At 39.6% G+C, this 49620-nt stretch carries 42 protein-coding genes; 34 read left to right on the top strand and 8 right to left on the bottom strand.

Features of this window, described 5'->3' with window-relative positions; all coding sequences use genetic code 11:
- A partial coding sequence (locus CWC16_RS12565; protein ID WP_249929245.1) for a mechanosensitive ion channel family protein occupies positions 1 to 679 on the top strand: 679 nt, incomplete at its 5' end.
- Between the two features lie 79 nt (positions 680 to 758).
- Here the strand turns inward: CWC16_RS12565 and astB are convergent.
- From astB to CWC16_RS12550, 3 genes are all read right to left on the bottom strand, one after another.
- Positions 759 to 2105 carry an N-succinylarginine dihydrolase gene (astB, locus tag CWC16_RS12560; RefSeq protein ID WP_138541772.1) on the bottom strand — a complete coding sequence of 449 codons (1347 nt, stop codon included), beginning with the start codon at positions 2103 to 2105 and terminating at the stop codon, positions 759 to 761.
- Between the two features lie 412 nt (positions 2106 to 2517).
- A complete protein-coding gene (locus CWC16_RS12555; protein ID WP_138541771.1) occupies positions 2518 to 3621 on the bottom strand; it encodes an L-dopachrome tautomerase-related protein in 1104 nt (367 codons plus the stop codon).
- On the bottom strand, positions 3618 to 4634 hold the full coding sequence (locus CWC16_RS12550) for a zinc-binding alcohol dehydrogenase family protein (protein ID WP_138541770.1): 1017 nt from the start codon (positions 4632 to 4634) through the stop codon (positions 3618 to 3620). Before CWC16_RS12550 ends, CWC16_RS12555 begins: the two co-directional genes overlap by 4 nt.
- Positions 4635 to 4747: 113 nt before the next feature.
- Here CWC16_RS12550 and CWC16_RS12545 point away from each other — a divergent pair, with 113 nt between their 5' ends.
- Positions 4748 to 5647: a LysR family transcriptional regulator gene (locus CWC16_RS12545; protein ID WP_249929244.1), complete on the top strand. Its 900-nt coding sequence runs from the start codon at positions 4748 to 4750 to the stop codon at positions 5645 to 5647.
- Here CWC16_RS12545 and CWC16_RS12540 read toward each other — a convergent pair.
- Positions 5636 to 6094 carry a MarR family winged helix-turn-helix transcriptional regulator gene (locus CWC16_RS12540; RefSeq protein WP_138541768.1) on the bottom strand — a complete coding sequence of 153 codons (459 nt, stop codon included), beginning with the start codon at positions 6092 to 6094 and terminating at the stop codon, positions 5636 to 5638. The two genes, CWC16_RS12545 and CWC16_RS12540, sit on opposite strands and share 12 nt — an antisense overlap.
- Before the next feature lie 135 nt (positions 6095 to 6229).
- On the opposite strand from CWC16_RS12540, the gene CWC16_RS12535 reads away from it, so the two are divergent.
- The 5 genes from CWC16_RS12535 to CWC16_RS12515 all read left to right on the top strand — a co-directional run bounded on the left by CWC16_RS12535 (position 6230) and on the right by CWC16_RS12515 (position 11716).
- The gene (locus tag CWC16_RS12535) at positions 6230 to 6658 is read left to right on the top strand and encodes an organic hydroperoxide resistance protein (protein WP_138541767.1); all 429 of its coding nucleotides are present in this window, start codon (positions 6230 to 6232) and stop codon (positions 6656 to 6658) included.
- Between the two features lie 183 nt (positions 6659 to 6841).
- Entirely contained in the window at positions 6842 to 7195 is a 354-nt protein-coding gene (locus tag CWC16_RS12530) for a metalloregulator ArsR/SmtB family transcription factor (RefSeq protein ID WP_138541766.1), read from the top strand.
- Between the two features lie 38 nt (positions 7196 to 7233).
- Entirely contained in the window at positions 7234 to 8244 is a 1011-nt protein-coding gene (locus tag CWC16_RS12525) for an ArsJ-associated glyceraldehyde-3-phosphate dehydrogenase (RefSeq protein ID WP_138541765.1), read from the top strand.
- A gap of 29 nt (positions 8245 to 8273) precedes the next feature.
- A complete protein-coding gene (arsJ, locus tag CWC16_RS12520) occupies positions 8274 to 9497 on the top strand; it encodes an organoarsenical effux MFS transporter ArsJ (protein ID WP_138541764.1) in 1224 nt (407 codons plus the stop codon).
- Positions 9498 to 9595: 98 nt separating this feature from the next.
- Positions 9596 to 11716 carry a methyl-accepting chemotaxis protein gene (locus tag CWC16_RS12515; protein WP_138541763.1) on the top strand — a complete coding sequence of 707 codons (2121 nt, stop codon included), beginning with the start codon at positions 9596 to 9598 and terminating at the stop codon, positions 11714 to 11716.
- A 95-nt stretch (positions 11717 to 11811) separates the two neighbouring features.
- Here CWC16_RS12515 and CWC16_RS12510 read toward each other — a convergent pair whose 3' ends face one another.
- Positions 11812 to 12399, bottom strand: a complete 588-nt coding sequence (locus CWC16_RS12510) for a TetR/AcrR family transcriptional regulator (protein ID WP_138541762.1) — start codon at positions 12397 to 12399, stop codon at positions 11812 to 11814.
- A gap of 311 nt (positions 12400 to 12710) precedes the next feature.
- Between CWC16_RS12510 and CWC16_RS12500 the strand changes: the two genes are divergently transcribed.
- Positions 12711 to 13253, top strand: coding sequence for a carboxymuconolactone decarboxylase family protein (locus CWC16_RS12500; protein ID WP_138541760.1), 543 nt, complete (start codon positions 12711 to 12713; stop codon positions 13251 to 13253).
- Positions 13254 to 13313: 60 nt separating this feature from the next.
- Here the strand turns inward: CWC16_RS12500 and CWC16_RS12495 are convergent, their stop codons facing one another.
- On the bottom strand, positions 13314 to 13844 hold the full coding sequence (locus CWC16_RS12495; protein WP_138541759.1) for a hypothetical protein: 531 nt from the start codon (positions 13842 to 13844) through the stop codon (positions 13314 to 13316).
- A 53-nt stretch (positions 13845 to 13897) separates the two neighbouring features.
- Between CWC16_RS12495 and CWC16_RS12490 the strand changes: the two genes are divergently transcribed.
- Complete coding sequence (locus tag CWC16_RS12490; protein ID WP_138541758.1) at positions 13898 to 14281, top strand: DUF1294 domain-containing protein; 384 nt, start codon at positions 13898 to 13900, stop codon at positions 14279 to 14281.
- A 36-nt stretch (positions 14282 to 14317) separates the two neighbouring features.
- On the opposite strand, the gene CWC16_RS12485 is transcribed toward CWC16_RS12490, so the two are convergent.
- Together CWC16_RS12485 and CWC16_RS12480 are read right to left on the bottom strand one after the other, a co-directional pair.
- Positions 14318 to 14674: a PEGA domain-containing protein gene (locus tag CWC16_RS12485; RefSeq protein WP_055015760.1), complete on the bottom strand. Its 357-nt coding sequence runs from the start codon at positions 14672 to 14674 to the stop codon at positions 14318 to 14320.
- 171 nt (positions 14675 to 14845) lie between these two features.
- The gene (locus CWC16_RS12480) at positions 14846 to 16819 is read right to left on the bottom strand and encodes a serine/threonine-protein kinase (RefSeq protein WP_138541757.1); all 1974 of its coding nucleotides are present in this window, start codon (positions 16817 to 16819) and stop codon (positions 14846 to 14848) included.
- Positions 16820 to 17303: 484 nt separating this feature from the next.
- Here CWC16_RS12480 and tagH point away from each other — a divergent pair, with 484 nt between their 5' ends.
- From tagH to CWC16_RS12355, 25 genes are all read left to right on the top strand, one after another.
- Complete coding sequence (tagH, locus tag CWC16_RS12475) at positions 17304 to 18578, top strand: type VI secretion system-associated FHA domain protein TagH (protein ID WP_138541756.1); 1275 nt, start codon at positions 17304 to 17306, stop codon at positions 18576 to 18578.
- A gap of 15 nt (positions 18579 to 18593) precedes the next feature.
- Positions 18594 to 19058, top strand: a complete 465-nt coding sequence (gene tssJ, locus CWC16_RS12470; protein ID WP_055015757.1) for a type VI secretion system lipoprotein TssJ — start codon at positions 18594 to 18596, stop codon at positions 19056 to 19058.
- Positions 19059 to 19072: 14 nt separating this feature from the next.
- The gene (gene tssK, locus CWC16_RS12465) at positions 19073 to 20401 is read left to right on the top strand and encodes a type VI secretion system baseplate subunit TssK (protein WP_138541755.1); all 1329 of its coding nucleotides are present in this window, start codon (positions 19073 to 19075) and stop codon (positions 20399 to 20401) included.
- A gap of 20 nt (positions 20402 to 20421) precedes the next feature.
- Entirely contained in the window at positions 20422 to 21702 is a 1281-nt protein-coding gene (gene tssL, locus CWC16_RS12460; protein WP_055018336.1) for a type VI secretion system protein TssL, long form, read from the top strand.
- A 10-nt stretch (positions 21703 to 21712) separates the two neighbouring features.
- Positions 21713 to 25222, top strand: a complete 3510-nt coding sequence (tssM, locus tag CWC16_RS12455) for a type VI secretion system membrane subunit TssM (protein ID WP_055020032.1) — start codon at positions 21713 to 21715, stop codon at positions 25220 to 25222.
- Positions 25204 to 25932, top strand: coding sequence for a type VI secretion system-associated protein TagF (gene tagF / locus CWC16_RS12450; protein ID WP_055015753.1), 729 nt, complete (start codon positions 25204 to 25206; stop codon positions 25930 to 25932). Before tssM ends, tagF begins: the two co-directional genes overlap by 19 nt.
- Positions 25925 to 26722 carry a PP2C family protein-serine/threonine phosphatase gene (locus tag CWC16_RS12445; protein ID WP_055018333.1) on the top strand — a complete coding sequence of 266 codons (798 nt, stop codon included), beginning with the start codon at positions 25925 to 25927 and terminating at the stop codon, positions 26720 to 26722. Before tagF ends, CWC16_RS12445 begins: the two co-directional genes overlap by 8 nt.
- 186 nt (positions 26723 to 26908) lie before the next feature.
- Positions 26909 to 28021: a type VI secretion system protein TssA gene (gene tssA / locus CWC16_RS12440; protein WP_055018332.1), complete on the top strand. Its 1113-nt coding sequence runs from the start codon at positions 26909 to 26911 to the stop codon at positions 28019 to 28021.
- A gap of 16 nt (positions 28022 to 28037) precedes the next feature.
- A complete protein-coding gene (gene tssB / locus CWC16_RS12435) occupies positions 28038 to 28541 on the top strand; it encodes a type VI secretion system contractile sheath small subunit (RefSeq protein WP_055018331.1) in 504 nt (167 codons plus the stop codon).
- A complete protein-coding gene (gene tssC, locus CWC16_RS12430) occupies positions 28538 to 30028 on the top strand; it encodes a type VI secretion system contractile sheath large subunit (RefSeq protein WP_055018330.1) in 1491 nt (496 codons plus the stop codon). The genes tssB and tssC (CWC16_RS12430) overlap by 4 nt, the downstream gene beginning before the upstream one ends.
- A 36-nt stretch (positions 30029 to 30064) precedes the next feature.
- A complete protein-coding gene (gene tssC / locus CWC16_RS12425; protein WP_055018329.1) occupies positions 30065 to 31591 on the top strand; it encodes a type VI secretion system contractile sheath large subunit in 1527 nt (508 codons plus the stop codon).
- 2 nt (positions 31592 to 31593) lie between these two features.
- Positions 31594 to 32370, top strand: coding sequence for a type VI secretion system accessory protein TagJ (locus tag CWC16_RS12420; protein WP_138541754.1), 777 nt, complete (start codon positions 31594 to 31596; stop codon positions 32368 to 32370).
- 17 nt (positions 32371 to 32387) lie between these two features.
- Positions 32388 to 32873: a type VI secretion system baseplate subunit TssE gene (gene tssE, locus CWC16_RS12415; RefSeq protein WP_055018327.1), complete on the top strand. Its 486-nt coding sequence runs from the start codon at positions 32388 to 32390 to the stop codon at positions 32871 to 32873.
- Positions 32870 to 34696 carry a type VI secretion system baseplate subunit TssF gene (gene tssF, locus CWC16_RS12410; protein ID WP_138541753.1) on the top strand — a complete coding sequence of 609 codons (1827 nt, stop codon included), beginning with the start codon at positions 32870 to 32872 and terminating at the stop codon, positions 34694 to 34696. The genes tssE and tssF overlap by 4 nt, the downstream gene beginning before the upstream one ends.
- Complete coding sequence (gene tssG, locus CWC16_RS12405) at positions 34693 to 35682, top strand: type VI secretion system baseplate subunit TssG (protein WP_138541752.1); 990 nt, start codon at positions 34693 to 34695, stop codon at positions 35680 to 35682. The genes tssF and tssG overlap by 4 nt, the downstream gene beginning before the upstream one ends.
- A 22-nt stretch (positions 35683 to 35704) precedes the next feature.
- Complete coding sequence (tssH, locus tag CWC16_RS12400; protein ID WP_138541751.1) at positions 35705 to 38308, top strand: type VI secretion system ATPase TssH; 2604 nt, start codon at positions 35705 to 35707, stop codon at positions 38306 to 38308.
- A 237-nt stretch (positions 38309 to 38545) separates the two neighbouring features.
- A complete protein-coding gene (locus CWC16_RS12395; protein WP_024032870.1) occupies positions 38546 to 39025 on the top strand; it encodes an Hcp family type VI secretion system effector in 480 nt (159 codons plus the stop codon).
- Positions 39026 to 39099: 74 nt separating this feature from the next.
- On the top strand, positions 39100 to 40977 hold the full coding sequence (locus CWC16_RS12390) for a type VI secretion system Vgr family protein (protein WP_055018323.1): 1878 nt from the start codon (positions 39100 to 39102) through the stop codon (positions 40975 to 40977).
- A gap of 7 nt (positions 40978 to 40984) precedes the next feature.
- Positions 40985 to 41341, top strand: coding sequence for a hypothetical protein (locus CWC16_RS12385; protein WP_138541750.1), 357 nt, complete (start codon positions 40985 to 40987; stop codon positions 41339 to 41341).
- Between the two features lie 37 nt (positions 41342 to 41378).
- Entirely contained in the window at positions 41379 to 41669 is a 291-nt protein-coding gene (locus CWC16_RS12380; protein ID WP_055015739.1) for a PAAR domain-containing protein, read from the top strand.
- A 2-nt stretch (positions 41670 to 41671) separates the two neighbouring features.
- Positions 41672 to 42697: a hypothetical protein gene (locus tag CWC16_RS12375; protein ID WP_138541749.1), complete on the top strand. Its 1026-nt coding sequence runs from the start codon at positions 41672 to 41674 to the stop codon at positions 42695 to 42697.
- Positions 42694 to 43545: a hypothetical protein gene (locus CWC16_RS12370; RefSeq protein ID WP_138541748.1), complete on the top strand. Its 852-nt coding sequence runs from the start codon at positions 42694 to 42696 to the stop codon at positions 43543 to 43545. Before CWC16_RS12375 ends, CWC16_RS12370 begins: the two co-directional genes overlap by 4 nt.
- Positions 43545 to 48290: an RHS repeat-associated core domain-containing protein gene (locus tag CWC16_RS12365; RefSeq protein ID WP_138541747.1), complete on the top strand. Its 4746-nt coding sequence runs from the start codon at positions 43545 to 43547 to the stop codon at positions 48288 to 48290. Before CWC16_RS12370 ends, CWC16_RS12365 begins: the two co-directional genes overlap by 1 nt.
- Before the next feature lie 8 nt (positions 48291 to 48298).
- A complete protein-coding gene (locus CWC16_RS12360) occupies positions 48299 to 48769 on the top strand; it encodes an SMI1/KNR4 family protein (protein WP_138541746.1) in 471 nt (156 codons plus the stop codon).
- 22 nt (positions 48770 to 48791) lie between these two features.
- Positions 48792 to 49148 (top strand): DUF7919 family protein, encoded by a 357-nt coding sequence (locus CWC16_RS12355; protein ID WP_138541745.1) that lies wholly within the window; start codon positions 48792 to 48794, stop codon positions 49146 to 49148.
- Positions 49149 to 49620: the final 472 nt, after the last annotated feature.

Below are 49620 nucleotides of genomic sequence, written 5' to 3'. Positions count from 1 at the left end.
CCATGTAGGCAACAAGGAGTTAATCGCCCATAGAAAGAACCCTTCGGGCAGCGTATGTTTGGCATTTATGCTTCGTTATCGCCTATTTATGGGGAATAACCACACTTCACAGGCTCTGCCTTGCCTAAAAGTCAAACATACAGCTACAAATTCAACCATCAAAGATCAACACGCCCTCATACTTAGGCCATTTAAAACAGGCGATTTTGTAGATGCGAGTGGTACGCTTGGCACAGTGAACGAAATAAACTTATTTACTACCATTTTTAAAACCACCGACGGCCTTTATATCGCATCGCCTAACGGTAAAGTGTGGGGCGGCAACATTAAAAATTTTACCCGTAACGGTAAAAGGCGCATGGATATAGTGGTGGGGATTTCGTACGCCGACTCTATTGATGTTGGCTTAAATGTACTTAAAAAAATTGCCGAATCAGAGAGTCGATTACTTGCAAAGCCAGCACCTAAAGTAATGGTTACCTCAATAGGCGAAAGCGCAGTAAACATTCAATTACGTGCTTGGGCTGTAAATGGCGATTACTGGCAAACCGTGTGGGATTTAAATAAACGCGTTAAAGAGGCCATAGAAGGCGCGGGGCTGAGTATTCCGTTTCCGCAGCGAACGCTGCACATATCTGAGTCGATGGCATCGGCAATAACGGTCAATAAAGATATTTAAACACTATTAGCATAAGCACAAATAAAATAGCGAGCCTTGGCTCGCTATTTTTGTATTAGCCTTTGTGTTTGCTGAGGTATTAACCTTCTAATTGAAAGTCGTACACTGAGCCTAAGTTAAGCAGTTGGGTTAGTTCATCCAGTGCTTGGTAGCTTTCTGTAAGTAGGGCTGAATCGGCAAAGTCGCTTGCGCCTAGCTTATCGCGGTAGTTACGTTTTGCCCAGTCACAAAGCTGAGTGTATTTAGTATCGGTTAAAATAACCTCAGGGTTTACTGCGCTTAGCTCTTGCTCGTTAAGAGCTACACGTAAACGTAAGCAGGCAGGGCCGCCACCATTTTGCATACTTTGGCGTAGGTCAAAAAACTGCACTTGGTTTACTGGGTTATCCGCTAAAATCATTTCTTCAATGTAGGCGTTTACAGCGCTGTTACGTTGGCACTCTTGTGGCGCTACTAATAGCATTGAGCCATCGTCTAGGCTTACTAATTGGCTATTAAATAAGTAACTGCTTACTGCATCGCTTATGCTTACTTTATCGGTAGGTACTTCAATTATGTATAACTGTTTGCTGCCGGTGTAGGCATCGCGAATTTCTTGCAGGGCATCGTGTTGGTTTAAAAATGCTTGCTGGTGGCAAAGCAGTACGTTTGCGTTACCTACTGCAATTACATCGTTATGAAACACGCCTTGATCTATAACATCTGGGTTTTGCTGCAGTAAAATTTGGCTCGATTCTTTTAAATTATGTAATCGGCAAATGGCTTCTGAGGCTTCTAGTGTTTGTCTTGCAGGAAACTTAGCCGGTTTTGGCAACTGGCTATTAAACGCGCTTGCGCCAAATACAAACATTTCTAGGCCTTGCTCGCCGTGGCTGTCGCAAAGTCGGGTATGGTTAGCCGCGCCTTCGTCGCCAAAAAAGCCCTGATCGGGTAAATGCGTGTGGTGTGCAAAATAGCTATCGTTATTAAACATAGCTTTTAGTAAGCGGGTAGTTGTAGCAGGCTCTAGTGAGCGATGAAACTTATTGTTTAAATTAGCTGAGGTAAAATGCACTTTGCCATCGAGGGTATCTGGCGAAGGTGACACAGTAGCGGCATTGGCGGTCCACATTGCAGAGGCCGAATAACACGCGCGCAATAAAATTGGGTCTGCTTTAAATGCTTTATGAATAACTTGCGAGTCGTTGCCGGTAAAACCTAAGCGGCGTAGTACGTTTAAATCGGGGCGTGCGTGGGGCGCAAACACACCTTGTGTTAGGCCTTTGTCGTGCATGGCTTTCATTTTTTCAAGGCCCTGTAACGCAGCTTCTTGCGGGTTTGAAAAACTTGCCGCATTATTTAACGAGGCAACGTTACCATACGATAAACCCGCATAGTTGTGAGTAGGGCCAACTAAGCCATCAAAATTTACTTCTAAGGCGTGCATACACGTTCCAATCATATTGTTTTTAGTAACTTAACAATACAACGCATTGGCTGTGCTTGCAAAGCCTATCAATACGAAGTTTATCGGCTGTAAACTCGCTCTTTGTCACACGTGGTATGGGTATTACTCGGATCGTTTACCTGCCATACGCTAATGTCTAAACGCCATAGTAGGTAAAGGGTGTGGTATAGGTTAGCCATGGTATTTTCCTTGAGAGTTTCACTGAACACATTTGTATCTTGGAAGAATTATGCCAACTGTTAATTGAATATTTTATGAATACAAATCAGGTATTTATTAAACCACTAAAAATAACTTTTAAACGCTTAGCACCACTTTGGGGCTAAAAGGCTTAAAAGTTGCACCAAAAAGCCACGCAGCAGGTGCGTGGCTTGGGGTTTATACGCTGTAATTAGCGCCCTACTTTACCTTTTACTAGTGGGTCGAACGACAGCACACTAAATTTCCCTTGGCTGGCATTTTTACCGTTATTTAATACTGGCGAGCGGTGTAGCTCATCGACGGTAAAATATATTTTATGATCGGCGCCATAACTAAAGCCATCTGGCCAGCTTAAGCGCTCGTCTTTAAATAATACCTGGTATTTACCACTTGGTTTTACTACGCCAATTGCGCCGTTGGTTATGTCGGTAACATACACATTGCCGCCGCCATCAACAATAATACCGTCGGAAATTGGTTTAGTGCCGTAACGCGTTACTTTACTTTCAAGGGCGCTTGCGCTCAGGCTTTTATTGTTAATATCGCTGGTGGCAATACGATAAACCGATGTGCCAGACATAGAGCCAAAGTAAAGCCACTGTTCGCTTGGGTCGAGTGTGATTGGGTTTACCCCTAAACGTGCTGGTTGGCCGCCTAGTTTCATGGTGCGCCCTTCAATGACCATATCGATGTTTTCGGCTGTGGTGTATGGGCTATTTTGTAAGACTCTGCGCGCCTCACCTGTTTTTAAATTTACGGTAATAATAGCGGCTTGGTTGCCTTGTGCGGTGTCGGCAATGTATACAACGCCGTGTTTATTATCGATAACTAAATCGTTTAAAAACGAGGTGTCGGTAATGGTGGGTTTAGCTAAATAAATTATTTTATGCAGCTGCTCTTTGTTGGTATCCCAACCGACTAAACGCCCAGCATGATCAGGGCCTGATGTATCTAGCATCCATAATACGCCATCGGCAGATACATTTATGCCAAGTACGTCGTAAAAGCCTTTGCCGTTTTTATACGCGTATGCCCATTCTTCATTAGGGTAGGGTTTGGTGGTGCCATCGCTTAATAGCTCCATAATTTTTTGTTTTTGGCCGTAAAAACCATGTACCGATAAAAACTTACGGCCAGAGGGCGTAATAGCAATATTACCTGGTGGGTGCTGCGCGTCGAATGTAGCTACTGTGTTTAAATCGGTGTGCGTAGGTTGGGAATTCGCAAACACACTGCTGGTTAAAAACGCGGTGCTGCAGGCTGCTGCTAAAAGTATTTTTTTAATCTGATTCATGCTTCAAAGCCTTCTAAAACAAGTTTACCGCGTGATGTGTGCGATTCTAAAATTTGGTGCGCTTTATATAAATTAGCGGCGTTAATTGGGCCTAAATTTTGCCCAAGCGTGGTTTTAAGTGTACCTGCGTCTATCAGCTCACTAATTTCATTAAGTAAAGTGTGCTGCGCTGTTATATCGGCAGTTGTAAATAGCGAGCGGGTAAACATAAACTCCCAATGCACCGATATACACTTACGCTTAAATTTTAAAATATCGAACGATGTAGGGTCGTCTATTAGCGCAAATTTACCTTGGGGTTTAATACACTCCACTATTTGATCTTGGTATTGGTCGGTATGGGTTAAGCCAATAACGTAGTCAAACTCAGCTAACCCCAGTTCTTTGCGCTGCTCGTTTAAGTTTTTAGAATGATCGAGCACGTGATCGGCTCCTAGCTCTTTAAGCCAGGCTACGCTTTGCTCGCGTGATGCAGTACCTACTACGTTTAGCCCCGTAAGTTGCTTGGCAAGTTGTACCAAAATAGAGCCAACGCCACCTGCGGCGCCAATAACTAACATAGATTGCTGAGTATTTTGCTTATTTTTAGGCATTTGCAGGCGATCAAACAGCATTTCGTAGGCGGTTATGCTGGTTAATGGCAGCGCTGCGGCTTGTGCGTCGGTTAATGTTCTAGGTGCGCGGCCTACAATACGTTCATCAACTAATTGAAATTGCGCATTACTGCCTTGGCGCGATAAATCGCCGGCGTAAAATACACGATCCCCCACATTAAATAACGATACTGACTCGCCAACGGCTTTTACAATGCCTACGCCGTCCCAACCTAATACTTTGTAGCCTTGCTCTAGCGCTACATTGGCACGTATTTTTGTATCTACAGGGTTTACAGAAATAGCCTTTACTTCAATAAGTAGGTCGTGCCCGGTGGCGGTTGGGGTATCAAGTTCAATTGCTTGTATAGAGCTTGCTGTAAGCGTTTTAGTGTTTTTGGTGTAGCCAAATGCTTTCATGTGAATTCCTGATGGTTTTAACCAAGTATTTTTAACTTATAAGCACTATAGCTCAGTTGAAAAATAGAAAAAGACATGAAAAACTAAAGCACTTTCAAATTTTAATTGAAAATATGCGATCATTTAACGATATTCAAACTTTTATAGATGTAGCCAGTTGCGCCAGTATTTCTGAAGCCGCAAGGCAAAACGCACAAACTCCAGCGGCGGTAAGTGCGGCTATTAAGCGCCTAGAAAAAGACTTAGGGAACGTATTGTTTATTCGCTCTACCCGCAGTTTACGCTTAAGTGTGGCAGGGGAGCAGTTTTTAAGTTACGCCAAAGACTCCCTTTCGCTTATTCAACAAGGGGTAGCTGCAGTACAAACTGCAGTAGGTGAAGTAACAGGGATGCTACAGGTATCGGCCCCGTGCGATTTAGGGCGTAATAAACTAAGCGAATGGCTTAATGAGTTTTTAGCGCAATACCCGCATGTAAAACTTAAACTGCACTTAAGTGACGAAGTAAGCGACATTTATAGCCAGTCGATTGATATTGCACTGCGCTTTGGCGTACCAAAAGATTCACAGTTAATTGCAGCGCCACTTTTTTTAAATAATGCGCGTATTTTAGTGGCCTCTCCTGAGTACGTAGCAAAAACTGGATTGCTTACACATCCCCTTAACTTAACGCAGCACACTACCATTACGTTTATGCGCTTTGGCGAAGTGTTTAAAGAGTGGCGATTTTATAAAAATGGCGCGGTGCAAAAAGTGCAGCTAAATTGCCAACACATAGTAAACGATGGCGAAATGGTCAGGCGCTGGGCGCTAGAGGGCAAAGGCATTGCGTATAAGTCGTACTTGGATGTAATTGAGGATTTAGCAAGTGGGGAACTCGTTCATTTATGCTCTGACTGGCAAAGTGATCCGCTGCCGCTTTATATGATGTACGCTGACCGGCGCCAAATGACCCCGGTGATCACGGCATTTAGGGCGTTTATTCAACAAAAAATAACCGCGTTAGTTGGCTAACTCATCGCCGCTTTTAGTATTTAAATCGTTTACCACTAAGTCAAGCAGCTGCATAAGCTGTTTGGCTTGTGTGGGATCTACACTTTCAAATTTACATAATATATTTTTTGGAATATCAGCGGCTTCGTTTTTAAGGGCTTGCCCACTTTGGGTAAGCTGAATTAGGCGTTTACGCTTATCGTGCTCGTCTTTAATAACAGCTAGCAGAGATTTTTCGGTCATTTTTTTGAGTATTTGGGTCATAGCGCCGCCGTCAATAGCGGTTTTATCTATTAGCTGCGCGATGGTTACTTCATCTTGCTCCCACAGCGCCATCATTACTACATACTGCGGATACGTTAAGTTAAGTGCAGCTAAAGGCTCACGGTAAGCGCGGGCAATACTATTTGATGCCATATATAACCTATGACACAGCTGATTTTTTAATTTTAATTGCTCAAACGACATACTCAACTCCTAACGCGTTAATACCTTAAGCTCAAAAAACATTTTAATTTGCATGCAAAGTATTTGCAATCTCTAATTACCTAGCCTATTATTTTGCATGCAAACTAAATTAATTGATAAACTTTGGAGTTCACTATGAATGTATTACAAAACGTTGCCTACACAGCAAAAGCAACTGCAACCGGTGGCCGTGAAGGTGTAGCTAAATCTGACGATGGCCGTTTAGATGTAAACCTATCAACCCCAAAAGGGCTAGGTGGCGACGATGGGCAAGGCACAAACCCAGAGCAGTTATTTGCAGCTGGTTATGCAGCGTGTTTTATTGGCGCACTAAAATTTGTAGCCGGTAGCGAAAAAATTGATTTACCAAGTGATACACACATTAACTCTGAAGTATCTATTGGCGCGATTGATGGCGGTTTTGGTATTGCAGTTAAATTAGCAGTATCGCTCGGTGATATGGATAAGGCAGCAGCGCAAGAGCTTGTAAATAAAGCACACCAAGTATGCCCATACTCAAACGCTACACGCGGCAACATTGAAGTAGAGCTTTCGGTTATTTAATTAACTGATTACTTAGCATTGTAATAGCCCAGTGGTTTGCCACTGGGCTTTGTTGTGTGCTGAAATTTAGCAAAGTTCATATTAATTAAACCCTTCTAAAAAATATACGGAAAATCGTATATTCACTATTTCATATATTCTCACTTTGTTTTATTGTATGCACACTAACTAAACGAGGATGCTATGGAACAACTCAATCCACTACAATTTTACAAATGCTTAGCCGACGATACGCGCTTAAAAGCCATGTTATTAATTAGCCATGAGCAAGAGCTATGTGTGTGTGAGCTTGTTGCTGCGCTTGAACTTAGCCAACCTAAAGTGTCGCGCCATTTAGCGCAGCTTAGGCAATGTGGCTTATTAAGCGACCGCAAGCAAAATCAATGGGTTTACTACAGCATTAACAAAGCCTTGCCTGAGTGGGCTATTAGCGTACTAACACAAACACGAAACGAAAATTCTGCGTTTTTTAGCGATGATTTAAATCGACTCAATGCTATGGGGAATCGCCCAGAGCGTGCAGCAAGCTGCTGTTAATTAAACAAATTGATATAACTTTACTAAAGGTATTTATTATGACAATTAAAGTAGGTATTAACGGCTTTGGCCGCATGGGACGTTTAACACTGCGCGCAGCATTAGAATGGCCAGAAGTAGAATTTATTAAAGTAAACGATGTTGCAGGCGATGCTAAAACACATGCTCATTTATTAGAGTTTGACTCAGTGCATGGGCGTTTAGCACACAGCGTTACAGCAAACGAAAATAGCTTTAGTGTGGGCAAACACACTATTGCCGTTACCAATAACAAAACCATTAGTGATACCGATTGGTCTGATTGCGATGTAGTAATAGAAGCCAGCGGTAAAATGAAAACCACTGAGCTGTTAAAGCAATATTTAGCACAAGGTGTTAAGCGCGTTGTAGTAACCGCACCAGTAAAAGAAGACGGCATTTTAAATGTGGTTATGGGGGTTAACGATAATTTATATAACCCAGATGAGCACAAAATTGTGACTGCGGCGTCGTGTACGACTAACTGTTTAGCGCCTATTGTAAAAGTATTACAAGAAAAAGTAGGCATTAAACACGGCTCAATGACCACTATTCACGATATTACCAATACCCAAACGATTATTGATGCGCCACATAAAGACTTACGCCGCGCCCGTTCGTGCGGGACAAGTTTAATACCTACTACAACCGGTAGTGCAACAGCTATTACACATATATTCCCTGAGTTAAAAGGTAAGTTAAATGGCCATGCCGTGCGCGTACCTTTAACTAACGCATCCATTACCGACTGTGTATTTGAGCTTGAGCGTGGTGTAACTGCCGCTGAGGTTAACGAGTGGTTTGCTCAAGCATCTAAAAACGAGCTTGCAGGTGTATTAGGTTACGAAGAAAAACCGCTTGTATCGATAGATTACAAAACCGATCCACGCAGTAGCATTATTGATGCGCTTTCTACCATGGTTATAAATAATACCCAGCTTAAATTATACGCTTGGTACGATAACGAATGGGGTTACGCTAATCGTACCGCCGAGCTTATGCTTAAAGTTGCTAAAAGCGATTTGGTTTAACCATTTGTAAGGTTTTAAGGGCGTAAACCATGTTTGAGCAACTCGCTAATTTACCTACAGCAATAAAACAGTATTTAATTATAACCGGTAATTACTGGGCATTTACCTTAACCGATGGCGCACTACGTATGCTGGTGGTGCTGCATTTTCATCAGTTAGGGTATGGTGCACTGGCCATTGCCATGCTGTTTTTGTTTTACGAAATTTTTGGTGTGATCACCAATTTAGTGGGCGGTTGGCTTGGGGCTCATTTAGGCCTTAATAAAACCATGAACTTTGGCTTGGCGCTTCAAATAATAGCCCTTGCCATGTTATGCGCGCCAAGTGAGTGGCTCACAGTGGCTTATGTTATGGCAGCACAAGCGCTTAGTGGCATAGCCAAAGATTTAAATAAAATGAGCGCCAAAAGCGCCATTAAACACTTAGTGCCCGAGGGAGAAAGCGGACAAGGCCAGCTTTATAAATGGGTGGCTATTTTAACAGGCGCAAAAAATGCGTTAAAAGGGGTCGGCTTCTTTTTAGGTGGTTTACTCCTTACGGTATTGGGTTTTGTAGGTGCTTTGAAGGCGCTTATTTTACTACTTACTATTGCGTGGATTATTAGCGTTGTATTTTTAAAAGGCGACATGGGCAAGGCTAAAAATAAGCCCAAGTTTAAAGAGCTATTTTCTAAATCTCGTGCAATAAACTTATTAAGCGCAGCGCGATTATGTTTGTTTGCCGCGCGTGATGTGTGGTTTGTAGTGGCTTTACCTATTTATTTAGCCCAGCAGTTTAATTGGAACTTTTGGTGGGTTGGTGGCTTTATGGCGCTTTGGGTTATTGGTTATGGCGGCGTGCAATCGCAAGCGCCGCGTATTACCGGCACCAGTAACTCAAGTGTTGATACCGTTAAACATGCCTATTTATGGGTGTTGCTGCTAAGTGGTGTAACAGCACTATTAGCACTTTTTATGCAACTTGAGGTGGCCGTTCATGCCACGCTGATTATAGGTTTGCTTATTTTTGGCGGTGTATTTGCTGTTAACTCCTCAGTGCATAGTTACTTAATTGTCAGCTTTGCTAAAAGCGATGGTGTATCGCTTGATGTTGGCTTTTATTATATGGCCAATGCAATGGGGCGTTTACTAGGCACGGTGCTTTCAGGGTGGGTATTTCAGGTTTATGGTTTTGTAGCGTGTTTATGGGTAAGTGTAATTTTGCTTATTTTGGCCTCTATAGCCACGGCCTTTTTAATCAAAAATAAAAGCTAAACGTTTGTATTAGTTTTTTATTAGTGTAACGATTTTAATAGCTTCATTTTTAAGATCTACTAAACTGTACCCGTAGTTTTAATTAAAGGGTAATTTAAGTGCAAGAAATCTCGTTAGCAAAAAAGTTATTGTGGATAACCGTAGGTAGTACATTTTTAACAGTGCTGGTTCTCTCTGGCGTATTGTGGTGGCAAATGTCATCAAACAGTGAAGCGCTCGCAAAAGAATCTGAAGATTATATAGTGGCTGAGGTTGAGCAAAAGCTTAATGCAAATGCTGCTGCCTACGGTGAAAAAATAGCTGGTTTTATAAATGAAGCTTACCGAGTGCCTAATTCTTTAGCTGCATTGCTTGGTGATGCAGCTAAAACTCAAACTCTAAATCGCGATACTGTGGTGAACATTAATCGCTCTATTTTAGAGAAGAATCAATTTTTATCGTCTATTTATTCGCAGTTTGAAGCTAACGCATTTGATGGACAAGACGCGCAATTTACACAAGGTTTCAAACATTCTGTTAATGGCGATGGCACGTTAGAGGTGTATATAACGCGCGACCAAAACGGCAATATTGAGCAACAAAAAGTAGCTAATGCCGCTGATAAATATTTAACGTCGTTAAACGAGTTTGGTATTCGTGAAGCCCACTGGTACTTGTGTGCAAAAGATACACTTAAGCCTTGTATTATGGAACCGTACCTTTACGAAATCCCCTCTGGCGATTCTGTTATGCTTACTTCATTAACAGTGCCAATTATTAAATCAGGCCGCTTTATTGGTTTAGCGGGTGTTGATTTAACACTACCAACTTTTCAGGGCCTTACAGAGCAGCTTTCTGGTGAGTTATATAACGGTAAAGCCAAAGTTACGTTGTTAAGTGATATGGGATTAATTGTAGGCAGCAGTCATTATAAATCTAAATTAGGCCGTCCGTTTAAAGAAGCTGTTAGCAGCAATACTTACAGCGAACTTGCTAATACTAAAGGTCAAAACAAGTTAATTAAAACAGCGGATGAATACTTAGTTAATTACCCTATAAATATTAAACTTGCTAACACTCATTGGAGCTTACTTATTGAAGTGCCAAGTAACCTAGCACTAGAGGGCCCTAACGCGTTAGCTAAAAATATGAGTGACTCGGCAAATCAGCTAGGTTTAGTTATTTTAATAACGGGCGGTGTGATAGCTATAATTGCCTTTATTGTTATGAAAATAGTAGTAGGTAGCGTGGTTGCACCGCTTGAGCAAATTCAACAACGTGTTGATAATCTTGCCAGCTCTGAAGGTGATTTAACGCATACGCTGCACGTCGATACGCATGCTGAACTTATTGCTCTTGCTGGTGGCTTTAATGCATTTTTAGCTAAGTTAAGAGGCTTAATTGCTGAGCTAAAAGGTGTTTCAGCACAAACTAAGCATCAAGGTGAAATAGCGCAACATATAGCCATTGATACTAAACAAAACGTACAATCGCAATTTCAAGAAATTGAAAGTGTAGTAACCGCCATGAACGAAATGAGCGCAACCGCACTTGAAGTTGCTAGAGCCTCAGAGCAATCAGCTCAACAAGCGGATGAAATAAATGGTTTAGTGGTAAGTAGTGAAACGAGCTTATCGTCAGCTATGAGCCAAGTTAAAACTATGTCTGAAGAAATAAAAGAAGCTAACCAAGCCGTTGAAAAAGTAGCATCGCGTAGTAAAGATATTACGCAAATTTTAGATGTGATCAGAACTATTTCTGAGCAAACAAACTTACTTGCACTTAACGCCGCCATCGAAGCCGCGCGTGCTGGCGAACATGGTCGAGGCTTTGCTGTGGTTGCAGATGAAGTACGAGCCCTTGCTTCTAAAACACGTTCATCTACCGATGATATTAGCCAACTTATTGATAGCTTATTGTTAGAAGTAGGTAACGCATCTACCGTAATTGAAAAAGGGGTAGTACGCGCTGAAAGTGCAGTAGACGAAACCTCAGTTGCTTTTGAAGCGCTGCATAGTGTTGTAGTAAAAGTAGATGAAATTACGAATCAAATTACGCACATTGCCACCGCAGCTGAGGAGCAAAGCTTAGTAACCGAAGAGATAAACCGTAACCTAACGCTTATATCAGATGCGGCAGCACAATTAGCTGATTTATCTACCCAGGCGGGTGATAGTAGTGAAGCGCTTAATGCATTGGTAGCGCAGCAAGATAGCGAGCTAAATAGACTCAAAACGTAAGTAAAGATCAACACTACCTGATAAAAAAGCGGCTAATTCAGTATGAATTAGCCGCTTTTTTTGTTGAGACTTTTTTGTAGTGAGTAATATGAGACTTATAGCTTTTTGATCAAATCAAACATTTGATTGATCATCGGCTGCGCTAATTGTTCTACACCTGGGCGGTTGAAATAGCCACGCAGACCAGTAAATTGCACCTGAAAGAACTGTGCATATTCAAGTGCCGTAAGGTTGCTACTCAGCTCATTATTTTTAATAGCTTGCGCAAATAAGGTGGTTAGGTAAGCTTCAAATTTTGCCGATAAGTCTAAACTCAGTTCATATAAAGAGGCATCTTTTTCTGCGAATTCACTGTTTGCTTTTACCAACATACAAATAGCACTTGGGCTACAGTCTTTAGTTTTAATTATTACGTTTTCGACAAATGCACGCAAACCACCTAAAACAGAATCAGAACTTGCTAAAAACCCATCAATTTGGCTTTTCATTTGTACGGTGTAGTCTTTTAAAGACTCGCTGTATAGGCCTTCTTTAGAGCCAAACGCCGCATAAATACTGCCAGGGCGCATATTAATCGCTTCTTGTAAATCGCGGGTTGAGGTAGCTGTAAACCCCTTTTCCCAAAACAATTGGCTTGCAACGCGAATTACATTCTCGCGTTCAAATTTAACTTTGTTAGCCATTTTAATCTCAACTATTTTGAACGTATGCTCAATTTTAACTTGAACAGTCGCTCAAAATCAAATAGTATGTGTCTCGAAGTTATTTAACCTGAATTCTGGTTAAGAGATTTACTAACATATTTCTTCATGATGATATTAAAGGTTATTTTCTCTAGCCAGAGGTTTTTAGTGAAAACAAGGCGAATTTACGCGTCAATAGCTAGCCTATTGCAAGTAAATTCAACGCAGTTATCGCTGAAAATAGCTGTTAGAGATAGATTTATTATCCAGAGTTCAGGTTACTCAAACACATTAATTTATTGGAGCAGAACATGGCAGAATTTACGTTATATACTCAAGACAACGCACCTGAAGAATCAAAATCGCTAATGGCTGATTCAGTAGCAGCATTTGGCATGGTGCCTAACCTTCATGCAGTAATGGCAGAGGCGCCTACGTTACTTAAAGGCTACCAAGTACTGCATGAGCTATTTCAAAAAACATCGTTTAACGCAGAAGAGCTAACAGTTGTATGGCAAACAATTAACGTTGAACACGAGTGCCATTACTGTGTACCAGCGCACAGCGCAATTGCCGCTTCAATGAAAGTTGACCAAGGTATTGTAGATGCACTAGTAAACAAAACACCACTTGCAGATGCAAAACTTGAAACACTACGTGAAACAACGCTTGCAATGACACGCGATCGCGGCGTAATTAGCGATGAGCAAATTGAGAAGTTTTTTGCAGCAGGTTACGGTAAACAACAACTACTAGAAATTATTGTTGGTTTATCGCAAAAAGTAATGAGCAACTACACTAACCACCTTGCTGATACACCCGTTGATGAACCATTTAAAAAGTTTGCTAAATAATAGCGGTTTTATAAATGACAAAGGCAGCCTGAGCTGCCTTTATGTGTTTTAAATACAACGTTATTTAAATTTAACGGCTTTAGTGCTGCGTGTGTATGTACGTTGCTCAGGTTTAGTCCATTCACCCTTTTTTAAATAAGACGTTGAAACAACAAACGCATCGTTTTTTAGCTCGCTTATCGAGCGTACTTTAGTAATGCCTTCTTTACTCCCTGTTACCTCTTCATACGCGACAAATTGGGTAGGGCTAAGCACTTTCATGGTGCCTTTTGTGTAAAAACCTGCGGTAGTGAAATAGTAAAACACCAATGACTCTTTTTTACTGTCGTAAAAAATCATCGACTCACCACCATATTCACCTTCATTAATAGAGTGCTTGGTATGTATCGCTTTACCATTTAATGCTCGCTCCCATCGACCAACATCTTGTACTGGTTTGGCTCCCTCAGGCACTTTAAAATCGGCCTGCCAAGTACCTAAATAAGGTTTAAATACAGCGAGTTCTTTATCAAGCTTACTTGGGGTATCAGCGGCGTAACTATTAAAGACGTATAAGCATAATACTAAAAATAGGGCTTTAAAGTATGTCATAATTTCGCTCTTATTATTTTGGTTTAACTCTTTTTAGTATAGGCGATCATGAATTGATAAAGAAAACATTAATCATCTTCTCACTGCTTTTTTTGGCTGTGATTTGGCTTGCGTATCTATCTCAGTACTTGCCTATTTATGTACCAGGTTATATAAGCTCACTGAGTCTAATCACATTTATAATGTACGCTTGGGATAAACGACAAGCAAAGCAATCAACGCATAAAAAAGTAAACCGCACACCTGAGCGCACACTACATATACTAGCGCTAGTTGGCGGTTGGCCCGGTGCACTCATTGCACAACAATGGCTTAGGCATAAATCGCAAAAGCGACGTTTTATAGTGGTGTTATGGCTATGTATTTTTGGGAATGTGAGTGTAATAGGGGGTATTATATTGTTTGAAGAAAATGCGAGAGTTATGCCTTTAAATTAATGCGTATTTAAAGGCATAAATACATTTACATGGCGTTTAGTTTGCAGCTTCAGTTTTTGCTACTTCATCTAGATTAACTGTAAGTATGGTTTTTTTATCAACCACGACCCACTTACGATAAGTTTGGTAGCCAGGCTTGCTTACTTCAATATCGTATTCACCTTCTTTTAGTTCAATCGCGTCTTGGTATACCGGTTTGATATTCATAATACGCACGCGCGCGTCATTAGGGTTAGTAATTACGGTAAGTGAGATTGGAGCAACCACCTCGGCTACTTCAGCTTGAACATCGGCAACATTGTCTTCAACTTTTTGTTCAGTTTCATTCATATTTGAAGTGTTTGCACAGCCACTTAAAATGAGTAATGCTGCTAGTGCGGTTATTTTTTTCATTGGTACTCCATAAATCATTATAGTAATTAAAATTGCGAAATATCATGGAGGAGTACAAGCGTTAGCTTAACTCGTCATCCTTGACTTTCGTCGGTAAAACTAAGTGTTCATCAACTTTTAAAGTGTATTGTAAAAGCAAAGCCACAATCGCTTTGCTTTATAGTTAATAAGTTACAATAAAACATTATCAAGTGATTGAGTAATGGCTTCACTTCGCTCTACTAGTTGCTCGGCAGTACGATACATCTTTCTCTTCATTAAGGTATTCGCCATTGTAATGTATCGTTTAGATAACTCCTGTTTTAAAGAAACCAAAAGCGAAAAGTCTGATGGTAAATCCACTGACTCCACGTTAATTTGCTCTTCAAATTCTAATAGTTCTTTGTATTGCTCAACGCTTTCAAGTTTTTCTGTGTAGCGATCAAAGCGTGGCTGGTAAAATACAATAGCATCCGCTGTTGGAAATTGAGCTTGTAGGCCTTTATTGATTCTTTCTTGATACGAGCTAAGAGCGTCGATTGCCGCCTCTCTTTTGAGCAGTTCAGCAAATTGCAGCTCTTGTTTTTGCGTATCAGTAAAGATAGCTTTCCCTACGTTTAATAACGATTTTTGTTCAATAACGTTGTCTTCTTCTATAGCTTTTTCGAGCGCTAGCTTGTAATTATCAAAGTGAATTTGCGAAGGTTGATAGACGTAGGTGTCATCAACCTGTTTTAAATCAATAATTAGCTGAGGAATACTATTATTATCAACTTCGTTATAACGAGATTGTTCTAAAAGTAGATTAATTCGTGATGTAATATCAAAAATTATAGATTGCCTTTCTCTTAAAATACTCTCAAGCTGTACAGAGAGCTTTTCCGAGTCAGGGTAGTATTCAAGTGCTTGCGTGTAAACATCTATAGTTTCGTCGAAGTTCTTAAACTTGCCACCACTATTGTTTATCTGATTAGCCATACCATCGAAACTTTGCAAAACACTCTCTTGATTTACACGCAATAACCCTTGTTTTAGAACGTCGTATTGAGGCGGTATTTCAGAAAGTTTATCGAGTATGCTGGGGCCATTCCATGACATCCATGTTTTTACTTGTTGGTTTATAGCTTGAGCATTGTCTAACTTAGCTTCGAGCTGTTTTACAGTGTTGTTATTAGATAAGTAATATTGTCCTGCCAATACTGAGGCAATTACCAAGCTTGCGACTAATGCGACAGTCGGTTTGTAATTTTGCTTTAATTTAGCTAAAACGGGGTTGAGCGAGCTTAATCTATCAGACGCGTTTAATGCAATTGCTTTGTTTAAGCTACCCCATAACCATAACGGACAGTTACTAGGGCGTTTTGCTGAGGTATCTTTTGCTAGTTTATCAGCTGCTACACGATTAAATGGGTGTTTGCTGCTTAACAGTTCAAGCGCTATACATGCGTAAGAAAACACATCATCTTTAACTGAAGCCTCAGCTCCTTTAAGTTGCTCTGGGCTTGCATAGGTGGGAGTGTAACCACCTACAACAGCAGCATTTTGCTCGTTTTGAACAGCATAAGCATCTTCAATGGTTTTATGTTTTGCAATACCAAAATCAAGCACTTTTAAGTTGCCGTTAGAATCAAAAATAATATTTGATGGCTTTAAATCATTGTGGATGACACCGCGTGCATGCGCGTAAATCAGGGCATTAGCTAATTGTTCTAAAATCACCTTCGCTTTTTTAAACACCATACCTGTGGGTTTGTTTCTTTTTATTATTTGCTCAAGTGTTTCGCCTTCAACAAGCTCCATCGTTACATAATGAAGATCGCCATCTGAACCTGCAGAATACACTTTAACAATATTGGGATGGGCTAACTGTTGTGTTTTAGTGGTTTCATCTTTAAGGAGAGTGATGGCCTCTTCTGAGTGTGAAAACTCCTCGAGTAACACCTTTATTGCAACAAATACTTCAGGGCGACTTGGGCTTTCTAAAAATAAATCCCTTGCACGATAGATATAACACATACCGCCCTGGCCAATTAATTCTTCAACCAAGTAACGAGCTGATATTTTTTTACCAATTAGGTTGAGTTTATTTTTAGCCTGTGGCTTTTTGAGATTTGAATCAAGCGACGCTATCTGAGTTTTATCGTTAGAGTTATTGATACCGCTCATTATAAATCCTTTTATTGTGTATATATAAATAATTGCAAAGGTGAATTTTTATCGTTTTTATCAATTCTCCCTTTGATAACTGAAGTATTTTTACAAAAAAAGATTACTTTAGCAATCTTTCTGGCGTAGAAGTTTCATACAAAATCGGTTACGTCGTCTGTTTAAACTCACTTAAAACTTATTTTTATTTTTAAACTTAAAAAATAACTTCCTTAAAACAGCTGCAAAAGGCGTTAAAGGTACATTCAGCGATAATCATTCACTTTAATTTTCATGAGATAAAGTTTGCGGAAGTGTGCTGAAAAAGGAACATTCAAACAGGAGTTTAATTATTGGATTTCATATTTTTAGGTTTATTAAATTTATCATTGTCTTCAAATTTAAATATCTGTGTATATTTTTATATATTAATTTCAATGTTGACAATAGTTTCGCTTCTACTTTATCCTACTGAAAATGTAGATTTATGGGACTAACTTATCAAATGGAACTGATACTAAATATAACTAGTTATCATAGACTCTCGCCTGAAATTGAAGCTTCTAAAACAACTAAACACTCCCTTATTTTCGGCCGGTCCGAAACGTGCGATTGGCATTTGCCCGATCCTGAAAAAATAATCTCTAGCCGACACGGCCGTATCGAAAAAGAAGGCGATTCGTTTTATTTATACGATACCTCCACTAACGGAACGTTTGTTAATTTTGGCGTGTCTGCGCTTGGTCAAGGTAATAAACACCGTTTAGCCCACAGTGATGTGATTACTGTGGGGGATTTTCAAATTGAAGTCGAGTTAGCTGATTCTCAATCTACGACAGCATACACAGAAGCCCGCTCAAATACGGATGACTTTGCACTAAGAAATAGTGCTCCAGCACCCGAAATAGATAATTTTTCTTCAAGTGATTTATTTTTAAATGAATCTATTTTAGATGAGTCAATGCCTTCTGTTTCAATGAAAGAAGAAAGCATGGCACAGCCTGATAATCAAATTCCTGAAAATTGGGATGAATTATCACATCTAATGAACCCCGATGTGTCAGTCTCACCGCAAAACCATTTTGATGATATTGCAGTGGCAGAGCAACCCGTTAACGTTGAGCCTCAAAAAACACCAGAACCCGTTAAGCAGCCAGTAAAACAATCGCAAACACAGGCTAGTACCGCAAGCGCTAATTCCGCCTTATCTGAGGCGTTTTTAAAAGGTTTAGGTGTTAAAGCTGAGCTTCAAAATGCTCTCAATACACCTGAGTTGTGGTTCGAAATGGGTCAAAGCTTAAATTTATTATTAAACGAGTTAATGGAGTCATTAAGACAACGAGCTTTGGTAAAAAATCAATTACGCTTGAATCAAACCATGTTTCAAACTAAACAAAATAACCCGATTAAGTTTTCTGCAGATATTGATGATGTTATTCAGAATTTATTCATCAGAAATAGTGCAAGCTTCCTGTCGTCTCGTGAATCGATTAAAGAAAGCTTTACTGATACTCGAAGACATGAACATGCTTTATTAGCAGGAGCTGATGGTGTACTTAAAGGGATTTTAGAGCAGGTTTCTCCTCAGCAGATATCCCAGCAAGTAAACGAAAACTCGAATGTATTAAAAATTATTCCAGGCCAGTCAGAAGCAAAATGTTGGAAGATATACCAAAGCCTTCATGAAGAGTTAGCACAGGACGTAAATGCCAAAGGTGCCATGGCGTTATCTGACGATTTTTTAAAGGCTTATAATGATAAAACTCAAGAAACGTTTTAGGAAGGAAAGTAAATAATGACTAAATTTAAGCTCTTTTTTATGAGCATTAGCCTACTCTTTTTGACGGTTGGGTGTACCACCGTTAACAAAATAGTTCCGCCTTCAACTGATTTAATTATTAATGTTTCTAAAGATGTAAATCCCGACACATCAGAGAGACCGTCGCCAGTTGTTATGAAAATATTTGAACTAAGTTCAAGAACTATTTTTGATACTCAGGATTTTTTTAGTTTATACGAAACACCTGAAAAACTATTAGGCCCAGATTTACTTAAAAAAGATGAGCTAGAACTACAACCAAACTCAGTACAAAAATACAAAATGAGCCTTAATAGAAATACCCGCTACGTGGGTGTTGTTGTGGCTTATAGAGATATCGACCAAGCAAGGTGGAGAGCAGTTATTGAGGTTGACCCTACTGGCTATGACGATATAAATGTAAATGTTGAAGCAATTGCAACATACATGAGAGAGCGATAAAAAGGATTTGTAAAATGGGTGACAACACTCGTGTTGCGTGGACTGAAGGGATGTTCTTAAGGCCGCAACATTTTCAACAATCAGATAAGCATTTTTCTAATTTAATAAACCAATTATGTAAGGGCAATTTATCTGATCCGTGGGGCATACTTGATATAAGTATAGACACACAGTTATTGGGCTCAGGGCAGTTAGCTCTTGAGTCTTTAAGTGCCATTACGCCAGACTTGCTCCCAATTGAAATGCCACAGTCTACTCCTTTACCTGAGCCATTAGTGGTTAATAAAGATGTGTACGATGAAGTGGTATACCTTGCCATCCCGGCAATCAAAAATAGTGGTATTAATATTTCAGCATTGGATGAGAATATTGTTACGCGCTATAAGCTAAATGACTTAACTGTAAGTGATGACTCACTAGGAACTCAATCCCAAGAGATTATTCAGGTTGCTAAAGTTTATAGCAAACTTATGCTATCTTCTGATGACAGTGCTGGTTATATTTTGCTGCCTGTTGCGCGCATTATTGAAGTAAGTAGCGAAGGCAGCATTAAACTTGATACTAAATATATACCTCCCTCTTTAAAAGTGGGTCAATGTAAGCCATTGCTTGGTTTAGTAAGAGAAATAGGCTCTATGATAAAGCAGCGTGCAGAGAGTATATCTGTGCGTTTATGCCAAGGCTATGCAGGAAGCACTTCGGTTGCCGACTTCATCATGCTGCAAACCCTTAATAAATACGATGCTGTTTTTGACAATCTACTTAGCGTGAATAACATCCACCCAAATGTATTTTATACTCGTCTTATCGAGCTGGCGGGTGAGTTATCGACTTTTAGCACTGCAAATAAACGAGTACCAAAGTTGCCTAAGTACGATCATAATAATTTGGCTAAAGTCTTTGCTGAAGTAGTCAATTTCTTATATCAATCTTTAAGCCATGTCATTGAACAAACTGCGACAGAAATTAAACTAGAACAAAGTAAGTTTGGTATTTCGTTTGGGGCACTAAAAGATAAGTCTATACTCAATTCGGCACAATTTGTTTTAGCAATTAAAGCAAGTGTACCGCACGAAGAGCTGCGAAAAATACTGCCCTCACAAATTAAGATCGGTAGTGTGGAAACTATACGCGACTTAGTTAATAACCAAATTCCTGGTATTACCATTAGCAACTTACCAACGGCACCGCGTCAAATCCCATACCATGCAGGTTTTCATTACTTTGAGTTAAACAAGCAGGGTGAACATTGGGAAAAACTTCGTTCAAGTGGTGGTATCGCTATCCACTTATCGGGTAATTACCCTGAGCTACAAATAAGCCTTTGGGCAATTAGAACTTAACTTTTAAAGGAAGAGTTTCAATGGATGAAACCATTATAAAACCTCGCCCTGGTAGACTAGGGCGTGACACTTCAAACACTCCTAATGTTGATAACGATACTGATAAAACAGTGATGTCTATTGAGCCCGCTGCCAGCAGTATTACTAATACGTCTAAAGTTTCAATTTTTAAAAACCCACTTTTAGAAGCGGCAACAGATTGTTTTTCAATTGTAATTTCTATTAGCCAAGCTAAAGAGATGACAAATATTGCTGCTTTAAAGCATCGCTGTGTTGAGGCTGTGAAGCGCTTTGAAGTTGAAGTGCGCAACCAGGGGCTTTCTAAAGATGTAATCACTAACTCGCGTTATTGCTTGTGCGCGATTTTAGATGAATCAGTTTTAAATTCTAAATGGAGCTCAATGGAGTGGGCTGATGAGAGTTTACTATCGACGTTCCATAAAGAAACGTTTGGCGGTGAATACTTTTACACCCTGCTTGATAACGCACTGGCTCAACCTGAACAACACAAACAATTTATTGAGCTGCAGTACCATTGCTTGAACTTAGGCTTTAAAGGTAAATACAGATTAGACAACGGTGGCGATACTAAAATAGAAGAATATCGTTCTCAAATGTATCACCTTTTAAATCAATTAGATGGTCCATTGAACAATAAACTTTCACCTAATTGGAAGCAGCGTGTTGCCGCTGGCGTAGAGCTTAGAAATCAAGTTCCGCTTTGGGTGATTTTTTCAGTGTTGGGTTTAGTGCTGTTAATGGTTTACTTATTTATCAACATGAAACTAAACGACGGCGTTGCTTCACTTAACGACAAGCTAGCTGTGATTCATCCTATAGCGCAAAACGAAAGTATAGATAAAAAAGATAAACAACTATTAGTACTTGAGCAGTTACTGCAAACAGAAATTCAGATGGGGATAGTTACAGTAAAGAAAAACCTAGACCGCATACGAATTTCAATAAACAGCGAAAGCTTATTTAATCAGGGCGACGCAAAATTACTACCGTCAATTCAGCCCATTTTAGAAAAGCTAGCACTTAGTTTGGAAGGAACAAAAGGACGTATTTTAATTACTGGGCATACCGATGATACGCCTATTCGGACTGATAAATACCCATCAAATTGGCACCTTTCTTTAGCCCGTGCAACGCAAGTTGCTAATTCTATGGCTAAAAGTACAAACCTAAGTGGCCGTCTATGGCCTGAAGGTAAAGGTGCTGCAGAGCCTATCGCCAGCAATTCAGATTCAGCTTCTCGGTCACTAAACCGACGAATTGAAATCGATTTATTATTTTAATGAGGCTGACATGAGTTTTTCACACAAAATAAAAAAAATTACTTACGTACTCACTTCTAAAACAGCCATGTTAATTATCGGCTTTTTGGCGTTATCTTTATTAATTTGGTTCGGCGGCCCGCTTATTGCGGTTGCTGACTTTATTCCTTTAGAGAGTGTAGCGGCACGGCTGTTAACAATTTTGTTTGTTATTTTAGTGTTTGCTATCACCAAAATTTATAGCTTAACGCAACAAAGCAAACGCGATGAGAAAATGGCCGATGAGCTAATCGAAAGCGATGAGTCGAACAGTAACGAGGTGAATGAAGAGATCACCACGTTAAAAAACCGCATGAATGAGGCCATCAACTTACTTAAAGATGTAAAGTTATTTAAGGGTAAAAATATATATCAATTACCTTGGTATATTATGATTGGCCCGCCTGGGGCCGGTAAAACAACGGTTATTAATAACTCAGGCTTAGACTATCCGTTAAAAGATAAGCTAGGTGTTGATTTAGTGCACGGTGTAGGTGGTACACGAAACTGTGATTGGTGGTTCACTAATAAAGCCGTACTTATTGATACCGCAGGACGATACACAACACAAAGTAGCCACGCAAAGCATGACTCGCGCGCCTGGGAAGGTTTTTTAGGGCTTTTACGCAAGTACCGCCCGCTGCGCCCCATTAATGGTGTAATGATCAGCATGGGTATTTCTGAGCTCATGAGTCAAACTAAAACAGAGCGTAATCTGCATGCCCGCGCAATTAAACAGCGCTTACAAGAGTTACAAAATCAGTTGGGTATGACTTTTCCGGTGTACGTCATTCTTTCTAAAGTTGATTTAATTGAAGGTTTTAGAGAGTTTTTTGGCGAGCTTACAGAAGAAGAATGCGAGCAAGTTTGGGGGGTTACTTTTGAGTTAGACCTAGATAAAGACACTCAAGTTGAAGCGTTTAATAAAGAGTTTCACGCGTTAATTTCAAAACTGACAGAAATGCTTAATCGTAGGTTGATTAACGAGCGTAATGAAGAAATACGAGCCAAAATTTTTGAATTTCCGAGACAACTTCGTGTGCTGCAAGGTGTAGGCGATGCGTTTTTAAAAGAAATTTTTACCCCTAACGCCTATGAAGAACTCCCTATGTTTAGGGGCGTGTATTTGACCAGTGCCACTCAAGAAGGGAAGCCAGCTAGCTTTTTAAATGATGTAAACTCAGCAGATTCTAGCTATATAAATCAATCGAAAAGCTTCTTTATTAAAAACGTTTTAGAAGGTGTGATTTTCCCTGAGCAAAACCTAGCAAGTACTAACAAACATCACGATAAGCAGAACAAATGGCTGAGAGTAGGTAGTATTTCTTTAGCTAGTATTGCGGTAATTGGTTTTTCTATTTCGTGGTACTTTAGCTTTGCATGGAATAATAATTTAATGGCTGCTACAGATGAAGCCATTGAAACTTATCAGGAGCTAGATGGAGCCTCGTTTGATAGAAGTAACTTATTAGTATTAAACGACAGGCTCAATGCGCTAAGAAATTTACCAGCTAACAATCCTGCGTTAGTTGATGACGATGAATCTCAGTCGATAGGTTTTAATAAGCTTAATGAAATTAAACAGTCATCTACACAAGCCTATAACAGGTCTCTACAAACGTATTTAGAACCTTATATAGCCAATACGTTAATTAAAGAAATGGAAGCGCATCCAGAGCACCTTAGCTATTTATACGAGACGCTAAAGTGCTATTTAATGCTATTCCAACCTGAGTACTTTGAAAGTGAAGATATTTCGGCTTGGTTTAATGCATACCTTGAAAGAAACCTACCAGGTGATAAAAATGCGCTGACTCGTGGCCAGTTGATGAACCACATTGCTGCCTTATTAGAGCTTGGTGTTAGTCAAACAAAAATAGATAATCAAGCAGTGCGTATAGCTAGAGCTGAGTTAACTAAGTTACCAATAGCCGAAAGAGCATACCAACGCCTACAAGCTGATTTTCTTGATAGCAGCATTCCGCCGTTTAGGTTAACAGACATTATTAGTTTTGAAAGTGCGCAAAAATTCACGTTCAGAAACAATGGCGAGCTGACTCGAAGTATTCCTGGTTTATATACCTTTAACGGTTTTCACGGCATTTTTAATGTTGAGAAAAGTAAAATGCTTGGCAATTTGATGGCAAGCAGCTGGGTATATGGCGAGGAGGCATCGGGCACTTATGATATTTCTAAAGAAGAAATTGAAAAGAAATTAGAGCAACGTTATTTTCAAGATTATATCTTCTTTTGGCAGTCATTTATCGACGATCTAAGCCTAAATCAGTACAGCTCACCTGCTGAGGGTGTCAATATTACAGATGTACTAGCAGGTTCAGAAGCACCGATTAAAAACATTATTATGGCTGTGCAAAAAAATGTGCAATTAACCAAACTGCCGGTGTCAGAGAACCAAAAAGCAGCGGGTAAAGTTGCCGCTAATGCTGCTGAAATTGCAATGCAAACTAAAGCCAATAGAATTAAACGTTTTTTACCTGACGAAGCCCCTAAGTTTGATATCAAGCTGCCTGGTTATCAGGTTGAGGAAGCGTTTGAAGATGTTATAAATATTGATACTCAGCAATTAGATAACATTCAGAAAAATCTCAGAGAGCTTAATGTATATCTAACTAAGCTAGATAGAGGCGATCAGTTAAAGTCATCGATAAAAGATCAAATCAGTGGAAAAAGTAAACCAAGTTTCATTCGCCAACTTGAGTTCCAAAGCCGTGATCTACCTTACCCATTTAATAGTTGGTTATTAGATATAAGCAGAGATACCAGTAATATCACTAAAAATAGCGCTAACAGACACTTAAATGAGATTTGGAAAAGCCAGGTTTTACGTGAGTACAACGCAGCTATTGTGGGCCGATACCCATTCTCTCCTTATGCACAAAAAGAAGTGAATATGAAAGACTTTACACGTTTCTTTGGACCAGATGGCACCATTGATAGCTTCTTCACTAACTATGTAGCGCCTAGTGTGGATATGAGTTCGAGTCCGTGGAAGTTTGAAAAAGACATTGGCATAAGCGCTGATACTCTAGCCATGTTTGAACTAGCCCATCAAATTCAAACTGTGTTCTTCGATGGTGGAAGTGCAACTCCTAGAATTGAGTTTGGCTTACGTCCGCTATCGCTGGATAAAACTACATCGAGCTTAATGATTGAAATTGATGGTCAATCAATGATTTACCGCCATGGTCCCTTAAGAGTTACAAACTTTGTTTGGCCAGGCGCAAGTGGACAAAGTAAAACGCGAGTTGTATTCACGCCGCCTAATGGAGGGCGTTCTGTAAATACAACTTACCAAGGTGAATGGTCGCTTTATCGCATGTTGGATGAGTTGAGCGCTAAAAGAGCAAAAACACGTGAGGATTTAGAGTTACATTTTTCTCTCATGGGTAACAACGCAAAAGTTGAGCTATTGCCAAAATCAATTAGACATCCATTTTGGAATAAAAGTGTAGAGAAGTTTTCATGTCCGACCCGATTATAAATATAGGCTACCTTGGCAAAGTCCCTAGCTTAGGGGACTTTGTTCAAGACAGCGTTTCGAAAGAATTTTCAGAGCACTGGGAGCAATGGCTGCAAGCAGCTATTGCTGTAAGCAAAGAACAGTTGGGTGACAATTGGCAGGATAACTACCTAACAGGCCCTGTATGGCATTTTGCATTATCGCCAAATATTGTCGGTGATAAAGGTGTAATGGGAACTCTGTTACCGAGCATGGATGCAGTAGGGCGTCATTATCCATTTACGGTAGCCAGTACATTAGAAGTTGCGCCAATAGAAGTATTAAATTCGGGCGTGTTCTCCTTAGAGTATGAAGACACTGTACTTAAAGTGCTAGATAGCTCTGTTGACCTTTTCATGTGGAGAAAAGAGGTTGCTAAATCGATAAGAACGCTTTCAGAGCCTAAAAAGCAGCTTAGTATTTCTCTCTCTAGTGACAAAAATAAAGAGGGTGAAGCATTTGAGTTCTCAGGTGATGAGCTATCAAGTGATGTTTTAAAAGACGCCCTTCATGCACTTTTATATAAAAAGCATGGTGACTATAGTGTTTGGTGGACTCACGGTTCATGCAATATAAAGCCTATGATGCTCGTTACTTCAGGACTACCGCCTGTTAACCAAGTTGCAGCTATGTTAGATGGCCGATGGAAGCATTGGGAATGGAATTACACACAGGTAAAAAATAGTGATTAGCAATTTAAGTACAAGTTACGCAATAACTCATCGCGGTGCTGTTAGGCAATTAAATGAAGACTCCCATGTCGAAATTAACAGCCATAACTTATGGGTAGTAGCCGATGGAATGGGCGGACATGAAGCGGGTGAAGTTGCAAGCCAGCTTGTTGTTGACGTGATTAGAGCAAAAGTAGAAGAAAAGACATTAGCTACGCTTAGCGTTTCGCATATTGTTTCAGCTATTGAAGATGCAAATCGTCAATTAAATGAATACAGTGCTCAGTACTTAGGAAGCAAAACAGCGGGCAGTACAGTAACTGCTTTATTTATAAAAGATAATCAATATTACGTTTTATGGGTAGGCGACAGCAGAGCATACATGCTACGAAATGGTCAATTACAGCAAATATCGCGGGACCATAGCCAAGTGAACGATCTTATCGATGAAGGCGTAATTTCAGTTGAGGAAGCAAAAACGCACCCGCTTTCGAATGTGATTACACGCGCTGTGGGCGTTACAGACGAAGTTAAAGTAGATGTAGTACAAGGTGAAGTAAATACTAATGATATTTTCTTACTTTGTTCAGATGGGTTAACAGGTGAATTGTCTGATGAAGAAATATGTTTGTCATTAGAACCTAATAGTATTATAGATTCAGGTATGGCGCTTATGCATTCTTCTTTAGTAAGAGGTGCACGTGATAATGTTACCTGTATTATAATAAAATACGGTCATGAAAATTTTAGTAGCAAATCGGAAACATACAAAATTCAAGATGAAGCTACAATACCACTTTTTACTAAATAATTATTTTTTAATAATGATATAAATTTAGGTGTTAATTAATTTATAATGCAGGTTCATTGTTTATATAATTGCAATTCTTATGATTTGAACGCAATTGTAACTGGGCTTGTATTTTAATATAAAGAATGTAATATGAAATCCGCTCCGCTTTATTGGAGTTTTATGGATAATTATTAGGACGACGGAATGTTTGTATTTGAAGAGTATATTTCCCCTATTTCTGAAACTGAAATCGCAGGCTTAGACCCGCGCTCGGATGTTTCTCCCACGTCGACTTATTACGCCTTAAAAGATTTAAGAAACCAACTTCGTGCCGCAGAAAGAAACGCGCTAGTAGACGAGGAGGGTATTTCATCACTTGCTCGCGACTGGTTACCTTTACTAGAACAATGCAGCAACGCGCTAAAAACAGAAAGCAAAGATATTGAGTATTTAGCGTGGTTTATTGAAGCTCTTTGTCGAATTCATGGTTTTAAAGGACTTGCTTTTGGCTTTAAAGTGGCCAGCCACTTATTAGATAATTATTTCGACGCGCTATATCCCTCCCTTGATGCAGACGATGAAATTTCGGACAAAGTATCAGCGCTTGGCGGATTAAATGGTTCTGCAGGTGAGGGGACTCTGATTATCCCCATTAAGAGCATACTTTTAACAGACAGTGTTAGCTTAGACCCTTTTACATTTTGGGAGTATCAGCAAGGTTATGATATTTCGAGGCTAAATGATGAGAAAAGAGAGAAAAAGCTAGCACAGGGCGCGGTCGATTTTGAATTAATCGAAAAAAGTGCTGCAGAGACAAGTACAGAATTTTTTGTAACGTTAAAACAAGATATTGAAGAGGCGATTACTGAGTTTGCCCAGCTTAGCGATGTGATGGATAAAGTGACGGGGCAGCCGCAACCTACCTCAAATATTAAACAAGCGCTTGAGGTAAGTTTGGCGGCCGTTAATCATATTGCTGCAGACAAACTTGTTGCAGCAGAACAGGCGTTAATATCAGAGCAAACGCAAGAGCAACTCACTCAAAACGATGAAGAGCAAAATGCAGTTGAGGCGCCTAAAAAGGCCATTAGCCAAGCAATTGATTCACGTGAGAATGCAATAAATAAGCTTAAAGAAATAGCGGCGTTTTTTAGAAAAACCGAACCGCATTCTCCAATGTCATACACGATAGAACAAGTGATTCGATGGAGCGAATTATCGCTGCCTGAATTATTAAATGAATTAATAACAGATAGTGATGCTAGGACCGGGTACTTTAAGTTGTCTGGCATTAAGATCAGCGAAACTGAAACATAAGTAAAAGGAGTTCTCTATGAGTATCCATGATAAATTAAAACGAGTACGTAAGCCTCGCGTTCACATCACTTATGATGTTGAAACTGAAGGAACTGCGGTAAAAAAAGAATTACCATTTGTTGTTGGTGTAATGGGTGATTTTTCAGGTGATAACACTGAAGCACTAAAGCCGTTAAAAGATAGACGCTTTATTCAAATTGATCGTGAAAACTTTAATGATGTTTTAAAACGCATGAGCCCTTCGTTAAAACTCGTTGTAGAAAATACACTGAGTGATGATGACTCTCAATTTGAGGTTAACCTTAGCTTTAAATCAATCGATGACTTTGAGCCGGCTGCGGTTGTTAATCAGGTTGAACCATTGCGTAAGCTAATGGAAACACGTAATAAATTACGCGATCTAATGACCAAGATTGACCGCTCAGAAGAGCTAGAAAATGTTTTAGAAGAAGTATTAAGTAATACTTCAAGCCTTGATTCTATTGCTAAGGAACTTAAGCTAGAGGAGACTGAAAAATGAGTGCAGAGCAACTAAGTACTGAATTAGAGTCAACAGCTGAGGCAAGCTCATCGTTACTAGAGCAAGCAATTGGCGCCACTAAGCAAACTGATGCAAGTCGTGCAGAAGAGCTACTTAAAACGTTAACTGAAGAGGCATTAAAAGGCACAGTTCAATGGAATAAAAACATGACTGTGACGTTTAATGAAGCAATTCAATTAATCGATCAGAAAATATCAAAGCAGCTTAGTGTTGTTATGCACAGCGACGAGTTTCAAAAGTTAGAAGGTTCTTGGCGTGGGTTACACCACCTTGTAATGAACTCTGAAACAAGCTCAACGCTTAAAATTCGTGTTTTAAACATGAAGAAAAAAGAACTACATAAAGATTTAAGCAAAGCTGTTGAATTTGATCAAAGCCAAACATTTAAAAAGATTTACGAGTCTGAATTTGGTACACCAGGTGGCGAACCTTATGGCACCATTGTGGGTGACTTTGAATTTACTAACCACCCAGAAGATGTTGAAACGTTGAGCTTAATGTCGAATGTGGCAGCGGCTGGCTTCTGTCCATTTATTGCAGCTTCTTCTCCGTCTTTATTTGGCTTTGATAACTGGGAAGAATTAACTAAGCCTCGTGACCTAGAAAAAGTGTTTGAATCATTAGAGTACACAAAATGGCGCTCGTTCAGAGACAGCGATGATTCGCGTTTTGTATCGCTAACTATGCCTCGTTTCTTATCACGTTTACCTTACGGTGCTGCTTCTAAACCTGTAGAAGAGTTTAACTTTGAAGAGTTTGAAGTTGAACCAAAAGCAGGCCGTTCAGTAAGTACTGATAATAGCGACTACTGCTGGAGTAATGCTGCTTACGCAATGGCTACTAATATGACCAAAGCGTTTTCACAATACGGCTTTTGTACTGCAATACGTGGTGCTGAAGGCGGCGGGAAAGTTGAAGGTTTACCAACGCATATTTTCACAAGTGATGATGGCGATCCGGATCTTAAATGCCCAACGGAAATTGGTATAACAGACCGTCGTGAAGCAGAGCTTAGTAAACTTGGTTTCTTACCTTTATGTCACTACAAAAATACTGATTATGCCGTTTTCTTTGGTGGCCAAAGCTGTCAAAAACCGCAAGTATATTCAACGCCTGACGCGACGGCTAATGCTGCTATTTCAGCACGCTTACCCTATTTAATGGCTACATCTCGTTTTGCACATTACTTAAAAGTGATGGCGCGCGATAAAATTGGTAGCTTTATGGAAGCAGAAGATGTTGAATCATGGCTAAACCGTTGGATTCTATCGTATGTAAATGCGACAGAGGGCGGTGGTCAAGATATCAGAGCACGCTACCCGTTAGCCGATGCGAAAGTATCAGTTAAAGAAATACCAGGTCAGCCAGGTGCTTATAACGCAGTGGCTTGGTTAAGACCTTGGCTACAAATGGAAGAGCTTACTTCTTCATTACGTCTTGTAGCTAAAATTCCAGAGATTGGTTAATTAACTAATCTTTAGCGTTAAGGATAATGCAGTAAAATGAATCACGAAGAGTTTTCATTTATAAATCAAGACTACGCTTTTCATCAAAAGTCGCAGTCTAGAATTAGCGATAATGATGCTTTGCTTGATAGGTTTTTAAACGAGAAAAACTTAGATAAGGCACTGTTATTGTGGCTTGAAGGCTCTTCTGATTCTCCCATTTCTTGGACCAAAGAATCGCTTGGTCCTTACTTACAACGAATTATTGTTGAACTCGATCAATTAATTTCTCAGCAACTAAATAGTATTATTCATGATGCGCGCTTTCAAAAGATAGAGGCTAGCTGGCGTAATCTATGGTGGTTAACCCTTCAAACAGAACAATACGACAAAGAAAATAAAGTAAAAATAAAAGTATTAAACTGTGATTGGGCAACCCTCTCTAAGGATGTCAGCAAAGCAATAGATTTCGACCAAAGTTACTTTTTTCAGTTACTTTATCAAAGTGAATTTGATAGTGCCGGTGGTGAGCCTTTTGGTGTGGTAATTGGCGACTACGAAATTAGTAATATGCCTTCTAATGGCACTATTTATAACGACATTGATACTATTAAAGAAATCTCGCGTACCGCAGCAGCCGCATTTTCTCCTTTTATATGTTCAGCGTCTCCTAATCTCTTTGGCGCAGATAGTTTTTCTGATCTTGGGTATTACGCAGATTTATTTAATCAATTTGAACAGCCTGAATATGTAAAATGGCAAAGCTTTAGAGAAATGGAAGAGGCGCGCTTTGTTGGTTTAACGTTGCCACATGTTTTAGTAAGAGCACCTTACAGCAACGATGGTAAACGCCATCAAGATTTTTATTTTAAAGAACAAATTAAAAACCCCGAAACAGATATGCTATGGGGTAACGCTGCGTTTCAGTTTGTATCAACAATAGTTAGAGCGTACTGTGATAGTGGCTGGTTTGGGCATATTAGAGGCATAGAGCCAGGAAAAGTGTCAAAAGGGCTAGTTACAGGCCTCGCCAAAGATAGTTTTGCAAATGATACATACCAAAAAGAAGCAAAACCACCACTCGATTTATTAGTGACAAGCAAATTTGAAAAACAGTTTTCTGAACTTGGTTTTATTCCAGCCTCATCAGTAACCAATACTGAACATATTGTTTTTTATAGCAACGCCTCGGTCCAAAAAGCAAAAAATTACGAATCTAGTGCAGCTAACATTAATGCGCGCCTTTCATCTATGTTGCAGTACATTTTATGCGTATCTCGTTTTGCACATTATTTAAAAATATTAGCACGGGACAGAGTGGGCTCCTACATAAATGCCCATGCGTGCGAACGTGACCTACAGTCATGGATCAACAATTATACAACCGCGTCAGACTCTGCATCAGAGCAAATCAGAAGTAAATACCCACTGAGTAATGCGCGTATTAAAGTAAGTGAAAACAAAGCAAACCCAGGTCATTTTTTTTCTGTTTTACAATTACAACCCCATTTTCAATTAGATCAAATGGTCTCGAGCATTAAATTAATAACAGAGCTCAGTCCTCACCACAAAATAAAGGAATAACCATGAAGAAAATACATAGCTCGATTCGCGAGGGAAAACTAACTGAAGCACTCTCTTTATGTGCTACAGAGCTTCAAGATGAGCCTTTGAATTTTGACATAAGAAGTATCTATGCAGAATTACTTTGCATCAATGGTGATCTAGAAAAAGCAGATAAACAACTCGACTTTATGGTTCAAAAGAATCCTGAGTTTGCTGTCGGTGCTGTAAATCTTAGACATTTGATCCGTGCTCAGCAATCACGAATAGACTTTTACCAAGGTAAAGGCATCCCTAAATTATTTCATGATGCTGATGAAATAGACACATTGTTTTTAAAAATGCATGTTGCATTGCTAGAGGGCGACATAGGCGAAGCAGCTGAGCTTTCTGCGCAAATGGAAGCTTTAAGAGTTAAGACGTTAAGTGATGCAGAGTCTGTGGCACGCGACTTGGACGATACATTAAACCCTTATTTAGAGGTACTAGGCACAAATGGTGAATTCTACTTGGCAAATTTTAATGAAATTGAGTCGATAAAAGTAGAGCCTGTAAGTTCAGTTTTAGAAAGTATTTGGCTGCGCGTTGAAATAACGATTAAAGAAGGCCCTTCAGGTACAGCGCACTTACCGCTTGTCTATGCCAATGCTGAATCGGATCTAGAAAAATTAGGTCAGGTCACGGATTGGGTTGAACTAAAAGATGAATTTATTATTGGAAAAGGCATGAAAATGCTGTTTGTGAATGATGAAGCCATCACAATTCCTAATTTAAAAATTAATGCTGTAGAAGCAGCATAATTTATATTTGAGCAATAATGATAGAACATAAGCAGCAGCTTCAAGCATCAATTTTAGATAGGCTCATTGATGATGAGCCTGACTTTCAAGATGCCCCATCGCGTACCGAAGGGATCACAATAAGTGAGCTACGCAAAAATGTGCGAAGAGACATAGAAGCGCTGCTCAATGCCCGAATACAATGGCATACGTGGCCTGCACAATATAGTGAGCTTGCTACATCGTGTTTATCGTACGGTTTACCTGATTTTTCAAGTATGTCGGTCAGTTCGCATGAAGGCCGAGCACTGCTATGCGAGACAGTTAAAAACACTATTTTAAAATTTGAGCCACGATTTTTAGAAGTTGAAGTATTTACTGATGAGGAAGTGCCGGTTAACCGCGTTTTAAACTTGCGTATTAATGCGCTCTTATACGCTGATCCTGAGCCAGAATTTATAAGCTTTGATTCAGAAGTAGAGCCTGTGAATTTAGGTATGAAGATTATTGAGGCATCATTATGAACGATGAATTATTAAAGTATTACAATCGTGAATTAGCATTTGTGCGTCATTTAGGTAAAGACTTTGCTGAAAAATACCCAAAAGTAGCAGGTCGCTTAAAGCTCAGTGAAGATCATGTTGAAGACCCTCATGTATCACGACTTATTGAATCGTTTGCATTTTTAACTGCCAATATTAGGCAAAAGCTAGATGACAGTTTTCCTGAATTAACAGATGCTTTGTTAGGTCAAATGCTCCCAGATTACCAAGCACCTATCCCTTCTATGTCGATAGTAAAACTAGAAGCCGAAAACCTTTCAACCGCAGGTGTTGTAATTCCAAGAGCAAGTGAGGTTGAAACTAACGTGGATTCAATGAAGCAATGTAAGTTTCAAACCTGTTACGAAACCTACCTTTGGCCCATTGAAATTACGAAAGCCCAGTTTGATAACAGTCCTTTTGTTGCCCCTAAGCCGCGTTGGCATGAAAAGGCAAAGTCTATATTTAAGTTAGAGCTTACTGGTGAATATAAGGGTGTATCACTTGCTGAAACGGGTTTAGAAAAACTTCGTGTATATATAAACGGGCAATGGCACCATACTCTTAAAGTTTATGAACTTTTATTTAAACACAGCATTGGTTTAGCCGTAGATAATGGCGAAGAAGGCATCAAATACTTATCAAAAAACCAATTAAAAGCGGTCGGGTTTGAAGCACACGAATCCGTTGTCCCTTACTCTCAGCGCTCTGCTGCCGGGTATCGATTACTGGTTGAAAACTTCACCTTTCCTGAGAAGTTTCGTTTTTTTGAACTTGAAGGCATACGCGGTGCATTGCCTAAAAACTCCAACAAATGTGATATTTATATATACCTTGATACCGAATCAAGTGAGCTTGAAAAACAGGTTGATGAGGATATGTTTTTGCTCGGTTGCACGCCAATAATTAACTTATTCGAACAAGAGCTTGAGCCAATTCGCCCTGAAATAAGCGAATACGAGTATCAACTTGCACCACGTTATATGGATTCAGAAATTTCAGAAGTAATTGGTATTTCAGAAGTTATAGCGTTTGATCACAAAGGTAATAAACAAGTCGTTGCACCATTTTATGGACAAACTCACCCAAATTATCAAGGTCATGAAGATTTATTTTGGCATATAAGAAGAGAGACGGCGTCGTGGGCGGGCGGATATGTAGAGTCTGGGACTGAGACATTTATGTCATTGGTAGATGCAAAATTTGAAAATAGTGCGATGGAGTATGGTGAAGGTAACTCTGTACTGACTGTACGCGCACATTGCAGTAACCGTAATTTACCTGCAAGTATGCCATTTGGCGACGATGAGCTTGGGTTGCTGATGCCAGAACGCGGCGATGTGATTAAAAAAATTCGTTGTTTAGCGCCTTTTACGCATGCAGTGAGACCCGTATTAGCTGATGCAACGCGCTGGCAGCTTGTTAACCATTTAACGCTTGATACTTTTAGTGGTGAAGATGCGTGTAATAAATTAAAAGAAGTACTTCGTCTATATGACTTTAGAGCATCGCCTCAAACCAAAGGCCTTATAGACAATATATATCGCGTTAGTATTGAGCCTGCAACTGCACGTGTTATTCAAAAAGGCAGGGTAAGTTTTGTAACTGGCAGCGAAATAGAAATTACTTTTGCTAACGATGACTTTTCGGGTAGTGGCATGTTCTTTTTTGCAGCTGTATTGGATCATTTCTTTGCCCAGTTTGCCGCTATAAATAGTTACACACGTTTGAGCTTGCGTTTAAAAGAGCAAGAGCAAATATATTATCAGTGGCCTGCACGCGTAGGTGATAGACCATTACTATGATAAAGCAACTGATCGCTCAAGCTTCTCAAGTCGATTTTTATAAAGCGGTTTTTATTATTGAAAACCAGCTTAAAAAGCGTGGCTTAGATTATCGCCACGTAGGTTACGATAGCAACCCAAAGCAAGAACTAATAAAATTTACAGCAACGCAAAAGTTTGGCTACCCGGGAAATGCAATTACCAAATTAGAAGAAACTGACTTTGAAGATGGTTTGCACAAGGTCAATATGCAGGTTTCATTTATGGGGTTAACTGGCTGCTCTGGTGCATTACCGCAATTTTATAGTGAACTGGTTATGCAAAGGCTGCGCTATAAAGACACGACCATGCGCGATTTCTACGACATGTTTAATCACCGTCTGATCTCTTTGTATTACCGAGCTTGGAAAAAATATAAGCCTTCATTAAACCATGTAAACAATGACAAAAATAAAGACCCATATACCAAAATTTTGGGGCTCCTAAGTGGTGGCTATAATGAACATCAGTTGCATTTTTCGGGTCTGTACAGCCGAAAAATTCGCAATGCATTTGATTTACAAAGTGTGCTCAGTTCATACCTTGGCTGCGAAGTGAAAATAAAACAAATGGTTGGTCAATGGCATGAACTTCACCAACAAGAGCAAACTCGTCTTGCAAGCCAAGTACTATTTGAAGGGCAGCATGCTCAGTTAGGTGTAGATACCATGTTAGGTAAAAAGGTTTGGGATGTCTCTTCTAATATTGAAGTGCATATAAAATCAAACGATCCAAAAAAAGCAAAACTTCTTTTACCAAAAGGGGCTTTGTTTGAACTAGCAAATAAAATTACGAAAGACTACGTTGGAAATTCAATTCAGTTCCGCTTAGTTATTGAAACTGACTTTCAGTATTTAGGCGCCGCTCAGCTGGCTAAGAATGACTGCCAATTAGGCGCAAATTCTTTTTTAGCGGTACAAAATAACAAATCAAAATCTAACCCTACTAAGTTATCGTTTAAGGGATAATTAAAATTAAAAGGAACACTGTATGTCTTCGATGACACTCAATAAATTAGTTGAAAAACTAAGCCCTGATTGCAGAAAAAGCCTAGAGGCGGCGGTTGCAATTTGTAATAGCAGAAGCCACTTTACAGTGGAGCTTGAACACTGGTTACTTGCCATGATTGAGCAGCAACTAGATGACGTTAGGCTTATTTTTGGCTCTTTTGACATTGATATAGAAAAAGTAAAACAAGACTTAAATCAATCTCTAGAAGCGTTTAAAACCGGTAGCGAGTCATCACCTAGTTTATCTGTGCATGTTACGAGTCTATTAAAGCAATCTTGGTTAAGTACCAGTATTGAGTTTACTGATAACCAAATTCGCAGTGCCTACGTTATTTATACGCTTGTAAAAGACGATACCTTGTCGAGCTTGGTAACACGCTGTAGTAAGTTATTTAATAAAATAGAGCCAGGGCAGTTACTCCATGCATGGCCAGAAATAGTCGCTCAATCGCAAGAGCGTAATCACTCAGTACAAAGCACGGCTAGCCAATCGGCTACAAACTCTAAAACACCGAGCCTTGATCAGTTTACTGTTGATTTAACGGCGCAAGCAAAAGCCGGAAAAATAGATCCTATTTTGGGCCGCGACTTCGAAATTCGCCAAATGGTAGATATTTTAACTAGGCGTCGTCAAAACAACCCAATTTTAACCGGTGAAGCGGGTGTAGGTAAAACAGCTGTAGTTGAAGGCTTAGCTTTAAGAATCGCACAAAAAGATGTACCGGCTGTGCTACAGAATGTGAAAATTCACAGCTTAGATTTAGCACTATTACAAGCTGGCGCTGGCATGAAAGGCGAGTTTGAAAATCGTCTTAAATCATTAATTAACGAAGTGAAAAATTCAGTTAACCCAGTTATTTTATTTATTGATGAAGCTCATACGATGATTGGTAGCGGTGGAGCCGCAGGCCAAAACGATGCTGCTAACTTATTAAAACCAGCACTAGCCCGTGGCGAGCTTAGAACCATTGCTGCTACAACGTGGGCTGAATATAAAAAGTTTTTTGAAAAGGATGCTGCGCTAACACGTCGTTTCCAAGTGGTGAAAGTAGAAGAGCCAACGCCAGAAAAAGCCGTGGCTATGTTACGTGGTTTAGTACCTGTGATGGAAAAACACCATAAAGTGTTTATATCTGAGCAGGCTCTTGAAAGTGCAGTGCACTTATCGCATCGCTATATTACGGCAAGGCAATTACCCGATAAAGCCGTGGCATTATTAGATACTGCCTGCGCACGGGTGGCAATGAGCCAAGCATCTACACCAAACACTATAGAGCAACTTGTAAATCGTTTAAGTGAAATAGAAACACAAGTGCAGATGCTACACCGTGAACAAAAAACAGGTTTAGATCATTCAGTGCAATTAGATACACTTAAAACTGAACTTGTAACTATTGAAGAGCAGTTAGCGCCATTAACAGAGCAATTTAAAGTAGAAAAAGAAATTGTTGCTGAGCTTAATAAGGCACTCGAGTCTATTAACTCAGATCAAGAAAATTCATCAGATGAAATTTTAGCCAACCTTAAGCAGAGCAAAGAAAAGTTAACTGCTTTTGAACATAATATGGTTCATTGGCAAGTGGATGAAGAGCTTATTGCACAGGTTATATCAGATTGGACTGGCATCCCTGTAGGTAAAATGCACGAAAATGAAATACATGGCATTTTAAACCTTGCACAGGAAATGAAAAAACGCGTAGTAGGGCAAGATCACGCGTTAGATTTAATCGCTAAAGTAGTGCAAACATCTCGCGCTCAACTAGCAGATGAAAGCCGACCTAATGGCATTTTTATGCTGGCAGGCCCAAGTGGTGTAGGTAAAACTGAGACTGCACTATCGCTAGCGCAGGAGGTGTACGGCAGTGAAGAGAATGTCACTGTTATTAATATGTCTGAGTTTAAAGAAGAGCATAAAGTGTCGCTACTGCTTGGTTCACCTCCTGGTTATGTAGGCTATGGCGAAGGTGGCATATTAACCGAAGCCGTAAGAAGAAAACCATACAGCGTAGTACTGCTTGATGAAATGGAAAAAGCACACCCTGGTGTACAAGATATTTTTTATCAAGTGTTTGATAAAGGTACAATAAAAGACGGTGAAGGCCGTGATATCGACTTCAAAAATACAATTATAATTATGACCTCAAATGTGGGTACTGATACCACTATGAGCTTATTTGAAGACGAAGAAAGTAAGCCAAGTATTAAAGGCTTATTAAAAGCATTACAAGATGATTTACTCGCATCATTTAAGCCTGCTTTTTTAGGTCGTATTAATGTAATTCCGTACATCCCTCTAAGTGACGATATTCTTTCAGAAATTGCCTCATTACAAATAGCGAAAATTGTAAAACGCGTTAATAAGCATTACGACGCTGAGCTTAAATATGAAAGTGACGTAATAGAATATATTATTGATAATTGCCAAAATGCAGGGTCCGGTGCTAGGAACATACACACTATTTTGCAAAATAAATTATTGCCTTTATTATCTGAAGTTTTACTTTCAAGCATGATTGATGATAAAGAAATAAATAGTATAAAGTTGTCTGTAAAAGATAATGAATTTGATATTGAGTTAAATTAAAGTTTATTTAAATTAACTCTCTATTAAGGTTGTTTCTTTATTTTTAGGGTATTATAATTTTGTTGCCTTAAATCACTACATGGAATTTTGAGACATTGTCTTCATCTAAGGAAAGGAATCTGAAGGCCTTTTCATTGCTGTATTAAAGATAATGATTTCAAAGGAATTTTTGGGAAACCAAAGTAAATAATCCAGTCTAAATGGATAACATTGTTTAATTAAAAGGAGCATTATCAAATGCAAGCAAATACATATTTAAAATACGGTTCAATCAAAGGCGAAACTACAGCTGAATCTTTCAAAGATTTAATCACAGTATTATCTTTAGATTGGAACGTAAGCCGTGAAATTAGTGCAGCAACTGGTACAGCAATGGACCGTGAGTCTAGCTCTACTCGTCTTGGCGATGTAACTATCACTAAACTTCAAGATAAAGCATCTCCGGATCTTTTCAAAGAAGCAACTATTGGTAAAGGCCTTCCAGCTATTTTCCATATCACTAAACAAGGTGATAAAGTTGAAGAAATCATGAAAATCGAACTTACAGATGCAATGATTTCTAGCTACTCTGTATCAGTTCAAAACGATCGTCCTATTGAAACAATCACTATCAGCTACACAGAAATGATGATGACTGTTACTCCAACAGACGACAAAAATAACATTACTGCTCCACTTGTATACGGTTACAGCGGTGTTAAAGGTCAACAAATGTAATTTTTGTTACCTTATAATGGCTCTGGGCTTTTGCTCAGAGCTTTTTTTGATCTTTAGGATGGGAAAGGCAAGGAATGCAACAAGCAACACAAGATAATAACGTAATTCAAATTAGCACCCCTGCTGGTAAAGATGCCCTCTATTTAACCCGATTTGTTGCCCAAGAGGCAATGTCAGATTTATTTGTTATGTCTGCCAATATGTACACGATTGGTAAACAAATAGCGCACGAAGATTTAGTAGGTAAGCCTGTATCTATTAAAGTAAAAAATGCTCAAGGCGGTGGTGAGCGTTACTATCACGGAATAGTAAGTCACTTAGTATCAAATGGTAGCCGCACAGCTGATGTAGAAGAACAAAAAAACTATATAGATTACCAAGCAACTATCGTCCCGTTTGCAGCATCAATGCGCAATCGTAAAAACAGCCGAATTTTTCAAAAGAAAACTATTAAAGAAATTTTTGCTGACTTATTTGGTCAGCATAATGTTGCCTTTAGTGATAAAACCAGTAAAACATACCCTAAATATGAGTACTGCGTTCAGTATCAAGAGTCAGACTTTGACTTTATCCAACGACTTTTTCAACAAGAAGGTATTTTTTACTTTTTTGAGCACACCAATAGCAACCACACACTGGTACTTGCAGATGATATAACTGCATACGAGGTATGTGACGAAGCGAAAGTTGTTTATTCAACTGGCCATTTAAGCGAATCACACGTATCGCGTTGGCAGGGTGGTTTAAGCATTGCACCTGGCAGCTTTAAACGCGTTGGTTACGATTTTAAACAGCCATCACGTTATCCAGACGGAGAGCAAGCAAACCCAGAGCTCCCGACGCAATCAGTATCAGAAATTTTTGAATACACAGGCGAGCAAGAATGCCACCCGCGCGCAGCTAACTTAGCATCTGTTCAGCTTGAGTCATTACAGCGAGACATGAAGCTTTCTAGTGGTCGTAGTGACTGTCGCTCATTCACTGTGGGTAAACTCTTTAGCTTTAAAAAGCACGAAGACCCACGCCTTGAGGGTAAAACATTTGTCATAACCTCTATGATGACCTCAATTACAGTGCCTAACCAATCTGGTTCGCAACAGTCATCGGTAGAGGAAGTTTATTCAAATCATTTTGAATGTGTCCCAAAAGAAATCCCTTACAGAGCACAAATAAATAAGAAAAAACCGGTAATTAGCGGTGTACAAACTGCAATTGTAACTGGCGATAGCGCCGATGAGATAATGATTGATCAATACGGGCGCGTAAAAGTGCAGTTTGATTGGGACCGAGAAGGCAAAAAGGATTCAAAAAGCTCATGCTGGATCCGTGTAGCGCAAAACTGGGCGGGTAAAAAGTGGGGGGCGTTTTTCTTCCCACGAGTTGGCCAAGAAGTACTAGTAGACTTTATAAATGGCGACCCAGATCAACCTATTATTAGTGGCGCTGTTTACAATGCAGATTTAATGCCTCCGTACGCATTACCTGGCGAAAAAACACAAAGTGGTATCAAAACACGCTCTACTAAAGAAGGCGGGGCTGATAACTTTAATGAGCTAAGGTTTGAAGATAAAAAAGGCAGCGAACTTGTTTATATTCAAGCAGAAAAAGACAAACAGCTTTACGTAAAAAATGACCAAAACGACAAAACAGATCATGACCATAATATTGAAATTGGCAACGATCGAAAAGTTGATATTGGCAATAATGAAACCCTTAAAGTGGCTAAAAACCGCAGTGATGATATAGGTGAAAACGACACATTAAAAGTGGGTAAAACACTTAATATTGAGGCGGGTGACGAAATAGTAATTAAAACTGGCTCTGCACAAATTAAAATGAGCAGTAGCGGTAATATAACTATAGAAGGCACTAATATAGATATTAAAGGCAGTAATGTTAAAGTTGATGGTAGTGCCATTACTTTATCTGCCGGTATGATTAAATTAAATTAGTGCAATTATGGAAATAATAAATAGCTTTTACTCAGGGTATAGAAACGGAGTTAATAATAATGGACATGTTGTATATTGTCGTTATGGATTACCTCATTTAATTTGTTTGCCAATAAATAGGCCTGATGATCCGTTGCTAAATCCTGCATTAACGCATTTAAAAGCGATGAACGGTTATTACGCTAATCAGTTTTTAAGTAATTTACATAACGCATTAAATAGTGAAGATGTTATAGCCGCTTTGTATCAATATGCTTTGCAAAGCTCTGTATCTATTTCTGATTATAATAAAGCGGAATTAATTGATACGTTATCGGGTTTAGTTGCTCAAAGTAAGTTATTAATTATTCCTTTATTTGATTAGGTTTATTGTTAAAAAGTAAATAAGACAAGGAGTCTTTATGGGTAAGCCCGCAGCTACAATTGGTCATATGCATGTATGCCCTAAAACAACAGGTACAGTCCCTCATGTTGGCGGCCCTGTTGTGGTTGGCTCTGCTAATGTATTAATAGGTGGAATGCCCGCGGCACGTAAAGGCGATATGTTAGTATGTGTTGGCCCACCCGACAGCATAAAGTCAGGATCTGGTAGCGTAAAAATTAACGGTAAACCCGCAGCTCGAATGGGTGATGATAGCTCCCACGGCGGAAAAATTGTAGTTGGCAACCCTACTGTATTAATAGGTGGCTAACTTTGCTGTCTACCTACTTAAGTAATCATCAAGCACAACTGCTCAATATAAGTAAGGCGCAGTGCTGCCCTTTTACTTCGGTAGGTTATGTAAAAACGCTCAAAAAAAAGCTGTTAGAAATAACCTGGTTAACCGCTAAAAAAAACAATACTCCTCAATGTTTTACCCAGCCCGATTTAACTCAACTTAGTGCTTTAGTAACTAGCGAACAGAGTCTTGATGTAATTTCTCAGGCATGCATAGAAGTGATGGCTAATTTACCGCAAACAATTAACCTTGCTTTTATAAACGCTTTGCTAAACAGCCCGTCCTTGCATGGCTTAGCAAAGGCAGTTATTTATAAAGTTTTATTACAGCAACACAGCTTTAATTTAATTGCATTAATTGATTTAAATACTCTTTATTTTGCGTTAGCTAATAGCGCTGAACAAGAGGTAACAACAGCCGAAACAGTCGCGCTTATCAGCGCGTTTAACCCTAATGCCAATATAAAAGTGTTAAAACATGTGTTTGATGAGCTATATAAAAGTGGGCTTGTTAATTCACCGTTAATGTCGCTTTTTTTATTATCACTAAGTTGGGAACAGGTAAACGCGTTAAGTAACTACGCAAGCCACGTTTTAACAATAGATGATACGTTGCATGTGCTATTACAAAGTGGCTATGTAAAGCTAGTGCCCTTAGCGTGTATGTCGTTAAGCCAAGTAGAAAACCCAACAGCTATTATTGCCCTAATAAGGCGTATGCTTGGTGATAAGCTCGACTTACTCGTAAGCTATGACATTCAATTAAGTGCGTTTAATGCTGAACAACAAGCACTAGATGCCTTCAAGCAGCAGTTACAGCAAAATTGGCCTAAATACGAGGAAAAGCTTTGCGTACAACGGTTAGTAGCCGGTAAAGCACTTAATCATAAGTTAAACGCAATAGAAATGTCGGCAATGGACTGTTATAGCCAAGCAATATTTAATTTGTATACCTACTACAAATCGGTGGCTAAAAATGTAAAAGCAGAGGCGCAAGCATGAAGGCGTTTAATGTAAACGTAAGCTGTTTTTTTACGCCTTTGTCGCAAGACATAGATACATTGCTATATGAAGGTACCCCAAACCCACCTAACGGTGTTAATTGGCAATCATGGAATGCCTGTATTTATGATTGCATAGTAATAGCAAAAGAGCTTTTTGCAAAAGTAGAAGACTCAAACTTGCCACTTGTATGGTTATTGCCAGCACTGGCGTACCAAGATGAGCTAAAGCAGCTTTTAGCAAAAAGTTTTAAACAGTTGTTCCCTGAGCATGTAGAGCACTTATTATTTTATGGTGCTGTTGGTGCTAATACGTTAGTGCAAATGGCGGGGCAAAAAAAATGGGCTAAAGCAAATGTTATAGCCATTGACGCAACCTATAAAGCCGATAAAAACAATGAGTGGGTATACTTAGGAGTGGGTGGTGCACTCGCGACTATTGAAACGGTTAAAAGCGGCTGGATGCAAGTAAGCCATAAGCTTGCCCCTTCAATCGATTTTATAAAGCACGACCAACTAGGCGGTATATTTTCAAATATTGCACAGCATAATAAAGACTACATAGACCTTATTTTTGCTCCAGGTAACGGCATACATCAGCAAAGTGACGTATGGCTTACTAATTTACAAAGGCTCAGCAGTTTAATTAATGAGCATACACACTATGAATTACCTAATTACAAATTAGGTAAAATGGGTGCGCTTGAAGGACTTGTCAATTTATATCAATTGTCCTCAAGCCCGGCTATTGTAAATCACTTTAAACACGCGTTAGTGATTTCTCAAGAACAATCAAAATATCAGGCCGCAGCATCATACTTATGGATAAGTGAGGAAGTACACAACTAATGCAAAGTAATACGGTTGTTTTACAAGGAACGAGTTACCCCATTTGCCTAGTTGCTGGCAAAGGCCAAACGCCGTCAGGTTATGTGCCAACTGTGGCAAACACCCCAGATACAGCTAAACAACAAATAGCTCAAATTGGTGGTGCGTTAACGGGTGACGCTGCCAAACGTCTTGATGTAATTAATTTACTAAATAGTGCAGGCATTAACTGCCCACGTAGCGCCTCTGCCCGCGAAACAGCAAGCGTACTTACCCAAGCCTTAGTAAGTGGCGCAGTAACGTGTTACCACCAAAAAGCAAAGTCGGCCATTCAAGTAAGCGATAATACCAATAGCGGAGCAGCGGGCAAAAAGTCGAACAAAAAATCAAGCTCAACCGCATCGGGTAAAAGCGCAACGCAAGCACCTGCAAAAAATACGGGTGCTGCAAGTAATAACACCGCAAGCGAAGAGCCCATTACAAACCAAGAGTGCCGCTCAGATCCTGTATCAATGCTGTCGGGCGAAGAAATTCTCCCGCTTATCGACTTTACCCTAGCAGGCAGCCGCCAATTAGTGTGGCGACGTTTGTACCGCTCATCTCATGCTGATGTGTGCACAACTATGGGTAATGGTTGGCGCCATGATTTTATGGCAAGCCTTACGGAGCATTACTTACCGCCGCCAAAAGTGGGCCCTAAGCAAAAAGGCACCTACTGGTTAGAGTACCAAGACGAGCACGGCGCTAAACATAAATTTGAAAAGGTAAAGCCTGGTCAATCAAGCTATCAGTTAAGTAGTAACCTTGCACTGCATTACCAAACAAATGGTAAGCAAGTACTAGTAACGCCAGATGACCAACACCTTACGTTTAAACCAGGTGAAAGCGCATGGTTGCTTGAAAAAATAATTAACGAAAAAGGCCAAAGCATCGCGCTTTATTACGATGCAAAAGAGCGCCTACACCGCATAGAAGTAAACAAAGTACGTGGCTGTATAATTAGCTACAACGCGCAAGGTTTATTAAGCAAAATAGCAGCGTACTGCATCGATAAAAACAACAAACAGCAATTGCTATCGCCATTATTAGCAAGCTATGAATACGACGAAAACAAAAACCTTGTTAAGGCTACTAATCAGCAAAACGAAACTGAGCGCTACGCCTATAATGCCGCTAACTTATTAACAAAGCGTACCCGAGCCAGTGGCTTTAGCCATCATTTTGAGTGGGATAGCTACTCACCTAGCGCTAAATGTATAAAGCAGTGGGGCGATAACAACACCTATACTTACCAGTTTGAATACAACCTTGAGCGCGGTGAAACAACCTGTATAGACTCTCGCGGCCACAAAGAGCACTTTGTACATAACGCACAAGGTAAATTGGTAAAACATACCGACCCTAACGGCAACGTTTGGCAATATACATACAATGCGCAAGGCCAAAAGCTCAGTGAAATTAAGCCCGATAACAGCACAACGCGCTATAGCTATACACCTTATGGCCAATTAGAAACAATAACGCAGCCAGATGGTAGCCAAACCTATTTTGCTTACAACCAACTTGGGCAACGTGTATTAACTACCTTACCTGATGGCCAAACCATTACGCGTAAATACAGTGTGGCTGGCTTATTACAAAGCGAAACCTTTGGCGATGGCCGCACCACATTATACAGCTACGATAAGCTTGGCCAGTTAACCCAGCATATTAATAAAAACGGCCAAATCACCAAATATATTTGGAACGAGCAAGGCGAGTTATTAGCAAAACACCATAACGATGAGCTAATACGTTACAGCTACGACAGCCTAGGCCGCGTAAATGCCACAATTAACAACGCAGGCTTACTCACTCAGTATAAATACAATGACCACGGCCAGCTTACACAGACCATTGCCTTTGATGAAAACGAGCCTGAAAATAAACAGCATCAATATTTTAGTTACGACGAAGCAGGGCGATTAATTAGCTCGCAAAACAGCAAAGGCGATACCACAGAGCAGCACTTTGAAGGGCTAAGCCAGCCGCATTGTGTTATTCAGCCTGATGGCAGCGCGCTGCATTTAACGTACGACAAAGAGCGAAACTTAACAGCCATCGAGCGAAGCGACGGTCACGTATACCGCATAAGTTACGACGCGAACGAAAACCCTACACAAATAACCGGATTTGATGGCACGCTACAGCAATATAAATACGATGCCTGTAACCGCTTAACTTCAGTAACACAAAGCAACAAACGCCATGTAAAAATAGAGCGTGACAGTTTAGGCCGTGTAACTGCGCAGCATGCAAGCCTTGCAAGCGACTCACATATCATTAATAACGCCAATTACTACAGCTACACAAAGCAAGGTAAAATTGCGCGTGCACATAATGCGCAATCAACACTTAAACAACGCTTTGATAAAGGCGGCAGGCTACTGTGCGCCGAGCAAGTAAATAACCAGCAACAAGCGCATACCTTAAAATACAGTTACGACGAATACGGCAGAAGGCAAACCCTGACACTGCCAGATTCAACCAGGCTAAAATACAGCTACAACCAGTTTGGCCAGCTAAGTGCTATTCACTTACAGCAAGCCAATAGCAAAGAGGGTGAGCTCGCTGAGCCGCTTGTAACACTAGGCTACGACAGCCAAGGTAATATTAACACCCAGCAGTTTGGTAACAGTATTACCCTTACTCAACAGTTTGATGTATTCAACCGTTTAACGCAGCAACAGCTTACACACCCAGCGCAAACATTATTTGATACCTGTACGTACAATTACGACAGCGTAAACCAACTTATAGCCCGTAAAAACGAAGGCGTAAGCAGCCAAAACATCAATTTTGAATACAACAGCCTAGGGCAGTTAATACAACAAACACTGGCAAGCTCGCGTGCTGATACAACCACAAACTACCAGTGGGATAGCTTTGGTAACCCGCAAAGTCAGACTGTTCAATCAAACACAAGCGATGCAGACCTTAGAGATACAGGCGAGCAGGGTATAGAACATGATGCAGCCAGTAATGAGCATAAAGCCAGTTCTTCTATTGATTTAACACACGCCACCCATAGCGAATACAATGAGTTAGCACCAAACATTAATGAAAGTAGTAGTAAAAATAGTAGTAACGCTGACTCAGCAGCAAACAATGAAAGTACTAACAACACTATAATAAACAGTGCCACCGAGGCCGACCGCCTAACACACTTTGGCGACAGTGACTTTTGCTACGACGAGTTTGGTAACCAAATACGCGAAACCGGCAAAGGCATTAAAACCCGCCGTGAATACAACGCGTTTAATCAGTTAAGCTGTTTTAACAACAACGGCACGCTCACCGAGTACGACTACGACCCACTCGGTCGTCGTATTGCTAAGCACACTGAGCACGGTAAAATTGACTACATTTGGGATGACAACCAGTTAATCGGCGAATGCCAGCACGGTGAGTATACGTGGTATATCAACTTGCCAAATCAATTTCATCCAGTAGCGCTGATTAAACAAGGCGAGGTGTACTACTACCACCTAGACCAAATTAATACCCCGCGTTTTGTAACCAACAACAAAGCAGAAGTCGTATGGGAAAACCAAGCAGATGTGTATGGTTTTGAAGAACCAGAAGCCGAGCCTGAGTTTAATAAAGAAAATACCTTCACTCAGCCAATACGTTTTCAGGGGCAATATTTAGATGAAGAGAGCGGCTTACATTATAACCGCTACCGCTACTACAGCCCTAAACAACAACGCTTTATAAACCAAGACCCGATAGGGCTTGTGGGTGGGATAAACCACTATCAATATGCGCCGAATCCAGTTAATTGGGTGGATCCGTTTGGGTTGAGTTGTAAGGACGGAGGTACTAAAAGGGTTGTTTTTGCTGGCCATGGTATTATAGATGAGACTAAATCTGCAATAGTCCCTGTGGGAAGTACTCTAACGGTATATGCGTTTAATGGAGCGACAATAACGGATGATCTTGGGCAATTAATAGAAAGTGGCGGCTCTTTAAATAGCGATGTATATAAAAAGGTATATGTTGCTGGTGATGTTATTCCCGGGTATGTTTTACTTGATAATCCTGGAGATATAGAGCTTCTTGATAGTTCAGTTCAAGTTTCTAAACCAACAGATATATCAGAACTTTTAGCCGAAAATGTAGGGGATTGCCATTGGGCTGCATGTGCTTCAATCTTTGGGCATGAAAACGAGAATGTGATTCACCATACTGAGGGCATTTTCAAAAAAGAATCAAATAAATTTTATCAATTGCAAGAAGACGGAACTTGGGAGGATTTACCTGACGATAATAGTAGTGATTCTAATCGAGGTCCTGTAGATAAAGGTAGCCGAGGAGAAATTTCTCCAGACAAAAAACAAACTAAAAAGTGGAATAAAAAAATTGTCGAAGATAGAGTTGTGTACCAAAGAGGTGACTTGTTCAATCCTATATATAAAGATAAGTTTGGGAAAACAAATATTGAGCGAATGAAAAAAGGAAAGGCACCCATAGGTTATGATGGTGAGGAGGTGAACCTTCATCATCTTACTCAAGATGAGCCTGGCTCTATGGCTGAACTAGGTTCGGTTTTTCATAGCGAAAATGATAGGTTTCTTCATATTTATACAAACCAATATGATAAATCTTATAAAGGATCAGATAACGAACGGCATCGTTATAGTAGTGCTCCACCTCCTATGGATAGAAGACCATTTAATAGATGGAAGAAAAAATATTGGAAAAATCGCGCAAATGATTATGAATAAGGTGATATATGTCTATTGAAAAGATTAATTTAGCAATAAAAATGATGGAAAGTACTGGAGAAGAGATTTTAACTACAGGAGGAGTGACTAGTTCATTGATTCAGCAAGCAGAGCAAAAACTAAAAATAAAATTCACTGAAGATTATAAATACTTTTTAGAAAAATTTGGCTGTTTAAGCTTTGAAGGTGAAGAGTTTTATGGTTTAACCCGTGATGGGCTAAATTCAGACGCAATTCCATGTGTTATTTTTGCTACTGAGTCAGCGAGAATGCGTGGAGATATTTCCCAATCAATGGTTTACGTAAAGTCTTCAGGTTATGGTCCGTTGTTTAGTATAGACTTATCTGGTACTGATTCTGTTTTTCCTGTAGTGGAAACCAGTTTGTCCTATAAAAGAGATAAAGAAGTAAACATAGTGGCTGAGAGCTTTGGGGACTTTTTTTATAACGAAATTAAAGATGCAATTGAGGATTTATGATTTTATATAACTGGGAGTGATGATGTTTTATAAAAAAAACGATATTCGTGTTGATTTGTTACAAATGGTTGAGCACTTTCAAAGCGAAGAAGAGAAAGATGCTTTTTTCGAATGGTTTACGTTAGCTTTAACTAATGTAGAAATTATTAATAAGCTCAGACATGTAGAAATTTGTCATATTTGTAATGAATTTATGACTTTAAAGTCTACTGGTGAAAAGTTTTCAAGTTATGAATTTAGAATACCTAATGGAGAGTCAGATCTAATTGTTAGCTCTGCAATTTTACATTTTATTTCTGTTCATAATTTAATTCCGAATAAAGTCATTATTAATGCATTAGAGAAAATTAAACCTATGATTAATAAAGAAAATATCTGATATTTTATATCTGGTTTCAGTGCATTGCTTAGTACTTGACTCTTCAGTTATTACTGCTCTATGAAACCTGTATTGTAAATTACCTAAAGTTAATTATTTATTATGATTTATATAAACACGACCCACTTAACACTCTAAGAGGTTGCTTCATTTACGCTAAAAAACAACCCCAGCAAGTAATTTAAAGAAAAATGAGGTGATGAGTATGTAAGTCGCGCAATGTCATTATGGGGTGGAGTTGAGGAATGTTATTCAAAAAGTGAAGTGTGTAATTTCACTGCACAAGAGCTTTTATTTGCAATGAGCTATGAATATGCAGTTGCTCCTTACAGCTCTGAGAATAATAACGCTATGGAATAAACAAGACACCCATCTGAATAAACAAGACACCCAGCTTAATTTTAGAATAAACAAGACACCCATCTTAATTTTGCAGTTTAGCAAACGTAGTACTAGGCTTTTGTCAGTATAA

The organism is Pseudoalteromonas sp. S3776, from assembly GCF_005886915.1.
Classification (GTDB): domain Bacteria; phylum Pseudomonadota; class Gammaproteobacteria; order Enterobacterales; family Alteromonadaceae; genus Pseudoalteromonas.
Note: the sequence above shows the minus strand (reverse complement) of the source record. Positions and strands in the feature narration are given on the sequence as shown.

Excerpts from the sequence above, each read along its gene's own strand:
- astB (WP_138541772.1), bottom strand. The coding sequence starts at position 2,105 with ATGCACGCCTTAGAAGTAAATTTTGATGGCTTAGTTGGCCCTACTCAC.
- CWC16_RS12555 (WP_138541771.1), bottom strand. The coding sequence starts at position 3,621 with ATGAATCAGATTAAAAAAATACTTTTAGCAGCAGCCTGCAGCACCGCG.
- CWC16_RS12550 (WP_138541770.1), bottom strand. The coding sequence starts at position 4,634 with ATGAAAGCATTTGGCTACACCAAAAACACTAAAACGCTTACAGCAAGC.
- CWC16_RS12545 (WP_249929244.1), top strand. The coding sequence starts at position 4,748 with ATGCGATCATTTAACGATATTCAAACTTTTATAGATGTAGCCAGTTGC.
- CWC16_RS12540 (WP_138541768.1), bottom strand. The coding sequence starts at position 6,094 with ATGTCGTTTGAGCAATTAAAATTAAAAAATCAGCTGTGTCATAGGTTA.
- CWC16_RS12535 (WP_138541767.1), top strand. The coding sequence starts at position 6,230 with ATGAATGTATTACAAAACGTTGCCTACACAGCAAAAGCAACTGCAACC.
- CWC16_RS12530 (WP_138541766.1), top strand. The coding sequence starts at position 6,842 with ATGGAACAACTCAATCCACTACAATTTTACAAATGCTTAGCCGACGAT.
- CWC16_RS12525 (WP_138541765.1), top strand. The coding sequence starts at position 7,234 with ATGACAATTAAAGTAGGTATTAACGGCTTTGGCCGCATGGGACGTTTA.
- arsJ (WP_138541764.1), top strand. The coding sequence starts at position 8,274 with ATGTTTGAGCAACTCGCTAATTTACCTACAGCAATAAAACAGTATTTA.
- CWC16_RS12510 (WP_138541762.1), bottom strand. The coding sequence starts at position 12,399 with ATGGCTAACAAAGTTAAATTTGAACGCGAGAATGTAATTCGCGTTGCA.
- CWC16_RS12500 (WP_138541760.1), top strand. The coding sequence starts at position 12,711 with ATGGCAGAATTTACGTTATATACTCAAGACAACGCACCTGAAGAATCA.
- CWC16_RS12495 (WP_138541759.1), bottom strand. The coding sequence starts at position 13,844 with ATGACATACTTTAAAGCCCTATTTTTAGTATTATGCTTATACGTCTTT.
- CWC16_RS12485 (WP_055015760.1), bottom strand. The coding sequence starts at position 14,674 with ATGAAAAAAATAACCGCACTAGCAGCATTACTCATTTTAAGTGGCTGT.
- CWC16_RS12480 (WP_138541757.1), bottom strand. The coding sequence starts at position 16,819 with ATGAGCGGTATCAATAACTCTAACGATAAAACTCAGATAGCGTCGCTT.
- tagH (WP_138541756.1), top strand. The coding sequence starts at position 17,304 with ATGGAACTGATACTAAATATAACTAGTTATCATAGACTCTCGCCTGAA.
- tssJ (WP_055015757.1), top strand. The coding sequence starts at position 18,594 with ATGACTAAATTTAAGCTCTTTTTTATGAGCATTAGCCTACTCTTTTTG.
- tssK (WP_138541755.1), top strand. The coding sequence starts at position 19,073 with ATGGGTGACAACACTCGTGTTGCGTGGACTGAAGGGATGTTCTTAAGG.
- tssL (WP_055018336.1), top strand. The coding sequence starts at position 20,422 with ATGGATGAAACCATTATAAAACCTCGCCCTGGTAGACTAGGGCGTGAC.
- tssM (WP_055020032.1), top strand. The coding sequence starts at position 21,713 with ATGAGTTTTTCACACAAAATAAAAAAAATTACTTACGTACTCACTTCT.
- tagF (WP_055015753.1), top strand. The coding sequence starts at position 25,204 with ATGTCCGACCCGATTATAAATATAGGCTACCTTGGCAAAGTCCCTAGC.
- tssA (WP_055018332.1), top strand. The coding sequence starts at position 26,909 with ATGTTTGTATTTGAAGAGTATATTTCCCCTATTTCTGAAACTGAAATC.
- tssB (WP_055018331.1), top strand. The coding sequence starts at position 28,038 with ATGAGTATCCATGATAAATTAAAACGAGTACGTAAGCCTCGCGTTCAC.
- tssC (WP_055018330.1), top strand. The coding sequence starts at position 28,538 with ATGAGTGCAGAGCAACTAAGTACTGAATTAGAGTCAACAGCTGAGGCA.
- tssC (WP_055018329.1), top strand. The coding sequence starts at position 30,065 with ATGAATCACGAAGAGTTTTCATTTATAAATCAAGACTACGCTTTTCAT.
- CWC16_RS12420 (WP_138541754.1), top strand. The coding sequence starts at position 31,594 with ATGAAGAAAATACATAGCTCGATTCGCGAGGGAAAACTAACTGAAGCA.
- tssE (WP_055018327.1), top strand. The coding sequence starts at position 32,388 with ATGATAGAACATAAGCAGCAGCTTCAAGCATCAATTTTAGATAGGCTC.
- tssF (WP_138541753.1), top strand. The coding sequence starts at position 32,870 with ATGAACGATGAATTATTAAAGTATTACAATCGTGAATTAGCATTTGTG.
- tssG (WP_138541752.1), top strand. The coding sequence starts at position 34,693 with ATGATAAAGCAACTGATCGCTCAAGCTTCTCAAGTCGATTTTTATAAA.
- tssH (WP_138541751.1), top strand. The coding sequence starts at position 35,705 with ATGTCTTCGATGACACTCAATAAATTAGTTGAAAAACTAAGCCCTGAT.
- CWC16_RS12395 (WP_024032870.1), top strand. The coding sequence starts at position 38,546 with ATGCAAGCAAATACATATTTAAAATACGGTTCAATCAAAGGCGAAACT.
- CWC16_RS12390 (WP_055018323.1), top strand. The coding sequence starts at position 39,100 with ATGCAACAAGCAACACAAGATAATAACGTAATTCAAATTAGCACCCCT.
- CWC16_RS12385 (WP_138541750.1), top strand. The coding sequence starts at position 40,985 with ATGGAAATAATAAATAGCTTTTACTCAGGGTATAGAAACGGAGTTAAT.
- CWC16_RS12380 (WP_055015739.1), top strand. The coding sequence starts at position 41,379 with ATGGGTAAGCCCGCAGCTACAATTGGTCATATGCATGTATGCCCTAAA.
- CWC16_RS12370 (WP_138541748.1), top strand. The coding sequence starts at position 42,694 with ATGAAGGCGTTTAATGTAAACGTAAGCTGTTTTTTTACGCCTTTGTCG.
- CWC16_RS12365 (WP_138541747.1), top strand. The coding sequence starts at position 43,545 with ATGCAAAGTAATACGGTTGTTTTACAAGGAACGAGTTACCCCATTTGC.
- CWC16_RS12360 (WP_138541746.1), top strand. The coding sequence starts at position 48,299 with ATGTCTATTGAAAAGATTAATTTAGCAATAAAAATGATGGAAAGTACT.
- CWC16_RS12355 (WP_138541745.1), top strand. The coding sequence starts at position 48,792 with ATGTTTTATAAAAAAAACGATATTCGTGTTGATTTGTTACAAATGGTT.